The organism is Microbulbifer sp. HZ11 (assembly GCF_000708675.1).
Classification (GTDB): Bacteria; Pseudomonadota; Gammaproteobacteria; order Pseudomonadales; family Cellvibrionaceae; genus Microbulbifer.
The window spans coordinates 1-57,671 of sequence record NZ_JELR01000005.1; the positions used below are offsets into that span (position 1 = coordinate 1).

A 57,671-nucleotide genomic window follows, 5' to 3' on the forward strand; every position below is an offset into this window, starting at 1 on the left:
CGAACGGATTGTGTCCGATCGAGAGACGCGCAAAGCTCGAAACGTATAAAGCGTAGAGACTATCGACTTGCGGTGTATTACTACAGAATGTTTTACCGACTTATTTGGGGTTATCGCCGATCAGGAATCTGATCGAGGCAAACAGCGATAACAGGCAGCGCAGGACTGAAATAAAGTCCATAAGACCAGGCCAACCCAAGCCAGTTTGCCTGACGACAATAGAGTTGTGGAACCACCTGATCCCTTGCCGAACTCAGAAGTGAAACGCAACATCGCCGATGGTAGTGTGGGGATTCCCCATGTGAGAGTAGGTCATCGTCAGGCTTTCATTCCAAAAGCCCTGATCGCAAACGCGGTCAGGGCTTTTTTCATTGGACTCTTTTTTGTACCCAGCCCTACGGGCAGCTTCGTGCGTTTATTTACTCCCCGCAAACCAACCCTTACAGCCAGCCGAAATTCTCGAAAGAAGTGGCAAGGGCTACCGCCCAAGACTCACAAAAATATCCGTCCCGCTGTTGCGGGAACTTTTGATCGAAAAGTCTCCGCTGAATAACTCCACCCGATCACGCATGCTGCGGAGCCCAAAGCCGTCTCGCTCTGCGGCACAGGCTTTATCCACATCAAAACCAACACCGTTGTCTGCGATACACAGAGTGACACGCTGGTCCGTGCAGGTGAGTCGGATATCGATAATGCTCGCTTTGCTGTGCTTCTGCGCATTAGTCAACGCTTCCTGCGCAAGTCGGAAAAGCAGGGTTTCCATATCTGGTGGAAGCCGGTTTTCCAATCCGGAAATTCGTAGTGCTACCTGGATTTCCGTCTGATCCTCAATAAGCTGGCAAAGCCATTCGAGCGCGTGGGCCAAACCCAGGTCATCCAGCACAGCTGGACGTAACAATCGCGCAAGCTGGCGGGCTTCACTCAATGCAATTTCGGTAATTTCCAGGACTTCGGTTTTTTCGGGAGAGGCTTCCATAGTCGCGAGCCGAAGTTTTAAAGCCGTCAGTGTCTGCCCGATGCCGTCGTGAAGCTCGCGTGCGAGCCGTTTGCGCTCCTCTTCCTGCACAGACCAGACACTGCGGGCCAAAGCGCGAAAGCGCTGCTCCCCATCAATCAGCTTGCGTGTTAATTTGTCCTGCTCGATGGACAGGCGTTGCAGCCGGTCCATTACTTCAAGCTTATCCATCGAGTGATCTCCATGCTTCTGGAATCCAGGGAAGTTTTAAAAACTCTTTGAGCTGTTCCTGTTCGATTGTGCGGAGAAACCAGTGAGGAAGCTCTGAGCAAGACTCGGAATTACACTCTCGCGCACTCTGCCGGATCGCGAACCAGGATTCACCCGGAATCGTTTCAGGTTCCAGCCCCTGAGCCCAGCGCCAGATCTGGTTTGCAGGATCTATGGCATCCCGCTCGAGCTGCAGGCTGTTTACGAGATACTGTCGCCAACTAGATTCCCAAGCAGGTAATGGTTGACTGAGCAGCTCCCTGATGACCGGTTCACTTTCTGCCGCGCGCCCATTTTCAAGGAGCCACTCCGCTTTAATAAGTTGTTGACGGGCGAGTTGGTCAGGAGTTGCGCTACCTGTTAACAGATCAAATTTAAGCTCGCCGCCATAGCGCAGAGTCAGCTCTGCGCGTAGCAAAGTGATTTCGTGTTCGGCTCGGGAATCCTGGAGTTCCGACGCCAACGAGCTTGCTCTTACAAGCTCCGCTTCGGCCTTGGCCGGCTGGCCTCGCCATAGACTTAGTTGTGCGAGGTGAATTGATATTGCAAGTTTTGCCTGCTGGTCTCCAATTCTTTCCGCTTCACGTCGGCTCTGAAGCCATGCTCTGGTAGCCTGAGGCCAGCTGCCTTCCCGGGTATCCAGGCTGGCAAGGTATTGGCCGACATAAAGCATGCCTCGACGATCGCCGATATTCTGGTGCCCCAACAGAGACTGCTGAAAGTAGACCCTCGCACTTTCGTTGTCACCGGCCAACATGGCGATATAGCCTACATTAGCCTGACTTTCCGCAATCAGGCCCGGATCGTCCAGTTCACGGCGCAGCCCCAGCGCCTTCATATATTCCTGTTTTGCTGCGCTGTAGTTGCCGGATTCTTCGAGCAACACACCTTTATCGTTGTGAATACTGGCTTGAAGTCTTGGCGCATTCTCCAAGGCGAGTAAAGAAAGTGCGTCGTCAAGGTGCTGTTGTGCTTTATCCGGTGAGCCTGCGATGGCATTGAGGTAGGAAATATTTGCCAGCAGTCCTGCCTGCCCGATCTTATCCCCAAGTGACCGTCTCTTATCCAGCGCCTCCTGATAATACTTATCGGCGTGCCCGAGTTCACCTAGCCGTTCCTGGGCAACGCCAATCGCTGCGAGGGTGTCGGCCTCAAGTTTTAACTGTCGCTGGCTGCGAGAAAGCACAAGTGCACGGGAAAGTGGGTCTTCGATTGCCTTTTGTGCCGCGCCACTTTGAATCAGCTGGCGCCCGAGTAAGTACCAGCCTCGCGCATCTGTGGGACTGTTGGCGAGCCAGTTCCGTAAATAGTCAATGCTCGCTTCCAAACCCTTTTGGTCCGCTAGAAGATCCGAGTGTAAGTGTGCTAAACGACTGTTGAAAGGTAACCGCTCACTAAGAATTTCCAGAGAGCTAAGCGCTTTTTTACTGTTACCCGCGAGCCTCTGTCGCTCAAACTGGATTTGTAAGGCAAGTGTTGAACTCGGGTTGTCGAGCAAGCTGTGAGCTTCATCAATGGCTTTTCTCGCCTCTCGGATATCACCGAGTCCATCGTTTGCCCTGAAGTGCAGGTACGAGCTCAAAGCGTGGGGCCACGCCTGTGTTAGACGCTGTGAGCGGTTCGCGGCGAGTTCAAATTCTCCCATGTCGAGGTGGCGTCGTACCTGTACTACCTCGGCACGAAACTGGTCTGGAATGGCGATGGCCTCGGGCGCGCGCTGGTCCAATTGCGCAAGTAGTCTGCTTCCTGCCAGGTCGAGCGCGGAGAGCACATTCTCTGGCTCGATCATCTGATGTATGGAGTGCGCCTTTTTTTGCCCGGGTGGACCGTAGCTGAGGGTGAGGCTCCACTGATCCCCTATAGGTCTGATTTCAGATGTCACCACCCACATGGCGCCAAAGGCCTGTAATAACTCTTCCTGCTGACTTGTTGAGAGCGGGATTGGCCAGCTGACCTGGTTGATGTAGTTTAAAACCGGTTGCTGATCTGCCAGCCGCACATTCGGGGAAACCGCTAGTTGACTGTGTAATTGTTCCGCCGCCGTGCGGGAAAGCCAGGCTGGTACCGGTGGTGTGTATTCCGCGGGCAACACCAGCAATGTGGGCGAAGTGTGTTTACCTGTATCCGACGGTGCAGGTTGATACTTCCAGAGTGACAACCCCAAAATCACGACCAGCGGAAGTGCCCAGGCCCAGCGATAATTGCGGGGCGCCTGCGCAATGCGCAAGCGAGCGATACGGGCGCTTGTGGGGCGCCGGCTGGGACGTTTACTGAGCAGTTGGAGGATAAATTGACTGAGTCGTCTGGGTACCTCTTTGCACCTTTCACAAGGTGCCAGTGGGCGGACGTTTAACCGGGCGATCATCCGAGCGCAACTGTCTTCACCTTCAAACGGAAGAAATCCGGTAGCGGACTCGTACAGAATTACCCCGAGGCTGTAGAGATCACTGCGGCCATCGAGGGCTTTTCCCTGAATTTGTTCCGGAGATGCATAATCTGGCGTGCCGGACGGGGCATCGGCTTTTTCACCCAGAGCGCGAGCGACGCCAAAGTCGGTGATAAAAGCCTCCCCTTCCGGGTTGATCAAAATGTTTTCTGGCTTCAGATCGAGGTGTACGACATTGTTCTGGTGCGCTTGATCCAGCGCGTCCAGCAGGCAGTGTGCGAGTGAGACTACGACCTGAGGTTTAAGTCGCTTTTCACGGTCGAGCTTGGTTGCCAGGCTTTCGCCAGGAATATAGTCCATGGTGTAAAAGTAACCATGCTCGGACTCGAAAATATCGTGCAGGCGAACCACATTCGGGTGGCTGATTTTGCGCGCAAGCAAAACTTCTCTGCGCAAGCTTACTCCTGCTTGCCGATCAAGAAGTTTTAAAGCCACTTCAATCCCAAGTTGCTCATCCGTTGCCAGATATACCGAGCCGTAACCTCCACGGCCGATCAGGCGCTGGATGACAAAGCGATTTGCAAGACGCTCTCCGCTTTGTAGGGGATGGAAAAGATTGCTTATTGTTTTTGTTGTATCAGGATCTGTTTCCACGAGTGGAAAAACCTCATTACCAGGCTGAAAGACTGGGGAAATGCGTTTCAGCAGTGCTCCGGTTCAGTTGATCAAGATCCGCTTTAAGCAATGTTGCCGCAATTGCCATGGATGCATTGTCTGCCATGGCCTCGAGAATACTTAAATCAAGCTCAGTAATCCCTTTTCCCATTAACAGGCTATCCGTATAGAGGACGCCAAGTTGTCTATCGTCCATCGACAGGGGCAGGCAGGCAAGGGCTCGAATGGCATTGAGCTGGATACTTGGTTGGCTGGAAAGAAACTGATGGTCAAGACTGTCGGAGGTTACCAGCGGGCGGCCGGAGCTGAGCACTTCGCCCACCGCACTGCGCGACCCGGCAAAATCAGCGCGTTGGAAAACTTCGGGTGTTACGCCATGCATTGCACTGACCGATAGATTACCGGTGGTGCTTTTAAGCAGAATAAAGGCGCGATCGGTGCCGGCCAGTTGGATGACACCTTCCAGTACTCGGGCGAGCATCTGCTCCAGGTCACCGCTGTTGGACAGTTGCTTGCCGATTTCCTCACAGTGCTGCCAACGCTTATCTGCCTGGCCTTCGAGGTGATCCAGCTGGTGTCTTCCCAGGAGTTGGAAACGCGCCTGAATCTCACCGATTGATAGCCAGCAGTCATCGGTTAAATTGGCGAAACTGACGTTCGCACCGTGAATTCTTGTGCCATTTTTAGATCCCAGATCACGGAGCGTCCAGACATTGTTCACCTGTTTCAGCTCTGCGTGACTCCTGGACACGGAGGGATTATCTATATGTAAATCACTGTCTGTACTGCGGCCCAGTCTGTAAGTCCTGTTATCCTCCAGGCAAATTTCTTTCACCGGACGGCGAGGATAGTAAATACTGAACTGAGCCGGCACAGAATTACCCTTGCGAAAGACTGAAGCGCAGGGTTGCGCTCGCGCCGAGCAAATCACCAGCGGTATTGGTCAGCGGCGAGGTGGCATGCCAGACATTGCTGATTAATGAGCCCGCGAGGCTATCGATCAGGCCAATCACCACGTCCAATGTCGTGATTGCCAGCAGAGTATTGCCCTGTTCCCAGAACAGTCGGGAAAGGTTCAGCTGGTCCAGCAGTCGGTTTGTGGTTAGCCAGCCCAGTTTACTGGAGCTGATAGCGTCGCTTAGCCTCTGGTATTTCAGTGCAATTACGTCTTTGGGGTCTCTGTTGTCCCGGACCACCATCCACTCGGAGAAATTTCCCGTTCTGAGGCGGGCGCGATAGGAGCCTTCGCTGTGCTCAGCGGTCAGATCCTGAAAGGTCTCACCCTCGTGTGATTTGAACACTCGATAATTATTGTCAAAGTGGATATCACGGGTATAAACCATTACATCTGCCGCCCCGCGGAATGAAAGTTCTTCACTGGCAGGTGGCTCGATAACAATCATGACCGGGAAATCCGCAAGTGGCTCGACGCCCTCCGGTAACCTGGCGACGACATTCGGGTCGCTCAGGGAAAAGGTGTAGGAGTCCACACCTGCACTCGTTGCATCCAGATTTTTTACTGAGTCAAAACTGAGGGTGAGTTCAACGGATTTACTTCCTTCGGAGATGGTGAATTGCGCACTGTTATCCGAAATTTCCGTTTCGGTAATGGCTGCCAGAGATGGCAGGCTCAAGGTACATCCGAGAATATATGTAAGTAAGCGCGACATGATGTGCTACCCCGGAATCGTTATTGAAAATATTGTGTTCATTTTGATCACTTTTACATCTAACTACATCCGCAAATAAAAATAAAGGCGGTTTGAGAAGTGTGTCATGGAATTTTGTCAATAGTGCGACATTGATTCCCATCACTGAAAGCGCTCTATATTGGACTGGTGTCGAAGCACCACAGAAAAATCCGCCACTCACTTCCGTTGAAATTTTAAGCGCTGCCTGTAGCGTAATAGCCGCGCCATTCAGGTTATATATCCCAAACTTATCCCCAGCTCTGTCCAGTGTTTCTGTGAGTAACCGAGTTGTGCATAACTGGAAAAACTCTTAGGAAATCAACTTGTCCGATCACCGCGGTGAGCGCTATCTGCGGGGGTGAGGCTCGTGAATCGCAGCAGCAGGGCGGGCTGTGAATAGCGCGAAGGACCGGTGTGTTAAAAATGAATGCTCCAGCCCACAGATGCGGATTCAACCTGATACTCACCGCGAAGGTCCTCACTGCCGATTTCAGGGAACAACTCCCATTCCGCGCGAATGGTCCATCGGTCCCGCAGTTGATAACTGACACCGGCTCCGTACCCCCAGTGAAACCCGCTACTGGTTTCCGTAAACACACCTTCCACTGGAATGGCAACTGGCTGTACGGAGCCGTCTTCAAACTGGAACACGGCCACTGCTTCACCGCGCTGAAGCGAGCGCAGCTCGTTAAACCAGAAGCCCCCACCCAACTTACCAAATACGCTGAACCCCGAGCGGCCCACTGGCAGGTGGCCGACCAAAAAGGCGTTGCCCATACGGTTGGTTATACGGTCTTTGACCGCTAGGTAGGTAAACTGCGGATTATGGACCACGAAGTTCGATGTCGAGGTCGCTGTCTGCCTGAGATCGGCCTCAACCGCGAAATGGGGGCTCCAGCGCCAACCAGCGTAGAGTTTGGCTCCTTCACCGGTGTCACTGCAGTCTGAAAGTGCTGCGACCTGGTTGGTGCTATTGAGCAGGCCAACAAAGTCACGTGTGTCACGACAGGTATCGTCAAGAGCTGTCGCCTGTAGCGCGAGGCCACCGTAGCGATGGGAATAGAAATCGGCACTGGCAAGGCTGCTGCCGAGCAGTGCGAGGGGTACCACAAGCAGAAGGAGGGGCCTGGCCATGGCGATACCTGCTCTGGAGTCGGATGAAACGTATCTGGCGGGCCGGTCCGTAAATCCGTGGCACGGCCCTATAAGCTGAGGTGCAGCCCATACATCACATCATATTTTGAGGTGCGCGCGCAATTCCGCCAACTTCTTGGCATTTTCAGCCTTCGACAGCGGCTTAGACGTCTGGTGTTCCAGCCGGACCTGCTGCGGCGCGGGCAGGCTCTCCCCGGCCATCAGGCGCTCGCAAATCTTTTTATAGTGACTGGCGAACACGGGGTAGGCGGAAGACTCCGGGTTGTTCGCCAAGAAAAACCAGTCGGCGGCACGGCCTGCGTGGTAGACCGCGGGATGGCTCCACTTATGATTGGCCTTTGGGCTCGGAGCATTACAGGCTTCGCGGTACGCGGCGCGAGGATCGGGCAGGCCGTTTTCACCCTCGGCGCAAAACTGCAACATCTTGTGAACCGTTGGCAAGTACTCGGACTGTTTGATGGCGCGCTTGGCTCCGGCAACCATTTCTTCGGGCGAAAAGCCGGCAAGGGACTCCAGCCAAAGACGCTTGGCGTGATTCAGTGTCTGCACATCCTGAAAGGCGGAATTGAACTGGTTGTGGTAACTCAGTTTCAGCAGCCCGAAGACTTCGTTTAACGCGCGTTTACGCGCTTCCAGCTCAGGGTTACCAGTTTGTGTCTGTGACGATGTCCCAGACTGATGTGTCTCTTGTGCGTTGGTTACCTGAGTGCCCGGATTCTTGTGGCTTGCCATGTTGTTGTCCTATCGCGAACTTGTTGCGCTCGGCCCACTTGTGCCGCGCATGGCGCACAAATACCGCATCCCAGCTTTTGCGGGCGGTATTCTGGCTGCGCCAGTAGAGAATGAATTCCGGAACCAGCGAAAGGGCAAAGTCCCGATCAATTTCACACTGATTCAGTAGGTGCCCGAGGCAGTCGCTGGAGGGTTGCCAGTTACGGGAAATGGCTTTGGCCACCGGGTTTTTCTCAATACCCTGGCAGTAATAAGCCCATTCCGTGCGCGCATACTCGATAAACTGCTCGCCCCAGCGGGCGCTATGGCCGCCCCGTTCCAGCCATTTGTAAATAAACTCGGGCAATAATTCTGCAGCAAAGTTGGGGTTGATGGCTAATCGGCGCAGCTGCTCCCAGGTATTCTCGCTGGGCTGCCAGTCTCGGGTCATGGGTTCCGGTTTGCGCTTTTCGATAAACGGGGTGTCCTGTTTTTCCCAGTCTTCGATCACCCAGTCGTTGAATTCAAGATCCCATGAAACTGACTGCTTGGCGCTGTTGCGGTGGTATTCCACAAATCGCTGCAGACAGCGCTGCACAAAAGTACTGGGTACTCCTTCATCGGAAAGTTTGCGCAGGGTTTCCTCTCCGGGGCGCCAGTGGTCAGGCAGCGGCTGTTTCCGGCCCTGGGTGGCACGGAAGGCTTCCCACTTGTTCTTGACCTGCTTGAGAAACAGGGAGCCGAAAGAATGTCGACTTTCACCACGGTCACGCCAGTAAGTGACAAACTCCGGCAGTTGCTCCCGCACAAAATGTTCCGGCACGCCCAGCTGCGCGATGCGTGCCATGGTCTCACCGTCCGGCTGCCAATTGGGGGAAATGGTATTGGCCGCGCGAGGTGTGGGGGCCGATACCGATGATGGCCGGTTAGCCGACTGTGCAGCGGGCAGTGAAAATTTGAGCATCGCACTGCTGCCGTAGGGCGCGGCACCCAGCAGAAGCGCACCCTGATTGCGCAAGCTGGTTGAGACCCGTTGAATGTCCGAGGGCTCCCAGAATGGCAGCAGCTGTTGCAGCTGAGCCCCATCCGCGGTGTACCAGTCGCGGCCGGGATGTGGTTCTACCGGTAGGAAGGGTAACAGGTCACCCAGTGCCGCAAGCAACACGGCCTCCTCTAGGCCGAGGGTGGCGGCCAGAGAGGGCGAAATAACGAGGGGACGTTCGGGGAGCAGGGGGTGATTCATGGGGGCGATGATACCACCCGGGAGGAGGGCATCGTGAGGGGGAATTGGCACAGTTGTTGTGTGTGAATAGCAGGAGCTACTGACTACCTGGTCTGAGCGGCTTGCGACGCTGCGGCATGAATGATGAGTCCTTTTAAGTCTGCTGGGCGGATATCCGGTAAGCGCAGCGGCGTGCCCCGTCGAGCAGGTACTCACAGCGTTCTACCCGCGCCTCGGGCAGGCATTGGCGGAAAATCTCGAGTTCCGAGCGGCAGAAATTGTGGCAATGCCGAGCTGCGGCGCAGATCGGGCAGTGGTTTTCCAGTAGCAGCCATATCCCGCGCTGCTCCTGCACCGCCTGGGCCATATATCCTTCCCGGTCGCGTAACTGAGCAAGCTTGCGCACGCGTGCCCCCAGGGTCGCACAGTTCCTCAGTGCATCCAGATACTCGGCTAGAGACTCCTGTTCCCGCCTGGCAATCAGAGTATCCAGGCCCTGTGGGCCAAAGACCTCGCGAACGCTCTCGATCAGCTTCACCGTAAGGTCACCGTGGCGGTCGGGAAAGCGCTGTTGCGCCTTCTCCGTCAGCGCCCAGTAACTCGCTGGGCGCCCGACTTTTTCCGCGCGGTCGAAGCGCTGAAGTAACCCCTGTTCCGCCAATTGGTGCAAATGTTGGCGGGCACCGACCGCGGTGATGCCGAGGTGATCAGCAATGGCACCGGCTGAGAGCGGACCGTGTGTTTTCAGCAGATAGAGGATCTGTTCACGGGAGTCGCTGGTGGCAACCGGGGCGCCTTGAGTGTGACGTGCCTTCATTGCGCTTCTACCTTTTCTGACCACTTGGCAGGGGCGTGCTCGAGGTGGGCAAACCATACTGCTCCGGCAATACACAGCAGCCCGCCGAGCATAAGTGTCCACTGGCTTCCCAGCAGGGCGACGCCACTGCCCAGCAGGGCGATCAGTGTACTGGTCAGACAGAAGTTCGCGGTAAGCAGGCCCATTACCCGTCCCTGGCCGAATTCAGCGAAGCGCTCCGACATAATCGCCGGAAAGATGCCATTCACCGTGGCGATACCGACACCGATGAGAGCGAACATGGCGTAGGCGCCAGCAACATCTGTCCAGGGCAGTAACAGCAGCAAAATACCGAGCCCTACAGCTCCCTTGAATACTGCAGGCTCAGCGCCCAATCGCCGCTTGATTGCCGGCACTGCCAACACGCTGGTGGCTATCATGACGCCGGTCACGATCACCGTGTTCCAGGCGATCTGGTGTGCTTGAAAGCCAAATTTTTCCACCAGCCAGAATGGATAGAATTCATAAAAAGCATTTACTCCAAGGGTAAACAGCAGATTAAACAGCGCCAGGGCGCACACTGCGGGCTCCCGCCATAGGGTGAGGGAATTCTGTGCGTGTACCAGCCGTATAAGACTGCCGCCGGAAGATACAGCGGGCTTATCGGCAGGCATCAAGAGCTGTGCGAGCAATGCGCAAGTGGTCGCCGCCAGGCCTCCAGCCCAGAACACAAAATCCGCGCCGCTCGCAGCGAGATAGCCGCCACCGAGTGGCCCGAGCAGCCACCCCGCGTAGGAACAGGCCATAGCCAGCGATAGTGCGCGAGTTCGCTCGATGGCGGGGTGCAGATCCGCCGCCATGGCTCGTGCGATGGCGATATTACCCTCGCAAAGCCCGGTGACAAAGCGGGCAACAGCAAACAGCAAGTAGTTCTCCCGGCTCAGCGCCAGCGCCGAAAACCCATACCCTGCTGCCGCCAGCAGCAACGTACATACCAGAGTGCGCCGGCGACCGAATTGATCGGATAGCGCGCCTACGACGCTGCTGCCCAGTAGCAGCCCCAATGGAAACAGGGCCAGTAAAATACCCAGTAGCAGTTTCGGGGGCAGCCCCATAAACCCTGTCAGTTCACTTGTCGGTCCTTCCAGGAACAGTGGCGCTAGCACTGGGTAGGGCAGTGCGATGCCGGCGGTGCCGATCAGGGTGACTAGCATTACCGCGAGCAGAGTCGTGTGGGGGCGGGCGATGGGCATGGGGTTTAAAATAAGTATTTGCTTTTTATATTAAGTTAGCATGTGATACACATAAAGAAAGTAAATGCTTATTTATTGTGGTCATAGCGCCGCGCAATGGCTGTGCCAGCTATCGCATTCCGCTACCCTATCTGAGGCCGTACACGAGCATGAGGAACCCCATGTCAGATATTCCTTCTTCGCCAACCAGGACCTTTCAGCTCCAGGGCGTGAGTTGCGCCGGGTGTGTGAAAAAGATCGAGTCCGCACTGTCTGGGGTGGCCGGGGTCGACGACGCACGGGTGAATCTAGGGGATAAAACCCTGGTGGTTCGGGGGGATGCGGACCCCCAGGCGTGTATTCAGGCGGTGGAGTCTGCCGGGTATGGTGCCGAACCTGTGCGGTCGAGCGCGCGCGAGCTGCGAGAACAGCAGCGGCAAGATGAGGAGAATCACTACCGGCATCTGCTCTGGCGCGCGGGTATCGCACTGGGGGTGGGTCTTCCCTTGATGATCTGGGGGCTGGTGACCGGCGAAATGAGTGTGCACAACAGCTTCCAGCAACTCGCGTGGGGTGCGGTAGGGCTGGTGACGCTTGCCATACTTATTTTCTGCGGCGGCCATTTCTATACGGGCGCCTGGCGGGCCTTCCGCCATCACAGTGCCACCATGGATACACTGGTCGCGCTCGGCACCGGCACCGCCTGGCTGTTTTCCATGCTGGTGGTCTTGCTGCCACAAGTCCTGCCTGAATCTGCTCGCCACGTCTATTTCGAGGCCAGTGCCATGATCATCGGCCTGATCAATCTCGGCCAGGCACTGGAGGTGCGTGCCCGCGGCAAGACCAGCGCGGCGGTGGAAAAACTATTGGAGCTGCAGGACACCAGCGCACGGGTAATCCGCGATGGGGAGGAAGTGGATATCCCTATCGAGCAGGTGCAGGCCGGCGATAAACTGCGGGTACGCCCGGGGGAAAAAATTCCGGTGGATGGCAGCGTGGTCGAAGGCGAGAGCCTTGTCGATGAATCCATGCTGACCGGCGAACCGGTGCCGGTAAAGAAAGCGGCGGGCGATGGGCTCAGTGCGGGCACCCTGAATAAAAATGGCAGCCTGGTATTCACCGCGGAAAAAGTGGGTGCGGATACCCGCCTTTCGCAGATTATCCAGATGGTCAAAAACGCCCAGAGCTCGCGGGTGCCCATCGCGCGGCTGGCGGACACAATCTCTGCCGTCTTTGTACCCAGCGTCATGATCATCGCAGTGATTGCCGCTCTGGTCTGGTACAACTGGGGGCCCGATCCCAAGATCGCACATATGCTGGTGGTGCTGACCTCGGTGCTGATTATTGCCTGCCCTTGCGCGCTGGGCCTAGCCACACCCATGTCGGTGATGGTCGGGGTGGGCAAAGGGGCGGAAAACGGCGTGCTGGTGCGCAACGGCAAGGCTCTACAGCAGGCTACCGATCTCGACACTTTAGTGGTGGATAAGACCGGCACCCTTACCGAAGGCGCACCGAAGCTGACGGATATCGAAAGCGAAGGTGACGGGGACGCGTTGCTGCAGCAGCTGGCGAGCCTGGAAAGCCGCTCCGAACATCCACTGGCGGAAGCGATTGTCGCTGCAGCAAAAGAGAAAAACCTGCCATTGGGTGAGGTAAACAATTTCGAAGCGATTACCGCCCACGGCGTCAGTGGCGAGGTCGATGGTAAAAAAGTTCTGTTAGGTAATCGCAAACTGATGCAGCGTGAAGGCATTGAAACCGGACAGTGGCCGGAGAAAGCAGAAACGCTTGCCGCACAGGGGCGCACCGCCATGTATGCGGCCGTGGATGGGGCCATGGCCGGTGTGATCGCGGTGGCCGATCCCATTCGCAAAGACGCACAGGCCGCGGTAAAACGTTTGCAGGAACTCGGCCTGCGCATCGAAATGCTGACCGGTGACAACCAGGCAACGGCAGAGGCGGTCGCCAGACAGCTGGGCATTGAGCACGTGCACGCGGACCTGCTGCCGGAGGACAAAGAAAAGATCGTGGCCGACCTGCAAAAGGGCGGCGCCAAAGTGGGAATGGCCGGTGATGGAATTAACGATGCGCCAGCACTGGCACGCGCCGATGTCGGCTTTGCCATCGGCGCCGGCACTGATGTCGCAATCGAGTCCGCGGATGTCACCCTGATGCGCTCGTCCCTGCACGGTGTTGCCGATGCGGTGGAGTTATCCCGCGCGACCCTGCGCAATATCAAGCAGAACCTGTTCGGCGCATTCATTTACAACACCCTGGGGATCCCCATCGCCGCCGGTGTACTTTATCCAGTCACCGGCACACTGTTGAGCCCGGTGATTGCCGGTGCCGCCATGGCATTTTCCTCGGTGACCGTGGTGAGTAATGCCAATCGGCTGCGGTTGTTCAAACCGTCTCACGACTCGGCAAAATCCAACGGAGGTGATGCCTGATGGAATCCGTGCTGATTAATTCACTGGGGCTCGCCGCAATCGCGTTTACCCTGTGGTGGTTCTGGTTGGCGCCCAAGCAGCAAAAATCGCAGGCCACTGAAGCCAGTGAAAAACTGGAAATTCTGGTCAAGGACGGTGTTTACGAACCAGAGCGGGTGCGCGTGACCGCGGGCAAAGAAACGATGCTTCATTTCCGTCGGGAAGACGCATCGCCCTGCGCCGAGTGGGTACTGTTTCCCGACCTTGAAGTAAGCGCGCAGCTGGCGGTGGATAAAGTTACCGAAGTAAAAATCCCCGCGGCGGACGCGGGAAAGTATCCATTTCACTGCCAGATGCAGATGTATCGCGGCACGCTGGTTGTGGAGTAGGGCGCGGGATCAGGCTGTGTAGTGGCTTAGAAATAACGCCGCCGTGCGCTCCGCCAGTGCGGCGCGCTCTTGTGGTGTGAGCAGGGGGCTCACCTGCATCAGTTGCGGCCAGAAACAGCTGCCCTTGATCAGACTGTGAATCTGCTTGCTGCCGATTTCAATATCCAGGTTCTGCAGGCGCCCGTCGGCAGTGGCCGCTTTGAGCCAGCGGGTGATACCGGTCTCAATGGCCGAAAATTTTTCCATCTGCTGACGCAGCGCTTCCGGCTGGTGAAAAAAGTGGTCGAAGGCCACCCGGTTCAGTTCGATATATTCGCGGCTACAGATTACCTCTACTTCAGCCTCAATCAGTTTGCACAGTTGCAGCTTTAAATCGGTATCGGCCTCATAAACCCCGCCGGCACACTGGGTGGCCTGCTGCCAGAGTTCGCCCATCAGCGTAATGATCAGCGCTTCTTTGCTGGCGAAGTGGTTGTACACGGTGCGCTTAGAGACTTCCGCCAGCGCGGCCAGTTCATCCATGCTGGTATTGTGCACCCCGCGCTCCTGAAACGCTCGCTTGGCAGCCTGTAGAATCGCCTGGCGCTTCAGTTCACTTCTTGTGGGTTTCTTCTCGGTCATCTGACCCTCTGGTCTCACATCGCTCAAATCGGCTTGAGAGGAATTTTACACTAGGCAGTTTACTTTTTGTGATTCGATATTACACTACACTGTATAGTTTACTTTTGGGGTCAATCCTCGTTTCATCATGAAAGCGCGCTGGTTGGTAATTACAGGGGTAATCGTTATGGCTGTCAGTCTGTTCAAAGGCTGTTCCTCGGCACCGCAGAAGTTTTACAACACGGGCATGGACGCCAGCGCCGGGGCGAGCAACCTGTGGGAAATCACCAAGATGTATCTGCGCGCAGAGCGCAAAGCGCCCACACCCACTGCGCCGCTCCCCATGCGCGATATTTCCGCGGCTGAACTGGCCGAGCCGGAATCTGAGGGCAGGGTTTATCGATTGGGGCATTCCAGTGTATTGATCCGTATGGACGGAGAAACGGTGCTTGCCGACCCGGTGTTCAGTGAGCGCGCGTCGCCGGTGCAGTGGGCGGGCCCCAAGCGTTTTCACCCGCTACCGTTCGAGCTGTCTTCACTGCCGCAGATCGCGGCGGTGGTGATCAGTCACGATCACTACGACCACCTGGACAAGGGCAGCATTCTGGCGCTGGATGAAAAGGTCGGGCAGTACCTGGTGCCGTTGAAAGTGGGTGATCACCTGCGCCGCTGGGGAATTGCTGAAGACAAAATTGTCGAGCTCGACTGGTGGCAGTCACACACCGTCGGCACACTGAAATTTACCGCCACCCCGGCACAGCATTTTTCCGGGCGCAGTCTGGGGGACCGCGATGAAACCCTCTGGGCCGGCTGGGCGATCGCCGGGCGGGATAGCAATATTTTCTTCAGTGGCGATAGCGGTTATTTCGACGGTTTTCGGGAAATTGGCGAACGGCTGGGGCCCTTTGATCTGACCCTGATCGAAACCGGTGCCTACAATGATCTGTGGAGCAAGATCCATATGCTGCCAGAGCAGAGTGTGCAGGCCCATCTGGACCTGCGAGGCAGGGCGATGATTCCCATCCACAACAGCACCTTTGACCTGGCCCTCCATGACTGGTTCGAGCCGATGGAGCGCGCCGCTGCCGCCGCGTGGGAGAAGAGCGTGCGGATGATTACTCCGGTGATTGGGGCCCCGGTTGCAATCAAAAATCCTCAGGTGATGGATTATTGGTGGCAGGAAGTTATGGCAGCAGAGTCGTCCCCGATGCCACCTGAAAACGGATCAGAACCAGGCGTGCAGCCCGATCACCCATAGGGTTTCACTGACTGACTCCCCGTCCTGCCGTGCGAAGTCTGCGGTATTGCCGAATTTCTTTTCGTAGTTCACGCCGATATAGGGTGCGAACTGCGGGGTAAATTCGTAGCGCAGGCGCAGGCCGGCTTCGATATCGGAAAGGCCGGAGCCGGTGTGGTGCTCGGGAGAATTCTGGCCGAAGAAATTCACTTCGATTTCCGGGCTCAGGATCCATTGCTGGGTGAACAACAGTTCGTACTCGGCTTCAACGCGAAACGCGGTATCTCCGTCTTCACCGATAAACAGTGACGTGTCCACCTCGAAAAAGTAGGGCGCCAGACCGTTCAGGGCAACAACGCCCCAGTTGCGGCTGTCGGTTTCCAGCTCGAAGTCGTGGCGCGCACCAAACTGCAGATCCCAGTAGGGAGCGATGGCGCGGCTGTACAGTGCCTGTAGCTCTTTTTTGGTCGTTCTGGACAGTGCTTTCTCCGTCTCTCCTCCTTCCCGTTCAAACTCAGTTTTCAGCCACAGTTTATTGAAGTCATCGCCAAACCAAAGGCTGCCCTCCAGCGCGCTGCCATCGTGCTCGCGTGCCTCCAGCTGGTCGATGGTGACCTTGGTCAGCAACACCTCGTGATCCATCACGTGATCCGGCTGGTTCGGCGCGTGTTCCAGGTTCGACATGGCTGGTGACGGCGAGTGGTCGTGTTGACCGTGTTGCATATGGTCGTGATCGTGCTGATGCACTCCCTGCTCGGCGAGAGTAAAGGCGGGAACAATCGCGCCCAGTAACAAAAAGTTTTTCATTGACCTCATCGTTAAACCACCCTCACTTCGCGGAACATGCCCGGCATGTGATACAGCAGATGGCAGTGGTAGGCCCAGCGCCCGTAGGCATCTGCCGTTACCAGGTAGCTGATGGTGGAACCGGGCTGCACGAGTACCGTGTGTTTGCGGGGAATAAATTCCGCATCACCGGTTTCCAGTTCGCTCCACATACCGTGTAGGTGAATGGGGTGGGTCATCATGGTGTCGTTCACCAGGGTGATCCGCAGACGCTCGCCGTATTTCAGTATCAGCGGTTCGGCATTGGCGAACTTGATCCCGTCCATGGACCACATATAGCGCTCCATATTGCCGGTGAGATGCAGCTGGATTTCCCGCTGCGGTTCGCGCCGGTCGATGGTGGGGGTGAGGTTGCGGATATCCGCGTAGGTGAGCACGCGGCGGCCGTAGCGGCTCTGGTGATCGCGCAGGCCGATGCCCGGGTCATGCAGACCATTCGCCGGCATATCCGCGCGCATATCGACACCGGGGCCGTACTCGCTGGCGTGGTGTCGCACCGGCGCGTTGCTGCCGAAGCCGGCACGGCCGAGGCCGCTGGTTTTTCCCGGCATCTGGTGGCCGGCGTGCTGGCCCATGTGCTGGCTGTGATCCATGGCGCTCATATCGTGGCCAGAGTGATCCATGCCGTTCATGCTGCCCATGTCGTGGCCGCTGTGGTCCATGCCACTCATACCGCCCATATCATGGCCGGAATGATCCATGCCCATATCGCGATGGGTCAGCACCGGGGCGTAATCCATCGCCGGTACTTCGGCGCGCAATTCTGGGTGCGGTGTCAGCGTGCCGCGGGCATAACCGCTGCGATCAATGGTCTGGGCGAACAGGGTGTAGGCGCGGTCGTCGGCGGGTTCCACCACCACGTCATAGGTTTCCGCCACGCCGATGCGGAATTCGTCCACGCTCACCGGTTCGATGTTCTGCCCATCGCTCGCCACCACGGTCATTTTCAGCCCCGGAATACGAATATCGAAAATCGACATGGCGGAGCCATTGATAAAGCGCAGGCGCACCTTTTCGCCCCGTTTGAACTGCGCCATAAAGTTGGCGTCCGGCGTCTGCCCGTTCATCAGGTAGGTGTAGGTGTAACCGGTGACGTCGGAGATGTCGCGGTCGGACATGCGCATCTCGTTCCACATCTTGCGGTCGCGCCAGGTCTGGGCCACGCCCTTCTGGCGGACTTCCTCCCACAGGTCGCCGGCGGTGCGACGGCGGCGGTTGTAGTAGTGGCCTTCCTTTTTGAGCTTGGCGTAGATGTCGTGGGGCGACTCATCGCTCCAGTCGGTGAGCAGGATCACGTGGTCGCGATCATAGGTCACCGGGTCCGGTTCGGCCGGGTCAATCACAATGGCGCCGTAGTGACCCTGTTGCTCCTGGAAATCCGAGTGGCTGTGGTACCAGTAGGTACCGGACTGGGTGATCGGAAACTCGTAGGTGAAGGTTTCCCCGGGACGAATACCGTTGAAACTGAGCCCGGGTACGCCGTCCATATTGCTCGGCAGGATCAGACCGTGCCAGTGGATGGAGGTGTCGTGAGCCAGGTGGTTGGTGACATTGATGGTGACGGTGTCCCCTTCCTTCCAGCGCAGCACCGGCGCCGGTACACCACCATTGACCGCCACTGCGGTGCGCTCACGGCCGGTGAAATTGACCGGCAGATAGTTCACGTGCAGATCAAAGCGATTGCCGCGTAAAACTTCGGGTAGAGGGTTGACCGTCTGTGCCGCGGACTCCCGGCTCGCGGGCAGTCCCGCGAGCGCGGCACCGGCGGCCATGCCGGTGACAAAGCGCCGTCGGGAAACCGGCAGCGTAGTAACGCGCTGATCAAATAACTTCTTCATTACGCGACTCAGAACTGTTGCTCGGCGTTTTCGATGCGGGCGTAGACGCTGTGTCCACCGTCCTTGTGCAGCAGCACCACGTCATAGGGGGTAAAGCGGTCGCCCACTTCCATGCCCGGACTGCCCAGGGGCATCGCCGGGACCGCCAGACCGCGGGCATTGGCGGGTGGGTTCTGTAAAAACTGGCGGATAAATTTGGCCGGTACGTGCCCCTCAAAAACATAGTCATTGTCGGAAACGCTGGTGTGGCAGGACTGGAATTCCGGGGCGATGTTGAAGCGGTTCTTCACGCCGTTCAGGTCATCCACATCCTTTGCGTCCACCGCAAAGCCCTGCTCGCTGGCGTGCTCCACCCACAGTTTGCAGCAACCACAGGTGGCGGATTTGTATGTGGTGAGCGCGATGGCCGGTTGAGTGGAAGTCGTTTCGGCTACCCGGTTTGATGCGGCGTTCTGGGGTTGTTGCGCGCGGTCGCAGCCGGCACTGAGCAGGGCAGCGCCCAGCAGTAATGCAGTAAAAAATTTCACGGTACTGGTCTCTCAAAAAGTTGGAATGCGATCGATTGCCGGATTTCCGGCGAGGGATCGGATTGTCAGAAAATCAACAGAGAGGCAGCATGCGCCAGCGGTGGGCGCACCTGTCCTGTGTCAGGCAGGTATGGGTGGGCGAATATCGGATTCCGGCGCAGGCGAAGAGTCCAGCGGCCGGTAGGCAGTAGAGGATAAATTGCGGATAAGGAATTCGGTGTCTGCCACCGTGGTAGGCAAGGCGCTGGCACAGTGGCCAGGGCAGCAGCTGCAAGCCTGGTCACAGTCGTGTGGCGAGCCCGTGGCAGAGGCATCCTCGCAGGCGCCATTGCTGCAGTGAGCAACTTCCGCGGGCTGGTGATGCTTGGGGGAGGAAATACTGTGGCTGACTTCGGCAACCGTCGTTTCGACCTCTTCGCCCTCATGGCACGGCTGCGCCAGCGCTTCGCCACCAAGGGCAAGCAGTGCGAGCAGCAGGAATGTGCGGAAGACGTTGGTCATTGTGCTGGTTGAGTGAAATTTATCCGACGGGAATCTTAGGTGGGAATACCCGCGCGTGCAAGTCGACGCCCTTGGTGACTCAGCCGGGAAGGCCGCGCAGGATACGCTCCTGAGTGATCTCGCCAATTCCGCCATCGATGCCTGCGACCGCCAGGTGCAGGTGGCTTGCGTCCGGCAGCGGCAGCATGGCGTAGTGAAACTGCCAGGGCTCGGCAGCGCCCGGGAGGTCGTCGGCGAACTGGATACCCTGCCCCAGATGGAAACCCGCCAGATTAATGCGGGAGAGCCCTTCCGAGATACCGGTACCGCGACCTTTGAAGAACGCCTCTTTCATCGTCCACAGGCGGTAAAAGTGCACGGGTAACAGTTCAGGTGGTGAGGCTGTTAGCAGCGACCGTTCGTCCGGGTGAAAATAGTGATTGGCGATACCCAGGAAGTCGCGCTTTCGTACCGGTTGTTCGATATCCACACCGATATCCGCCTCACAACTTACTGTGAGCGCAATCCACTGGCCGCTGTGGCTGAGACTGAAGCGGAGTTCGGGCACATCAAGAAGTTGCGGCTTGCCGGACTCCGCAATCTCAAACTGCAGGCTCTCTGGCGACTTCCCACTGATGCTCCCGAGTACCCGGCGCATCAGTGCGCGACTCAACAGGAAGCGATAACGGGCTTCCTCACTCCTGTAGCGTTCCCGCCGCGTGCGCTCGTCGTTGCTCAGCAGAGTTTCAAGGGCTCGGGCATCGTCACTGCCCGAGGGGATATCATTGATATGTAAAAGCCAGACTGCCGGTAAGGTCATTGCGCTAAAAAAATCAGAAATTGTGAAGTCATGCTAATCCCTGACCGGGAGGGCTGCCAGTGCTTTGAGTATTCTGGTGTTATTTGTTAGTTTTGGCGGCTCTAGGGAGCCTCTGATCAAGCCCCTCTTTTATGACGGTTTTTGCCACATGCCAACACTCTCCATTAATGCCCTGTTTGGCTATCTGCTGCTGACGCTGCTGGTGATCCAGCAGGCGACGGCGTGCTATGAGGGCCATGGAGATTTGGCAGAGCCAGTTGCAAACGCGGTCGTGGCGCAATCGCTGGTGGACTGTAGTGATTCAGACAGCGGCAGTCCCTGTGATGCAGCGGAGCTGGCCGGGCTGGATCAGGAGTGCAATCACTGCTGCCACTGTCATGCCGGCACCAGCCTGTGCCTGCCCGCAGGGCACTATGCGCAGTGGCCCATTCCCGGTATACGCTGGCTCGCTACTATAGACAGCACCTTTCCTCACGAGATTATCTCCGCCCTCTACCGACCTCCCATTGCCTGAGTGAACTGAAAATTCCGCGGATTCGACGCGCATCCGCGCACCGAACTTCAACCCTCACTCGGGAATTGTTTTATGTCTTTTCTTGCGACACCCGGTTACCGGTGTCTGTATGCTACTGCACGTATGCTGTTTGTATTCGCAGCATGCATTCCACTGTTATGCGTCCCCGTACAGACCGCTTTTGCCCAGAACCGCGATGCGCGGCCGTCGATCACCCTGTCGGAGGCCATCGCCAGAACGCTGAATCACCACCCCTCGCTCGCGGTCTTTGAGTACCGCCAGCAGTCCCTGGATGGCCGCGCACAAACGGCGGATCTGCGCCCCGCGCTCAACCTGGATATGGAGCTTGAGAATTTCGCCGGCACCGACGGCAGCGAAAATACGGAGATTACCGTCGGCCTGTCTTCGGTGATCGAGCTGGGTGGTAAACGCAATGCCCGCGGAGAGATGGTCGCCAGTGAGCGGCGGCTGTTGAATCTGGAGCGTGAAATCCAGGCGCTGGATCTGCTCGGCGAGGTGACCCGGCGCTACGTTCAGGTGCTCTCGGTCTCCGAACGTGTGGCGCTGGCAAAAGACACCGTGCAACTGGCGGAGGGCGCTCTGGCTTCGGTGACGGCGCGGGTCCGCGCCGGGGCCGCACCCACCGCAGAGAAGCTGCGCGCATCGGCGGCGCTTTCCCGTGCACAGCTACAGCAGCAGCGTCTGGAAAAGCAATTGCAGGCGGAGCGGATCGCGCTGGCGGCCATGTGGGGGGAGGCCAATGGGGACTTCTCTGTAGCTGGAGGGCAGTTGTACCGGATGCCGCAGGCCGACGATTTCCAGAATTATCTCGCCCGCGCCGAGCAGAATCCCCTGCTGATGCGCTTCGCTTCCGAGGCGCGCGTGCAGCAGGCGCAGCTGCGACTGGCAAGCAGCGCCGCCCACGCCGATGTGAGTTGGGGTTTGGGGGTGCGCCAGAGCAATGAGACCGACAGTACCTCCCTGGTAGCGGGGCTCAGTGTGCCGCTGTTCAGTGGCCGTCGCGCCCGGGGGGAAATTGCCAGTGCCCGCGCCGCCCTGCAGGGTACCGCCGCGCGTGAGGATACCGCGCGTTTGCAGTTGCATACCCAGCTGTATCGCGCTTATGCGGATCGCGCCCAGGGGGTGCAGTCCGTGCGACGCCTGCGCGAGGAGATTATTCCCACGCTGACCCGCGCCATGGGGGAAACCGAGACCCTGTATCGCGCCGGTCGCTACACCTATCAGGACTGGGTGGCGGCGAGGGAAGAATTACTCGATGCCCGCAGCGCACTGATCGACAGTGCCACGCAAGCGCTGCTGGCGGGGGCTGAAATGGAACAGCTTACCGCGGCACCGCTTCTCGCCAATAACCCTGTGTCCTCGGCTGCACCAGCGACAGTGAATGAAAAATGATTTCAGGTAACACCATGTTCAAGACAGTAAATATTGCCGTATTTTTACTCGCACTTTCTGCTGCGGGCTGGGCCAGCGATGACCATCATCATGAAGATCATCACGAAGAAGGCCATCATGACGAAAGCGTGGTAGAGCTTTCCGACACCACACTTGCCCGCGCCGGTGTTGCCGTTGCTACGGCTGGAGCCAGGGCAATCGAGTCCACCGTTACTCTCTACGGAAAACTGCAACCGGAGCCCACCGCGATCAGCCATATTCGCGCGCGCTATCCCGGTCTGGTCTCCAGAATAGCCGTCAGCATTGGCGACCCGGTCAAGAAAGGCCAGCTACTCGCATCCATCAATTCCAATGAAAGTCTGCAGGAGTACACACTGCGCGCCCCCTTTGACGGAGTCGTGATTGAAAAGCACGCGGGTCCCGGGGAGTTTGTCAGTGAACAGGTGCTGTTTACGGTCGCGGATTACAGCAAACTGTGGGCCGACCTGCAGGTATTTCCCGAACGCCTTGGCCGTGTGCAACGTGGGCAACCGGTAGAAATCATTGCCGGTGAGCAGTCGTACCGGGGTGCGATTGGAAATTTGGTGCCCGCTGCAAACGGTGCGCCTTTTCGGCGTGTGCGGGTACCGCTGGATAACCATAATGGCAGTTGGTCGTCAGGGATTTTCGTCCGCGGCCGAGTAACCGTCGATGAAAAACCTGTAGCGATCGCTATCGACAATCGCGCATTGCAGACTCTGGAAGGTGAACCAGTAATTTTTGTCGAAACCAGACCTAACCACTTTGAAGCGCGCCCGGTGCGCCTTGGGTTGCGCGGAAGCGAATTCAGTGAAGTGCTGGGCGGCATCCAGGCGGGTGAGCGCTACGTGGCGGAAAATAGCTATCTGATCAAGGCCGAATTGAAAAAGTCGGCCGCCGGCCACGCGCATTGAGGGAATTTCGCATGATTGAATCCATATTGCGCTTTGCCATCGAGCGCCGCGTGCTGGTGCTTTTCAGCAGTCTGATTATCGTTGCCCTGGGATTGTGGAGTTATCAGCGACTGCCTATCGACGCGGTGCCGGACATTACCAATGTCCAGGTGCAGATCCTTACCGAAGCGCCGGGTTATTCACCTCTTGAATCGGAGCAACGGGTCACCTATCCGGTGGAAACCGCACTGGCGGGGCTGCCACAACTTGAATATACCCGCAGCCTATCACGCTACGGCCTGTCCCAGGTCACCGCGGTGTTTCGCGAAGGCACCGACATCTACTTTGCTCGCAACCTGATCGCCAACCGCCTCACCTCCATTCGCAGCCAGCTGCCCGCAGGGCTGGAACCCACCATGGGCCCTATCGCTACCGGCCTCGGGGAAATTTTTCTGTACACGGTCAGCGCGGCGGAGGATGCACGACAGCCGGATGGAGCGCCCTACGACAGTACCGCATTGCGGGAAATCCAGGACTGGATCATCAAACCGCAGCTGGCGCTGGTGCCAGGAGTGACCGAGGTAAATGCCATCGGCGGGTTCCGCAAACAATTTCATGTCACACCGGATCCGCAAAAGTTGCTGACGTTTGGCGTCACTATGGCGGATGTGATTGCGGCACTGCAGCGCAGTAACCAGAACCGCGGGGCCGGTTTTGTAGAAGTTGGAGGAAATCAGTTACTGGTGCGCTCCCCTGGCCAATTGAAGTCGATTACCGATATTGAAAGTGTCGTCGTGAAATCGGCCGGAGGTCGCGAGCGCGATGAATTCCTGGCTCCGATCACCGTTGCCGATATTGGTAGCGTTGCGATTGGCCGGGAATTGAGAACTGGCGCTGCCACGGAAAACGGTCGCGAAACCGTACTGGGAACGGTGATGATGTTGCTGGGCGAAAATTCGCGCACCGTAGCGGCCGATCTCGGGGAAGCGCTGCAGAAAGTACAGCACTCGCTACCTGAGGGTGTGAAGGTCGAGGCCGTCTACGACCGCACGCGTCTGGTAGACCGCGCCATCAATACCGTTCAGAAAAATCTTCTGGAAGGTGCACTTCTGGTGATCGCGGTGTTATTTCTGATGTTGGGAAATCTCCGTGCCGCATTGATCACTGCCGCGGTGATCCCTCTGGCGATGCTCGCCACACTCACCGGAATGCTGAGTGCCGGTATCTCCGCAAATCTGATGAGCCTCGGTGCGTTGGATTTCGGGTTGATAGTCGACGGTGCGGTAATCATCGTGGAAAACGCTACCCGGCGTCTGGCGCAGGCCAGTCACGGCCGCGATTCGGAGCTTCCGCTCAGGCAGCGTCTGGACATAGTGTATACCGCCACCAATGAAGTTATCCGGCCCAGTGTGTTGGGAGTGCTGATTATTACTCTGGTGTATATACCCCTGTTTTCGCTCACCGGCGTGGAGGGCAAGATGTTCCACCCGATGGCGGCCACGGTGGTGATGGCGCTACTCGCGGCCATGGTGTTCTGTTTTACCCTGGTGCCGGCGGCGGTGGCGGTTTTCCTGCGTGGGAACATTCGTGAGCGGGAAAATGTCGTGGTGCGCAGTCTGACAGCCCTGTACAAGCCGATACTGACAGTCGCCTTGCAACTGCGCTGGCTGGTAGTTTCTGTAGCGCTGCTACTGGTAGTGTTCTGTGGCTGGCTTGCCACCACCCTGGGTTCCGAGTTTGTACCGCAACTGAACGAAGGCGACATTGCCACCCACGCTCTGCGCATCCCCGGTACGGGTCTGGAACAGGCGGTGAAAATGCAGAAAGAGCTGGATGTGTCGCTGGGTAATGTGCCAGAAGTCGCGCGGGTATTTTCCCGTATTGGTACCCCGGAAGTCGCCACAGATCCGATGCCACCCAATGTGGCGGATACGTTCATTACCCTGAAACCGCAATCGGAATGGCCCGACCCGAAGCTACCCCGCGAGGAGTTGATCGAGCGCTTGAAGGCCGCGATTGAGGCGGTTCCGGGAAATAACTACGAATTCACCCAGCCGATCGAAATGCGTTTCAATGAACTGATTTCCGGGGTGCGCGCAGATCTGGCGGTGAAACTCTACGGAGATAATCTCGCGCAGTTGCGTCGTTCCGCCGGAGAGATTCTTGCGCAGGTGCAGCAGGTCGAGGGTGCGGCTGATGCCCGTCTGGAGCAGGTGGAGGGGCTGCCGGTGCTGTCGATTACCCCGCGACGCATGTCGCTCGCCCAGTATGGAATGGGCGTGCAAACTCTACAGGACTACGTGGCGACAGCCATCGGAGGCACCAGCGCGGGGTTGATGTACTCTGGTGATCGTCGCTTCGAATTGATGGTGCGGTTGCCGGAGGACATTCGGCAGAATATCGGCGAGCTTTCTTCTCTGCCTGTTCCGCTTGCCCAAGGTGGATTTGTGCCGTTGGAAGAAGTTGCCGACTTGAAATGGACAGAATCACCGGCACAGGTGAGCCGGGAAAACGGCAAGCGGCGGCTGGTGGTTACCGCCAACGTGCGCGGGCGCGACCTGGGATCATTTGTGCAGGCCGTGCAGGAACGGGTTGAATCGGAGGTGGAAATACCCGCGGGCTATTGGCTTGATTACGGTGGCACCTTCGAGCAACTGCAATCCGCCGCCGATCGGCTTTCCATTGTGGTGCCGGTAACACTGTTGATGATCCTGCTGTTGTTGATGGTGGCGTTCAGCTCTCTGCGCGATGCACTGATTATTTTTACCGGGGTACCCCTGGCACTCACCGGTGGTGTGCTGGCGTTGTGGCTGCGGGATATGCCGCTATCGATTTCTGCCGGGGTCGGCTTTATCGCGCTCTCAGGCGTGGCGGTGTTGAACGGCCTGGTAATGCTGTCGTTTATTCGTGAGCGCTGGCGAGAGAGTGGTGAGCTGTACACCTCCATAGTGGATGGTGCCATGCTGCGGCTGCGCCCGGTGTTGATGACGGCGCTGGTGGCGAGCCTGGGTTTTGTGCCGATGGCGCTCAATACCGGAACCGGTGCGGAGGTACAGCGTCCGCTGGCGACAGTGGTGATTGGAGGAATTATTTCCTCCACACTGCTCACCCTGGTTGTACTGCCTGTGTTGTACCGATGGGTGCATGAGAGATCCCGTAAATTTTCCCCTGCGGCAGTGGAGGGGTAGAATTGTCGACTTTCTGGGGCCCCTTGTCTGAGGGCCAAGGCTTAGCTTCGTGCCGCAGTGCTACCGGATACTGCGAGGTAGCCTCGCTTACGAAGCCCTAAAGTTTTCGAGAAGGTGTCGATATCGGGTGTGAACTTCTGAGACCTTCCGCGAGAGGGACCTCGCGGAAGAGCCCCCATGGATGGGTTCACGTCGTGTCTCAGAAGTTCACACCCGATAGGGGCATCGCCACAGCACTAAAAAAGAGCTAATACCACCGCACCCTGAACAGAGAGAAAACCTTGGCCAAAAAATCCAAAACCGCGTTTGTCTGCAATGAGTGCGGAGCCGACTACACAAAATGGGCGGGGCAGTGTAATGCCTGTGGGGCCTGGAACAGCCTGAGTGAAGTGCGGCTGGGGCCTGCGCATACCGATAGCCGCGCGGCAAATTTTACCGACGCACAGGCGGGCTACGCGGGCGCGGCGGGACAGGGCAAGGTTCAGAAGCTTTCCGAGATTGATCTCAGTGAGCTGCCCCGAATTCCCACCAATGCCAGTGAACTGGATCGGGTGCTGGGTGGTGGGCTGGTGCCGGGTTCGGTGGTGCTGATTGGTGGTCATCCCGGTGCGGGTAAGTCCACCGTACTGTTGCAGACCCTGTGTCACCTCTCGCAGAAGCTACCCGCTCTGTATGTAACAGGGGAGGAGTCCCTACAGCAGGTAGCCATGCGCGCTAAGCGATTGGGGCTGCCCGCAGATCATCTGCAGATGCTTTCGGAAACCAACGTCGAGCAGATCTGCCTCACCGCTGGCGAGGTGAAGCCCAAGGTGATGGTAGTGGACTCCATTCAGGTCATGCATATGGCCGAAGTTCAGTCCGCACCCGGCTCCGTGGCGCAGGTGCGCGAGAGTGCGGCGTATCTGACGCGCTTCGCCAAGCAGACCGGAACCGCATTGATTCTGGTTGGCCATGTCACCAAAGATGGCACCCTCGCCGGACCCAAAGTTCTTGAGCACATCATTGACTGCTCCATCATGCTCGAGGGCTCCCACGACTCCCGCTTCCGCACCCTGCGCGCACACAAAAACCGCTTTGGCGCGGTCAATGAACTGGGGGTGTTTGCGATGACCGAACAGGGCCTCAAGGAAGTCTCCAACCCCTCCGCCATTTTCCTGCAGCGCGCCGATGAAATCGCTGCGGGTTCGGTGGTGACTTCCGTGTGGGAAGGTACTCGCCCGCTACTGGTCGAACTGCAGGCGTTGGTGGACGATAGCAGCCTCGGCAACCCGCGTAGGGTTGCGGTGGGGCTGGATCAAAACCGCCTGAACATGCTGCTCGCAGTGCTGCACCGCCACGGTGGGGTACTGGTGGGCGATCAGGATGTGTTTATCAACGTGGTGGGCGGTGTGAAAGTGATGGAAACCAGCGCGGACCTGACGCTGCTGATGGCCGTGGTTTCGAGTTTCCGCAATCGCACCCTGGACCGGGATCTGATGATCTTTGGCGAGGTAGGTCTGGCTGGTGAAATTCGCCCGGTGCCTTCTGGTCAGGAACGGCTGAGAGAAGCGGCCAAACATGGTTTCCGCAAGGCGATTGTGCCGGCCGCAAATCGGCTCAAAACCGATATAGAGGGTATGCAGGTAATTCCGGTGAAAAGTCTATCCGAAGCTCTAAATGCTTTGGATATGGCTTAAGTGTCAGTCGGGGTATTAATTTCCAACCTCGTCTGTATAAGTCGCCAGCTCAGGTTGATAAGAGAGCATCGAGCAGTATTGCCAAAATCATCGTTGTACCAGATATGAAGAAAGTCCAGAAAAAAATTATGGCGAGGAAGCGATCAAATTTATTTGTATTTCTTCTTATTACTTCGGAGTTCGCATTGAGAGAGGATAGCCGACCTCTCTCCAAGACTTTGTGAAATTTTCGAGGTGTGGCTAAAGCCTGTGCAGCATTGAAAATATCCCAGCCGCTGACCAATTCAAGCCCTAATTGATCTTTTGTATCTGGGTTTTTCCTTAATCTCTTAACAGTTACCTGCCCGAAAACAACGAATAGCAGCCATCCGATTAAAAGGCCAAGAAAAGAAAACAGAACAACGAAATTTAGCGTATTCATGGCGTATTCACTGCACCCATGATTTGGTCATAATAGAGTTCTCCATTGGCCTCAAAGTGTCGATCTGCTGCTAGGGAAACAGCAGCTGTCCCCGCAATTATCAGACCTCCCGCGATAACCGCAGCCCACCCGACTGGTGTCATGAACATGAATAGCGCGACTCCCGCTTTTGCTGCAATTACACCTGCACCTGCACTTGCTGCAAAGCGGCTAGACTCTACAAACAGGTCCTTTTCCCACTTTCCCCCAGCTTGATACGAATTGTGCACTTTACCTGCACGGGACCCGAAATCTATCACCGCCAAGCCATTGCCCAGCACTTTCGTGTATTGGCTCAACTTTACCAGCCTGTGCGCCTCAATTTCACTGCTGAGTTGCAATTTCACTACATTCCGGCTGCTGCGAGCAATATTAGTACCACGCTCGGCACTGGTCAGCGGTGTGCCACGCCGTGAGCGAATATGGCTGGTTACCACGTGCAATTCTGCGCGAAACTGTGCCTGCATACGATTAAAGGCCGTATGCGCCTTTTGCTTTAACTGGGCCTGATTCCCTGCCTTGCTCAGTTTGGCATCCCGATAGGTGAGTAGCGCTACCTGGTACTCCTTTACCGATTTGGCGAAAGCACTGATTCGCTCGCCGTAGACACTAGTCGAAGCGCCAGTCAGGGCGATGTTGTAATCCTTGAGTTGCTCCATCATGACCGCAATCGCCAGTGTATTATCTTCACCAAAGGTAAGCGACAGCTCGGTCACGGGCTGGGATATGTGCTTTGGTGCCAGTAGCGTTTGGATTCGCTTGCCCTGAGCGTCGCTGTGGCCATTTAACAAGTATGGGGTGTTGGCTTTGGCAAATTTGGGAGTGGGGCAATGCAGTTCGGTGAGCTGCTGGATGTTAACGCGACATGCCTGTTGAAGGGCGGGCGAGCTGAGACTTCTGTTACAGAGGAATACGGTACTCACTTTCAGATCCTTTGAAAATGTGCGAAACAGGAAGGCTGAAAATTCTACCGTCAATATAATCGTTGTTGAAGCGAAATTCGGAGTTTGAGCGTACCAGTCAGCGGTATCTGTGAGGGGTGGGCCGCTCGCATTCGAGCGGCCTTCGGGCTCTGCTTTACATTTTCCAGTTAAACCGCAGACCCGCGGTACGGGGTTGTCCCCATACACCGTAACCCCAATCGGCCCCGAGTGTATTCTGGTAAGTAAAATACTCTTCGTTGGTGAGATTGCGGGCGAAGGCTTCCACGCTATATGCATCGGAAGGGGAGTGCCAACTGACCTTGGCGTTCGCGAGACCGTAGGCGGACTGCATTGAATAGGGGTCGTTTTCTACCTGCAGGTAGTGATCATCCTGCCATGCATAATCGCCCTGGAATACGAGATCACCATTGCTACCCAGACTCTGGTAATAGCGTGCGACCAGGTTGTAAGTAAACCCTGGCGCTGAGGGCAGTTCATTGCCATCGAGGGTGTAAGTGTCAGCGGCAACAACGAAGGACTGCTTGGAATCAAACTCGGTACTGAGCCAACCCGCGCCGGCGATCACTTCAAAATTGTCGGTAATCGGAGCGGTCAGCTCCAGCTCCGCACCGGTACCGGTTACATCCCCTGCATTGGTAATGACACTGCCCTCGGCGACGCTGATAAATACCTGCGCCTGAAAATCCTGTACTGAATAGTGGAAGGCGGCGGCGTTCAATCGGTAGACATCGGCAATGGTGGTTTTCAGGCCCAGTTCGAAATTATCGATGGTCTCTGCGCCGACGGGATCGGTGGCGAGATCATTGCGGTTGTAGCTGCCGGAAAATCCACCGCTTTTAAAACCGGTGGAATAGCTGGCGTAGGCCAGTGTTCTATCACTCGGGCGCCAGTCGATGCCGATGCGGCCGGTGGTAGCCTGATCGCTCAGGTCTTTTTGGGTGTCGACGGCATCTGGATAAAAACTGGGGCCAGCATCCTGAGAGAAATCCCGTTCTTCTTCGGTGTAGCGTAAACCACTGACCAGGGTAAGCGTGCTGCTAAGATCGTATTCCACCTGCCCGAACAGTGCCCAGGATGTACTGTCGAGAGTAACAATTTCCTGGTGCCACAAGCCGTCTGCGGTGGTCGGTGCCTGGGTGTTCAGACCGCGGTCGTCTTTGTAATAGTAGAAACCGGTTACCCAATTACTGTTTTGAGTAACGCCGTTCAGGCGTACTTCCTGGGTATATTGTTCTGCATCCACGCTGTATTGCTCGTCAAACCACACAGCGGGCAGGCCATCCCCGTCATCCTGAAGGAATTTGTCCAGTTCCTCGTAGGCGGTAATCGAAGTCAGGGTGAAGCCCTCGAAATCCCGTATGAATGTGGCGGATGTGCCGAAGGTATCGATTTCAGTGGCCAGCCCATCGGTCGCACCGCTGGCTACATGTTCGGGGCCGAAGTTGCCGTTCACCGCTTCCTCACCTGAAATACCTCCCAAGCCGGGATTCGCACTGTAACACTTGCCGTTCTGAATCCGTGCGATGGAGCAGGTCGCAGCGCCTTCCTCTGGCGATTCAAGATACCCGAGATGTGCAAAGCCCACGGATTGCTGGTCGGCGCGACTTCCATGTACGTTCAGCAATAGGCTGCTGTGGTCCGCGAGGTCGATTTCCAGCTGGGTGCGATAGCCGAAACTGTTGGTGTCATTGAGCTTTTCCCCGGTAACGGCGTTGGTCTGCCAGCCGTCATTGTGGGTGCTTTTTACCGCAACACGGCCGCGCATGTTGTGATTGATGGGGCCGCTGACAGTGCCCTCAAGAATCCGCTCGGAATAACTGCCATAGCTGGCGCTGGCGGTGGCTTCCAGTGATTCTGTGGGCTTGCGGGAAACGTAGTGTACGAGACCTCCGGTGGTATTGCGGCCGTAAAGTGTGCCCTGTGGGCCGCGCAGTACTTCTACCCGCTCCAGGTCAAACAGCTGAATGGCCGAGCCCGCCGGGTTGCCGCGATATACGTCGTCCACATAGATGGAGACGGGGGATTCCCAGGAGTCGGAGAAATTCACTAGGCTGATGCCGCGCAGGCTGACGGAAGGGCTGGAGGCTTCGCCGAAAATGGCGAAGAAATTCATATTCGGTACTTGCTGGGTAATATCCAGCCCTTCTTCAAAGCCCATTTTTTCGATGGCATCGCCGGAGAATGCACTGACCGCGACGGAGACGTCTTGCAGGGACTGCTCGCGCTTTTGTGCGGTAACGGTGACTTCTTCAAGGACAGATTGCTGGGCGAGGGCAGTGGTGGTGGTAAGCGTGCCGGCGAGTGCAATGGCGGTAGCCAGTAGTCTGCGGCCGGGTAGTAGAGGCTTGAATGTTTGTGTATCAGAATGGTGAGGCTTGCTGCTGTTTGGTGCAGGCATTTTTTTCTCCTTGTAATCGCACGCGTTCCGTAAGAATCCGAGCTGGATTGCGCGATTGAATAGCGGGCGTCATTGCCCAGAGTGCACGGTGATATTGCATCGCCGCGATGGTGCTGGAAGTTTTCTTAAATGAAATCCAGAAAAAAGAGCGCCAGACTGGCTAAGCTCTGGAAATACCCTAGCAAAAATTACGGTTTTATCGCAATTTTGTTTCGATTTTGATGGGGCGGGCTTGATGGGGTCGGCTTGAGGAGAGTGGTGTTGGAACCGTATTGCGAAGGCGAAGTTTATTCCCTTCGCAATACGTGGAAAATCAGGAGCTTGCGTTACTTGGTCAAACGCAGCATCAGTTTCATCATTTTATTCGCCAGATTGCCGTAAGGTGGCATCATTAATTTCAGCGGGTCCAACGGGCCCTGGTAGAACACCGGGCGCAATTTGGAAAAGGTCAGGAAACCTTCGTAGCCGTGGTAGTGGCCCATGCCACTTTCGCCAACACCACCGAAAGGAATATCGTGTTGCCCTACGTGCAGTACGGCGTTATTCACGCTGACTCCGCCGGACATCACGTGATCAATGTAATAGTCCCGCAGCTCCTTGTCTTTGGTGAATGGGTAGATCGCCAGCGGACGGTCGCCGCTATTGATGTAGTTGGCCACTTCTTCTCGGTTTTTGTAAGTCTTGATCGGCAATAACGGCCCGAAAATTTCCCGCTGCATTACTTCCATGTCTTCACTGACATTGACCAGAAGGTGCGCGGGGAATTTTTTCAGTGTGTCGTTGCGGTCACCCTGTCCATCGGTCAGGTCGATTGCGGTCGCGCCTTTCGCCAGCGCATCGTCAAGGGTGCTCCAGATACGCTGGAAGGATCGATCGTCGATTACCGAGGTGTAGTCCGGGTGCTGAATATCCGGGTAGCGTTTTTTGAAAACGCGTTTCGCTTTTTCCACAAACGCATCGACCTTGTCTTCCGGCAGTAACAGGTAGTCTACCGTCGTGCAGATCTGGCCGGCGTTGAACAGCTTCCAGAACAGAACCCGTTCCACCGCGGTATCGGTGTCGTAGTCGGGGCCGACTATCGCCGGGGATTTACCGCCAAGCTCCAGGGTAACCGGGGTCAGATTCGCTGCCGCTGCGGCCATAACCTTGCGCCCGGTTGTTCCGGAACCAGTAAAAATCAGGTGGTCGAATTTGAGGGCGGAGAACTCTATACCGACGCCGCCGGTCTCCTCGAGAAACACCAGTTTATCCGGGGGGAAGTAGTCGCTGCTGATACGTTGCAGCAATGCGGTGAGGTTGCGGGAGTTTTCCGACATTTTCACCATGGCGCGGTTGCCGGCGGCAAAGATATTGATCAGTGGCCCGAAGGACAGGTTGATCGGAAAATTCCACGGCACGATCACACCTACCACACCCAGTGGCTGTGGAATGACCTTGGTCGATGAGGTCGGAAACGCGGTGATGTCGATATGGCGTCGCTGGGGCTTCATCCACTTTTTCAGGCGCTTGATCGTGTCCTTGATACCATCCAGCGCGGGAAAGATTTCCGCGAACAGGGTCTCGTGATGAGAGCGGTTGCCGTAATCCTTGCTTACCGCCTGTACAAGCTCGTCCTGATGGTCGCGGATCATCCGGGCCAGGGATTTCAGATCTTCAACCCGCTGCTGGTAGCTGGGGGTGGGGCTGGCCAGGTAAGCCTGGCGCTGGTTGGCCAGCAGGTTTACCAGGTTTGTGGTTTGAGTTGTCTCACTGGTCAAGGTCTGGGTATTCATGATCGCTTACCTAGCTGTGTTTCCGGTGATACCTGGGGCGGTGTTCCGGATTAGATACGAGTCTGATTTGCACAGGATACGGGTTTTTCCCTGTAGAGAGTTGACCGAAGGCGTCGGCAAATTGACAGATCGCGCAACCTTGAGTCCCGCTGACTGTTTAGTCGGACCTTTGGTGCAGCCAGGCTCTGGGGCTGGCGCCCATGATGCGTTTGAACGCACGGGTCAGTGCACTGAGCTGGCTGTAGCCCACCAGTTCCGCGATCTCGGTCAGTGACCGGCTGCCTTCCAGTAAGTAGGTACACACCTGCTCCACGCGGGTGCGGTCCAGTAGTTGCTGAAAACTGGTGCCCTGCTGGTTGAGACGCAGCTGGAGTGTGCGCGGTGCCATGTTCGCGCTATCGGCGACCTTTTCCAGAGTCACCGGCCCTCGTGGCAACAGGTTGGTAATGGTCCAGAGTAACTGTTCCTGGAAGTCATCCAGTTGCTTTTTCTTCAGAAAATCATTGATCAGGCCGAGCATTTCCGGGTTTGCACCGGCGACGGGGCGCTGCAGCAGTTCCCGCGCAAACGCGATCCCGTTGTGGTCCTGCCCGAACTGCACCGGGCACTGGAACAGTTCACGGTAGGGAGCGAGACCTGCGCTCCCTGTCGGTGCCGTACCGCACAATTGGACCGAGCGCAGGGCGACGGGCTCGGCGAGAAGAAAACGGATCAGATTAAATCCGCTGGCCACCAGATTGTCACTGTGCTGGCGCGAAGCGGCGGAAGGACCGGCAAACTCGTAGCGTGAGCACAGGTAGGCGGTATCGGCCGACTCCTCCAGCCATACCTTCAGCCCCTGGGCCGTCTGTCCAATGGAGGAGGTGATCGTCTCCATGGCATCGCGCAGGGTCGGGCACTGTTGCAGCAGCAGGCCGATGGTACCGAGGGCGGCAATACTCTGCTGTTGGGCCAGCTTAAGGCCGAAGTGCGGGCAGCCACTCAATTGAGCCCCCAGTTCCAGCAGTTCAACCTTGCTCTCCATCGGGATCATCAGGTCCGGACGATCCAGATAATCCGCAGGCAGGGCAAGGCGTTGCAGCAGTGCCCCGGCATCGACGCCGAAACTGCCAAGCAGAGACTTGTAACCGGTGAGCGCGCTGGCGCGGACCATTGGGAGCAAGGGGGGCCTCTCGAATCCTGGATCTCGAGGCATGATACCCAACCTGCTCCCAATATTGCGATAAATAGCGCCTGCGCAGTTTACAACTGCTATTCGCTACGTTGTGGCTCACCAGACTCTTCGGCGACCTGTTGCGCCAGCGCCGCGAGCAGTGGTGAAACGCGGGATTCACGCATTTCCCGGCCGATCTCATCCAGTTGTTCTTGCAACTGACTGCGCTCCCCGTTCAGGTTCAGGGGTTCGTCCCCAGAGGGCGAGGACTGCAACGGAGATGGCAGAGGCTCCACTTCCGGCGTCCAGTGCGGCGCGCCTGCCGGCAGTTCCGGACTGGCGGCAGGCCGCTGGAAATCACCAAAAATGGAGTTGTCCCGGAAGCCCGCGAAATCCCTGTGCATTTGTAGCGGGCTGGATTTGTGGGAATCCTCCGGGGCGCTGGTATCGATACTCAGATCATTGCCAAATACCCTCGACCAGTCGTTGGGGTAGTAGCGCCCATCGACCGAGCCAAATACCGGGTCGTAGTGATCGCCACTGCGTCCCCCCTGCAGGTTGCTCGAAACATTTTCCGTTTCTTTGGAGATCAGGCGGCCGTGCAGCTCTGGTGCCTGTCGCTCCCACTCCCGCGGCGGGTAGATATATTCCGGATACAGCTGAGAAAGGGTGATGTTGTCGACGTTGGTGTCGTTCTCGATTTCGGTCTGGTCGGTATCGATATTGTCGTCCGGATTCTGATCCCGGCCGTGGTTGCCATCATCGCCGATGGTGGCCGTGTTTTCGGTCTGCTGGATTGTGGCATCCAGCGGGTAATTTACGGTGACGGCAAAGGTGATACTGCCCTGCTCGCCGGGTGCGAGCGTTCCCACATCAAAGGTGTAGGTATCACCGGAACGGACCCAGCCCGGGGTTGAGTTGGCCGCATCAAAGGTAGTGTTGGGTGGCAGGGTTTCCGTGATCACCACGCCGGTCGAAGTGGCGTTGCCGCGGTTGCCGTAAGTGAGCGTATAGACGATGGATTCCGTCGGGCGGGGTTCCACATCTTTGTCGTCCTTATCGATAAACAGGTCGACAAACTCGATTTCAAATGTCTCGCTGTCGGAGTTGTTTGATGGGTCCGGGTCAGCGCCATTTGACCCGTCGTCGGTGATGGTCACGATATTGGTCTGTGCGCCGACATTTGCGGGAACCTGATCCTGAACCGTTGTGGTCAGTGTAAGACTGACGCTGTCACCGGCAGCGAGATTGCCAATATTCCAGGTCACGGTGCCCGCTTGCGTATCGACGATTCCACCGTCACTGGCCACGAAGTCGGTGAATAGCGACTGATCTGGCAACTGGTCCGTAACCACTACGCCGGTGCCGTTTTGATTCCCCACATTGCTCGCGACGATGGTCCAGCTGATGGTATCGCCAGGGTTTGCCGGGTCTTCAAAATTCTCGATCTTGTCGATTTGATAGTCCGGTGCCGCGACGACCACAATCGCCGGACTGTCACGGTCGGCGGTGGTGTTGTTGGCGGGGTCCTGGTCGGGACCATTGCTGTCGTTGTAATCGATCAGTGCGACGTTGGTGAACACCTGAAAATCGGCGGGCAGGGGATCGTCAATAATAACCGCGAACTGGACCTGGCCGGTTTCCCCGGGGTTTACCTCCCCGATGTCGATAACATAGCGGCCGTTTTCGAGTTGCCAGCCGGGCGTCGAGTTGGTGGGATCAAAGGTCGTGTTTGCCGGCAAAAGTTCAAAGACCCGGGTTTCCGGTGCGGAAGCGGTGCCGACGTTCGCATAGCTCAGGGTATAGGTGACCACCTCGCCAGGGAAGGCAATGTTGTCTTCGTCATTGACTACCTTGTCGATCACCAGGTCAACGAAAATGATATTGAACTGCTCGGTATCGCCATTATTTTCCGGCGTCGGGTCCGGCCCGTTCGCACCATCATCGGTTACCACTGCGGTGTTTGCCAACAGCGGAAAGCTGACGGGAACCAGGTCCGGTATTACCGCAGTCAAGGTGACGCTGACACTTTCCCCTGCGGCGAGGTCGCCAATGTCCCAGGTGACGATTCCCCGATCCAGATCGATCACACCGCCATCACTCGCTGTCACATTGGAAAGAACGGTAGAGCTCGGCAGGTCATCGGTAATCACAACACCGGTTCCGTCCTGGTTACCCTCGTTAGTGATAACGATGGTCCACTCAAGTGTGTCCCCGGGGTTGGCGGGATCGACAAAATTCTCGATTTTGTCGAGTACATAATCCGGAGCGGCCTCGATGGGTGTCGTTTCGTCATCGGTGTTGTTGTCAGGGTCCTGGTCGGGTCCGTTACCGCCGTCATCTTCTATGCGGGTGCTGTTGCTGGTTTCCTCAACACCCGATGGCATCGGATTATCAAACACCACCGCGAAATCTACACTGCCCGTTTCTCCCGCAGCGAGGGTACCCAGATCCAGAGTCAGGGTATTGCCATTCTGTACCCAGCGTGGGTCCGAATTTGCGGCATCGAATGTGGTGTAGTCGGGAAGTGTTTCGGTAATGACGACACCGGTCGCTTCCTGGGTACCGTTGTTGGCGTAAGTCAGGGTGTATATCAGCGTATCACCCGGTTCTACAGAAACACCGCCGTCGTCTTTGTCGATGGACAGCTCCACATAGGTGATATCGAACTCGGTATTATCGGTGTTGTTGTCCGGTGTTGGATCCGGACCGTTGTTGCCATCGTCGTCCACAGTCACCGTATTGGTCTGCGTGGGAATGGTAACCGGCACCGAGTCCGCCACATCGGCGCTGAGTGTCAGAGTGATGGAATCGCCGGCGGCGAGGTCACCGATATCCCAGGTGACGGTGCCGGCGTTCAGATCAATCACACCGCCGTTGCTGGCGGTGAAGTTGGTAAACAGGCTGGTATCGGGCAGGTTATCGGTAACCACTACACCGGTACCATCCTGATTGCCCTGGTTGCTGATCTCGATTGTCCAGCTGACCGGATCACCAGGTTGCACCGGGCTGGTGAAGTCGTTGGTTTTTTCCGCGACGTAGTCCGGCGCTGCCTCGATGGGGGTGATATCCGAATCGGCATTGTCTCCGGGTGTTGGGTCGGATCCGTTGCTTTCGTCGCCGTCGATGGAGACACTATTGCTCGTCTGTTCAACACCGGCCGGCACCGGATCGATGATGGTAACCACCAGGTTGACGGAGCCATTTTCGCCGGCGGCAAGATTCCCAACGTCAAAGGTCAGCGTGTCGCCGTTCAACATCCAGTTCGGGTTTTCGGATGGATCGAAGTTGACATATTCCGGCAGGCTTTCGGTGATCACCACTCCCGTGGCCGGGAGATTGCCGCGGTTGCCGTAATTGATGGTGTAGGTAACGGTGTCACCGGGTGCGGCGGGGTTATCGGCATCGATTCCGCCGTCGTCTTTCGAGATAAACAGATCGACTGCTTCGATATCGGCGGCGACCTGGTCACTGACCTCATACTCCCGCTCGATATCACCATCGTCACCGCCTTCCGGTGTATCCAGCGACGTGTAATCAGCAACGGTGGTATTGGTGGTAGTCTGACCTATGGCTGCGGGATCGGTGGTTACCCGGGCATCGATGGTGATGGTGACGGTGGTGGTGCTGTCGATTTCACTGATACTGATCGACAGCAGGTTCGCCGCGGAGTTATCTACAATCTCCGGCGAGCCGCCACCGGTCACATCAATCTGTACATTGTCTACCGAAGCGATAAAGGGCGGAAGCGTATCGCGAATGACCACGTCGTAGGCATCGGCACCGCTATTCGGGTCCAGTTCCACGGTGATCTGGTACTGTGCCGGCCCTCCCAGTGTCAGGGGGGTACTGGTTAGCAGTTGCTTGTCGATCATCAGCAGCGGTTCGACCACATCGACGGATGCACTGGCAGTGGCGCTGCCGTCAAGAGTGCCGTCGCTATCAGTATCGAACTGTAGTTCCACATCATTATTGAGAGTGGTGCCCTGAACATTGCTTGGGATATCAGTGACGCGTAGACGGTAGGTAAATGTAACGGTTTCTATTGTGCTGTTATCCGTATCAGAATTCTCCAGGGTGCCGAAATCCACAATCAGCGCATTGTTGGCGGCATCATTGGTCATGGTGATCTGACTAGAGTCGATTGGCACGGCATCCGGGTCGCTGGCCACAATACTGACCAGATCCACAAACTCGAAGCCGGGGCCGTATACATCGGTAATGCGCCCGGTAATGGATGCTTCGGGCAGTGCAACGGTCACCGAAAAGGTAACCACTTCGCCGATGGTGGCCTCGCTATCACTATTGAGGTCGTCATTCTGCGAGGTGGAAACCAGTACTTTTTCCACGGTGGGAGAATTTACCGTGATAACGGCATCATCACTGACCGCGTAATTGTTGAGCCCATTGCCCTCGCCGTCACTCCCATCGCGCTCGCCGGCGTCCCCATCCGGGCCGTTCGCATCCAGGCTGCTCCAGCGGAGGTCGGTGTCATTGAAAATTTCTCCGCCCGCTATGGTGTTGGCGAGTGTACCGGTAATGGTCAGGGTTATGGTGGTACCGGGGAGCATATCCAATTCAGCCTGCGGATCAATTACCAGCCGATTGTTTACCTCGTCATAAATAAAAAAGTTGGTGACATTGCCGCTTTCGCCCGCCAATTCAATCGTTGCGCTGAAGTCGGTAATCTCGAATTCGTCCGGCAGCTGGTCAGTGAAGATAATGTCATAAGCTGTGGTACTGCTGCCATCACCCGGATTCTCTGCGACGATGGTGTAGGTAACCTGATCGCCGTTATCGCCGGTGCCAGGAACCACCGATTTTTCGATCAGTAGCTGTGGTTCTATGACGGTAATGTCGGCGGTCTGGGATACCGCCTGATCGTCTGGATCAATCTCGCCGTTGTCATTGGAGTCCCAGATAAAGGTGGCGGTGTTGGTGAGTACCTCGCCGGCCTGATTGCTTTCCACATTGAGTACTTTGACCGTATACAGGAGCGCGATGGTGTTGGCCCCTGCATCGTTGCTGGCATTGCTATTGGTCAGGGTTCCCAGTGAAAAAACAATTTCTCCGGTGGTACCTTCAGCAGGAGGGTTCAGAATGCCCGGATCCGTCAGGTCTCCAAGGCTGGAGGTGATGTTGCTACCGACGATCACTTCATCGAGACTGACAAAGGCCAGCCCCGGTGGCAACAGGTCGGTAATGGTGGCCAGTGGCACCTCGCCTTCTGGAATGATGAAATAGGATGCATAGCTTGCGGTCTCCCCGATGACCACTTCGGTGAGGCCGTTAAACGGATCCTCTATGGAGCTGCTGGTGATCTGCTTCCCCTCGGCCAGAATGGATGTTGTTGTAAAGGAGTTTGAGCCGATTGCGCGGTAGTCATTGAGGTTGCCCAAGCCGTCAACGCCAGTACGCTCATTCGGATCCTCCCCCTCGATACTGGTCCACTCGGCAAATGCGACGTTGGTGATGGTGGTGCCGGGAACAATAAATGCGTCCACCGTTGCGGAGAATTGCAGGGTCAGGGTTTGCCCCATTAGCAGGTCAAAGGTCTGGTTCGTCGCCATGGAGATGGTATTTCCGTTCACCACGAACCGGTTAAGTACATCCACCCCATCCAGTGTCGCGCTGACCAGGGTCACGCCGCCAAGCTCGGATGGCAGTGTATCGGTAAAGGTCGCGTCCCAGGCATCGGTTTCAGAGGTGCTGGCGTGGGAGATGACCACGGTGTAATCGATCTGATCATTGGCATCGATACGCGAAGATGCGGAAGAGAGCGTTTTTTCCACCTGCAGTTGTGGTTCGATCACCGTAATATTTTCTGCGGCAGCAGTAGCCTGTACGGTGGGATTGTCCACGCCGTCGGCGGTGCTGTCCCAGGAGAATTCCGCCTGGTTATTCAGGGTATCGCCGCTCTGATTTTCAATAATATTCTGCACCAGTACCCGGTAGGTGATGGTGATTGTTTCTGTACTGCTATTGTCGCGGTTGACGTTGGTAAGGTCGCCGAGATCAAAAGTGATCTGCTGGCCATTTTCAGTAATGGTAAGATCACTCTGGCTCCAGGGGTTGCCGCTGGCATTCTGGATATCCGCTGACGCGGTTACCGAAACGATATCGAGATACTCCAGCCCCAGATCCAGGGTATCGAGAATCGAGGCGCTGGGTGTTTCCCCTTCGGCGATTGTCAGGGTGAGGGTATATTCGGCGGTTTCACCGATAACCGCCTCATCGTCAAGATTGTTCGCTGAATTAATACTGGTGCCATCCAGTGATTTGCTCACCGTATTTGCACGGATAGTAACCGCAGCATCGTCCTGCCAGTTGGAGTTTGAATTACCCTCGGTGTAATCGTTGCCCTCATCCACGCCACCGTAAGCTTCAAGGGTAGCGGTATTGATGATTTCCTGATTAGGCTGGACATCACCGATGGCCTGTAAGTCATAAGTAATAACAATAATATTACTGCCGTCGATGGTGTTGCCCGCGTCCGGGTCCCGACCCTGGTTTAATGCGCCCTCGGTCGATGAAGGGTCGTCGATGACGATGCCGCTGCCAAACAAATCCCCGCTAAACGTGAGGGCAGTCCCGCTACCGGTATAAACCTGCAGATTAAGGTCGGCCGCGTTGCCACCGGGATAGTCGAAACCGGGAGGAAGAATATCGCTGATTGCAATATTGAACGCATCGGAGCCGCCGGTATTTTCTACGGTGATGGCAAAGCGTACCAGGTCGCCAGCATCCACCTCGCTGAGGTTGGAGTCGATGGGGACCGCACCGAGGTTATCACTGGTGATCAGCCCTCCAGTCCACGGCGGTGCTGTAGCGGTACCGGGCTCGGCGAAATCCACCGGTGCATTCGGGTCCGGATCAAACACACCGTTGCTATTATTGGTGGAGACAACACCTTTGGTAAGGCTCAGCTCCGGCGACAACACCTCCAGCTGCACCGCATCCGGATCCAGCACCGTGGTGCCGTTGGTGTTGGTGATGGCAATGGAAGAAACATTGGTCAGCGACAGACCGTCGGTGAAGGGCTGATCCTGTACCTGTACGGTGAATAGCAGCTGGACGGTGCCGCCATTGGAGTTGTCCAGACTGGAAGGATCGAAATCCCAGGTAATGGAATTGTTGCCGGTGTCGGCGCTGGTGGTGGTGCGGGAGCCGTCGAGATAGCCGGGCGGCCAGTTACCGAAGTCCGTGTTGGGGCCAAACCCCCATTCGTTGACCCCGGGAATGCTGGCGCCGTTCCCGGTATCGGTGAAGGTCGGTGCCTGTGCCAGGAACACCGGTAACGGTAGGTAGTCGGTTACACTGATGCCTTCAAAGTCGATGGTACCAAGGTCGATTTCCAGGGCAAAGGTAACGGTATCGCCCACACTGATGTCATTGAGATCCGCCGGATCAGTACTGTCATTGACGGCGAAAACCGATTTACTGGAGTTTGCGCTCTGGATAACGATTTCTTCGCTACTGCTGTTTTCTACCGTTTCACCATTGGCGGAAACCGCTGTCGCGGTGAGCGTCGCCTGGTTGCCGATTACATCCAGTGCATCCACCGAGCCACCGGGCCCCACATACTGCTCGCGGATAACCGCTTCATAGGTGATGGTGATGGTGGTAGTACCCTGGGTGACACCATCGGCAAACAGATCGCCGTCGAGGCTGCCATCGGTGAGGCCCTGGTCGATCAGCTGCTGGGAAATATCCACATCCACGGTGGTGGAACCATCACCGTTGATCACGACCGAGGAGTTGCCCGCAGCCACCGGCGACGGACCAAAATTACTGCCATTGAGTGACAGGCTCATGGAAATTGAGTCGGGGTCCACTTCGATACCGTCGCCAACCAGGTCACTTACCGACAGATTATCCAGCGACATATAGTCGGAGACCTGCATGGTCAGGGTGTACTCGATCGTATCCCCCGGGGTATAGCCCGGTGTGCCCGTGTCGTTCACCAGGGAAACATTTTTTTGCAGAGCGCTGGCGGTGGCAACGATCTGTGCATCGTCGCTGCCACTGATATTCATGCTGTCGTAAACACCGCTGGCGGATGCAGTATTGAGTACCACATCGTCCGCCGCATCGTTGACCACAATCGGATTGCCGTTGGCATCCACCTCCGGCACGTAACCGGAATAGGTGATAACAATATCGTTGTCCGCCAGGGTGCCCTCAACGGGCGTCAGAAATGTGACAACCAGTTCCGAACCTACCTGCGCCCCTTCCGGCGGTTCCGAGATTGTATAGTCGGTACCTTCGACCAGGGTGCTGCCGACTGCGCCACCGACGCTAACGGTCCCCGGTTGGTAGTAGAAATTTTCCGGAACCTGTTCGGTGACGACGAGGTTTTGCACCGGGGACATATTGGCGATGTCCACATTCACCTGCCAGGTGACAGGCTCACTGGGGCCGGTAACGGTTTCGCCATCGTCGCCGATTGACGCGTTGTCCCCGTCACCATCCACCGCCACTTTGTCCACCAGCATTACCGTGGGAGTAATCTGGGTTTCGATGGGCGGAGCCACAATGGCCGGATCCGTGTCCGGGTTATTGAGCGGGTCGTTGCCGTAGGCAAATCCCGGGCGCACATAAATTGGAATCGGCACGCCCACCATGGCGCCGGCGACCTCATCAATCAGCAGGGAAACATCGAGTTCGTAGGCGGGCTGGTCCGGGGTAAAGGAACCGAAGGGCAGCTGGATCGCATACCAGGTTGCGCCCTCCTCACCGGGCGGCAGTGAAATATCCCCGGTCTGATTGAAATCGTAGGGGTGGTAGTCCACCGGATTACCGCCACTGTCTACCCACTGGCCGTTTTCATAGGTGTAGGTTTCTACCTTGGCACCGAGCAGCCCACTGACATTATCAACCTCGAGGCCGGGTCCTAGGACAATGTCCATAAACGGACCGTAACCGGTGGTATCACCGGCATTGTCGAAGGTGAATGTTATATCAGTGGACTCGTTGATAAAGTCCTCACTGGGCCCGTCTACCGTGGCGGTGGGGGTGGCAACCATCAGCCCTTCCCAGGAACCTTGAAGCAGCTTGGAAAAAATAATATCGGTTTCCACATCTCCCCGGTTCTGCTCCAGTTCCCAGTCACCGCCACGCAATGCACTGCCGGTGGCATCGTCCGAGGCGGCGACATCGGCACCGGTGAGATCCGCGATCCGCGCAATAAATTTTTCCCCGGTCAGGCTGTAGCCGGTATTACATCCGTACAGCAGGATATCGGCACCGCTATTCAAGCTGCTGGACCAGCTCTGTAATTGCGCGCGGTGGTTGTTGCCTGCTTGTTCAGGCGTGCTCTCGTAAGTGGTCTCGGAGCCGGTATCAGACAGCGAGGCGAGGGATAGGGTGTCCGCGCCGATATCAATGCCGCCGGCACCGCCATGGGAGATCAGGTGAATGGCATCAAATGTCTGGCCGCTTTGCTGGATCAGGTCGGAGACCGTCTGCAGGGTGTCGCTGGCACCCAGCGTCAGTAATGTCACACTGCGTTCGCCAATGGTGAGCTGCATCGCGTCGCCGTCGTTGTTCACCGCAGAAGACTGCTGCACCAGGTCGTCGACCAGCGCCTGCGCATCATCGAGTTGCAGGTCGATGACGACCAGCTCGGCTTTCGCTTGGTACGATGCATTTAATAGTCCGGCAGACATTTGCCCGGCAAAACTCTGCTGGCGGTTTTCCTGCTTGTCTTTTTGTGTGTCGCTGCGTAGGGTTATCTCATTCCCGTCCGCCGTATCGGTATCGGCAGGACTTACAGCCTGACTGACATCCGCAGCTACCGAGGCATCCAGTAATACACGTTTTTCCAGGTTGCGGTGCAGGCTGCTGAGCCGGCGGCCGTGCTGATGAATGGCATTGGCCAGGGATGATCTGGAAAACTCATTGAATTCCATGGAATACCTCTTTCCTTGCGGTAGCTGTCGGTCATCGTCCTGATGGTCGGGAAAATTGCTTCAAAATATCGTGTTTACTGCGCGCGGTCAGACACCGCTCTCGCGAATCAGTACACCTGCAACCCGCTGCGTCAGTAATTGCAGAAGACTTACCGGTTCGCCAAGCAGTACCAGGTGGCCGGTACGCTGGGCACTTATCGGAACGGAAGGCCCCGATCTGGCGTCGTCACGTGACGTTTGGGGTACATCAAAAAGAATCAAATGCAGGGCCTCGGCAGAGCGGCGTGGGTCGTCGGCCAGTGACTGCAGTGGGCCGCCGTTGACGGAGGCGAGCGCCGGATCCTGGATACGCCGCGATGCAATCTGTTCCACCGCAATTACCGTCACCGGAACCGGTTGCCATTGACCAGAGAGAAACAGCCTGCCTTTCCGCTCTGCGGTGTCAGCAACATTCAGACGCATGGTCTGTTGTGCTTGCGCATAGGCGCGGCCCGCGAGGCTGCGACGATCGGCGATGGTCAAAAACGGCTGATTGAGATCCAGAAACTGATCTGTACCGAGCCCTGGCAGTACCCAGTCCACGACGCCGGAAACTTGCGCCGAAACTTGAAGTTGCCGCTGCTCGGTTTCCAGTGCGCGCAGTAACTGGCGCTTGCTCAATAGGTCCTGCAGGTAGATCCCGTCGAGGGCGTCCAGGGTTTCGGCAAACCCATCGCTGTGCTGGCGGCGTTGTAGCAGGTTCAATTCGGTGCGAGTGCGGGCAATACGGTAGGCCAGCTCGTCGTTATGAAACTCGGCGATGATCTGCCCCTCGGTCACCGCTTCTCCGCGTCTGACGAAGCGGCGCAGTGTCGCGCCGGCGGGGGCCATGGCCTTCTGCTCTGCAGAGAAGTAAGTGGCCGCGGGAATCTGCACCGGCCAGGGTAGCGGTATCAGCAGCAGGGCGAGAAGTGTGATGATGGTGAGCAGCGCCCCAGGCCGGAATAGACGTAGCCATCGGTAAAGACCCGGAATCAGCGGTGTCTTGCCCTGTGAACTCTGCATCGGATCCTCTCCCGATTGTGATGCCGGCTGGTCGCCATCGCGCCGGGAATTCTGCTCCTTCAGGTAACCCAGAAAACCGGAAATCTCCCGGAAGGCGGGCACGCAAAGCAGAAGGCCAATACACAACAGGAACACCAGTATGCCGGCGGCCTTGAATAGCAACTGGTAAGCGGCGTAACTGATAAACGCGAACACCATGAGCCGATAGACAAGACTGGCCAGTCCAAACAGAATCAGCAGTCGTTGCCGGCGACCGGTGGGGGCTGGGTAGTGGCGCAGCAGCCGTGACCAGATCCAGTGACGCAGGCTGGTGTTTGCGATTTGTTGAAGATTCTTTTCGCCGGTGTAATCACTCAACAGGTAGTAGCCGTCGAATTTCATCAGTGGATTGGCGTTGATCATCAACGTGGTTAACAGCGAAGCGGTAAACAGATAAAACATCAGCGCGCGCAGCGGGCCGTCGTCCAGCAGGCACCAGGCCATTGCCGCGGCGACACCGAGGGCGCACTCAAAGGTTACCCCGGCGGCGGAAATATGCAGGCGCGCTTTGCGAGGCAGGCGCCAGGCATCGGTGATTTCGCTGAACATGATTGGCATCAGCGCGATCAGCCCGACGCCGATACTGTTGGCGCGGATGCCGTACAGGCGCGCTACGCTGGCGTGACCCAACTCGTGCACCAGGCTGAGTAGCAGATAGCAGAAAAAGAAAATGACCGCGCCCACCGGATTCCAGCCCGCGTCGAAGTAGGCAATAAATTCAGACCAGTGCTGACCAACAGAAACGGCACAGAAAAGTGCCGTGCATACCAGCAGCGCGTAAAACCCGCCGGCGGCGGTGGCGCGGGCGAGGGGCAACAGTAGCCGGCAGCTCAGCTCGGGGACAAACAGCGGACGTCGCCAGAATAGGCTTTTTTGCAGTTTTACCAGCCGCTGCTGTGCCCTGCTCACCGAGGCGAGCTTTGCGGACAGCGCATCACTACTGGTCTGCAGAAGCTCATTGTCTTTGACAAAACGCACCACGGATTCAATTTGCCGTGGATCGATTTCGCAGCCTTGCTGAGCGGCAATTTCTGCCGCAACCTTCTCGGTACTCCCCAGGTGCCAGAGCTGCAGCACCAGCACTTCCAGCTCGCCAAGTTCCAGGTACTGGCCCCGCAAGGGATCGAACAGTAGCCAGGTATGAAAGCGATGGTGCGCGGAATTCCCGTGACGCTGGTCGCCCTGTTCGTTGCTGCGGTGAATTTGCAGGTCGGTGCGTAGCGGCGCCCAGGGACCGCACGGCGTGCTCCCCGGAGAACTTCCGTTAGCGGTGGTGGAGGCTGGATCGTCGAATAATTGTGACTGCACCGGCGCGGTTACCTCATGGCGGGTGTCAGACTCCGGCCCAGCGACGGGCGGAGGCCAGCGGACGGCGCAGCAGATAATAGATCAGTGGCACCCGTGCACCGTACACCCGCGCATGGCCGCGGGTGTTGATGTGGATCTGGGGATGATCCTGCCCAATGGTCGCCAGCAGTCGGTAGCTCGCGGGCAGGTTCTCGCCCTCACTGGTCAGCAGGCTGTGGTAGTGCAGTTCACCTTCGATGGGAGCGAGTGGGTCGGACTCGGCATAAAATACCACTCGCGCATTGGGTGGAAGATGGATCGCGTCGCGGGTTGGCAGGTCTATCTGGATCTGGCGCGCCTCCGGCTGCACGATCTCCATTACCTTTTCACCGGCGCGCACCCGCCGGCCGATCCATTCCGCCCGGTCGGTGTATATGGCCACACCGGAGGCCTGCGCCCGTATGCGGGTTTTGTCCAGCTGTGCCTGTTGGAATTCCAGGTCCAGGGTGCGGATGGATAAATCGGTTTCCGCTTCCGCAAGCTTGTGGCCGGCGGAGGTCTGCTGAAAATTATACTGGCGCGTCATGCGCAGGCGTTCGCTATACAGGGAAATTTCCTGCTGTACACGATCGATTTCCGCGTTGACCTCAGCATCTTCCAGGGTAAATAGCAGATCGCCGCTGTGTACCGGCGCATTGGGTGGAATATTGATATCGCGTATCACGCCATCGGTGCGCGCGGACACGATGCGCGGTTCTATAGCCGCCAGTGTGGCCGGGGCCAGAACACTCTGGCGCACCGGGATTGCACAGATCCCTGCGATTGCTGCCGCGGCGATCAGCGGACGGCGGCTCAGCCAGTTTTTCCACCGTCCATGTTGTTGCCCCCGCAGGGCCAGCAGCCCATGACACAGTGCCCCACCGATTTCCCGAAAAATCTCCTGTTCCTGAGGTGAGAGTTTGCGCGCGCGCAACAGGACCAGGCAGCCCAGTAGATCCCCATTGTTTTTTTCGATGGGTAGCAGCGCAAGGGTTCGGGTGTCGACGGTGGCGGAAGCCTCCGGCGTTGCGCCACCCGCGGTATGTATCTGCACCTGAACCGGTGTTTGTGGAGACGCTTGCTTGCGCGCCTCATCAAGGTAATTCCTGACTTCACCGCGCCAGTGCTGTGCTTCACTGCTGGTCGGGTCAACACTGGTGACATTGGATGCCGCAGCAAGATTCAGTTGAGGGCCGCTGAAATACAGGCAGGCATCAAACGCGAGCAGGCATTGGCTATCGGTACAGACGATACGGCCAATCTGTTGTTCATCGGCTGCATCACGGAGTTTCTTTTGCAGGGACAGAAAACCGTTGAGTTTCTCCAGCAGTTTTGCATCCATCTCAGTTGGCTCCGCGATGATCGCTTTTATCGGAGCCGCCGGCGAGGAGGTCGCTGGTGCTTTTCGCCCGCTGGAACCTGGCTTCTCCGCTCATACCGGAAATCAGCAGCCGGGATGTAGTTATCGACTCTTCGCCGGAATCAATAACACCGATGACCCTTACGGTGCGGGTTACCGGGTCAACCACAGGGACAATGCGCTGCAAGGTGGCGGAGTAGGTCAGACCGGTTTCATTGATCAAGACCTGGAAGTTGTCACCGATGGAGAGATGGGCGAGCCATACAGAGGGAATGATGGCTTCGACTTCGAGCCCGCGGTTGTCCACCAGCTCGAACAGTGGCGCGCCGACTTCGGTGCGCTGGTGCGGTTCCACGGAGCGGCTTACCACATAACCATCAAAAGGCGCGCGCACTTCGCAAAGGCTGTTGCGGTGAGTGAGCACCTTGGCATTGGCGGTGGTCTCTGCCAGCTGCGCCTCGCTCTGCAGCATTTCCAGTTCGCTGATATTGCCGCCCAGCTGGCGTAGTGAAATATTCGCATCCAGCTGGCGGCGCGCAAGTGTGCGCTGGGATTCGGCACCTTCGAGTTCGGCTCTCAATTCTGTGCAGTCGAAACGTGCAAGCAGATCATTTCTGTTGAAGCGGTCGCCCGCGCGCACATGGACTTCGATGATGCGCGCGGCCAGTTCGCTGGATAGCTGCACCCGACTGAGTGCGTTGAGTTTGGCAGGGGCGGAGTTCTGCTCTCCACTGCTACTCGGTTCGCCGGCGGCCAGTGCAACACCCGCTGTGCTTGTCATTGCTACACAGGCTGCCAGCAGCACCGCGGAAAAAGCGCTTCGGATTTGCATGACGGGTACCACCTGTACATCGTTCGCAGCCACATCAGCGATGTGAGTGGCTTCCAGTTTCTGAAGGTCGGACTAATGAATGTGTCCTGGAAAAGTCTTGCGGCGTTTACCAGTGCGCTGCGGCTTGCCCGTCTGCACGGATTTCTGTCTCGCGTCTCTCGACACCTTCCGGGTTGTAGCCCCCGATCGGCAGCAATTCCATGCTGGCGCTCTGGGTGCGCATGTCCGCGACCTGTTGTTCGATCACTTCCAGCGGCTGGCGGTAGTCGATATAGAACTCGGGCTGGAAGCCCACCGCGTTACTGAGCCGCCCATTGGCACTGCGCCAGTCGGCGTAGCTCACATCTTTCTGTACGCTGGAAAGCAGAGCCTGGGTAGAGGCGTGGATACTTTCCAGTTCGGTGCCCTGGCTGGACTGCCAGCGCGCGCGGGACTGACTCGCCATCTGGCGGTCGATATCCGCCAGTTCCACCGCATAGCCATGATTGAGTTGTGCGCGTTTTACATGGCTATAGGCGAGGTCCACCTGAGTGAGCACCGCAACGGTCAATGCGGCGCGGCGTACATCACCGAGGCGTTCGTTATCGCGGGCGTATCCGATCAGGTCGCGCCCGGCGACCACGGTGCCGAGTAAATCCCAGGTCAGGCGCAGGCTGCTTTCGGCCCAGTCGTTGTACAGCAGGTAACTGTTGTCGTCGTAGAAATAGCCGGTGCGCAGTTCAAGGCCGGGCAATAACTGTAGGCAGGCTTTGCGGATTTCCGTTGCGGCGATGCGCTCGCGGTAATCCTCTTCCAGCAGCTCCGGGCGGTTGCGCAGACTGTACTGCTCCAGCTCCAGCACACTCATTTCCGCAAAGGGGCTGCGCAGCATATCGCTGGATTTGGCGCTGACCTGAAACTGAGTGCCGGGGGGCAGCCCCATCAGCGAGGCGAGTTCCATCTTCGCGTTGTGCATATCCCCTTCCAGCGCCAGCAGCTGTTGCATCAGGTCCAGCAGGTCGCGACGGTAGGCCAGGCTGGCCTCGGTCTGGCGCAATCCGCGCTCGGCGCTCTCGCGGGATTTTTCCAGCGCGCGCCGGGTCTGCTCGATCAGCCCGGGCAATTGGGCCTGGGCACGCTGGGCGGCGGCGGCCATCCAGAAGGCGTATTCCACGTCCATGATCACGTTGTGCATCAGCTTGCGCTGGCGCTCGATCGCAATCATCACGCCATCGGCGGCCTGTTTGGCTGAGAGATAATTGATACCGAAGTCGAGCACATTCCACGACAATTCAAGTCCGGCTGTGCTGTAGGTCTTATCCAGAGAGGTGGACTGGGCGAGCGACTCGTTGCCGTTTACGTCTTCACTGCTGGCGAAGTGCTGTTTGTTGCGGTGGTTGTAACCGGCACTGGCGGCAATTTCCGGCAGCATGTCCCAGCGCGACAGGCGCAGGTTGCGGTTGGCGACCACCGCCTCCATCAGCTTGAGACGATTGTCCATGTTGTAGGCGATGGCCCGCGCAATGGCTTCATTCAGACCGATGGGGCCGGTGACGGGCTGCTGATTGCCGAAGGCGGTTTGCCAGTCACCACTGGCGCGTTGATCAATGGTGGCGTCGTCCATGGCGGTCGGTTTTACCGAGCAGGCGGACAAAGTCACGAGGGTGACGCCAAAGGTTGCAATAAAAGCCGCAAGCGAGGCCTGGCGCATATCTCTGAGTCCTTATAAATACTTATCGACTACTACGCGGTACATCTGCGCCAGATCAATTTAGTACAAATGTTTCAGCTCGCTGTGTGGAGAGGACAGGATCTCCGGGTTTCGTCGCCGCATTACACCTTGGCGGTCGGGAGTGGCGTCAGGGAGCACCGCAGCAAGACGGCCGGGTATAGCGGCGGGTTCTTGTTTTTGTGTGTGGATCTGCAGGCGATCAGGGTTGGTTAGGCCAATCTAAATGGGGCGGGGGGAGGCGGCGGTGACAATTCTGGGGCACAATCCGGCCTGTGGTTGAGAATCCTGCCAACCGCAGAACGACAATAATAAAAACTGAATATCGACGATAAGAGAGACCCGTCCCCTTGGCCAATATTGAGTTCAGAGGCGTCAGCAAGTACTACGACGATGGTCCCGCGACCGTGCCCGGCCTGGATCTGGAGATCCGCGATGGCGAATTTATGGTACTGGTAGGCCCGTCCGGCTGTGGCAAATCCACTACCCTGCGGATGATTGCGGGGCTCGAATCCATCAGTGGCGGCGATCTGTATATTGGGGGGCACCGGGTTAACGACCTGCCCCCCAAGGACCGGGACATCGCCATGGTGTTCCAGAATTACGCCCTTTACCCGCATATGTCCGTGTATGAAAACATGGCATTTGGTCTGCGGGTGCGCAATTTTCCCAAGCTGGGCATTGATCGTCGGGTGCGGGATGCCGCCGAGACACTGGGGCTGTCGGATCTGCTCGCGCGCAAGCCCGGCCAGTTGTCCGGGGGGCAGAATCAGCGGGTGGCCCTGGGGCGCGCCATGGTGCGCGACCCCCAGGTATTTCTGTTCGATGAGCCGTTGTCCAATCTCGATGCGGAGCTGAGAGTGCAGATGCGCGGAGTCATTCACCGTCTGCACCGCCAGTTGGGCACTACGTCGGTCTACGTCACCCACGACCAGGTGGAGGCCATGACCCTAGGCACCCGCATCGCGATTCTCGATAAAGGGGAGCTGATGCAGGTGGGGACGCCGCTGGAGCTGTATAACGACCCGGACAACACCTTTGTGGCGGGCTTTATGGGTTCGCCGCCGATGAACCTGGTTGCGGTTGCCAACGACGGTGTCCAGCTGTGTTGCGACCTGCTCACACTGCCGCGCCCGCACCTGCAGGGAGTGGGCCGCGCGCTACTGCTCGGCCTGCGCCCGGAAAGGCTGGTCTACGCGGCTAGCGCGCCGGCCCACTGGCCACGACTTTCCGGCGAGATCGAGCTGGTTGAGAGCCTGGGGGCGGAGATGTTGATACACCTGCGCAAGGGCGGGGAGCAGGTCATAGCGAGGCTGCCGGGTTTGCGGGCATTCACTCTCGGTGACGCACTGGAACTCGCGTTTGATCCCGCGGCGGTGTATCTGTTCGATGCACAGACGCAACAGCGCATTCGCAGTGATACTGCCCGCGCCGGAGTGCGGATGTGATCATGGCCTCAATATCCTGCGGGAGCCCGTTGCGCAGGCGCACAGCTACCGGGCTGGTGGGGCTGCTGGGCAGGCTCGTGCAGGCAGTGTTGTGCCTGCTGATTTGCCTTTCCGGTAGCGCCAGGGCTGCGGATAGCCTGACTCTCTGGCACAGCTACCGCGGTGCCGAGCGCACTGCGTTTGAGCAGCGCATTCGCGACTACAACCGCAGCCAGAGCGCGGTGCAGGTGAAAGCTCTGGCGGTCCCCTTTGGCGGCTTCGCGGATAAGCTGTCCGCGGCCCTGCCCCGGGGGCAGGGCCCGGACCTGTTTGTCTTTGCCCACGATCGTCTCGGCGGGTGGGCCAGCTCCGGGCACACCATTGCGCCCATCGATCGCTACGTGAGCGAGCGGTTACTGCGGCGCTTCCCGGCAAACCTGCTGGATGCGATGACTTTTACCGGCGATCTCTACGGCCTCCCGTTTGCGTTCAAGAGCCCGGCGCTGATCATGAATACCGACCTGGTGCAGTCACCGCCCGCGACCACCAACGGCATGGTGGCGGAGGCATTGCGGCACACCGACCGCGCTGCCGGGCGCTTCGGTCTCGCGTACAGCTATACCGAACCCTTTTTTCACGGCGCCCTGATGAACAGCTTCGGGCAGGGTCCATTCGATCGCGGTGGCAATCTGGATCTGGATAGTCCGGCGAATGTTGCTTCTCTGCAGATGCTCGCGCGCTGGGCGCGCCAGGACCGGATATTGCCGGAGGATCCCAGCAGTACTCTGGTGACAGACCTGTTCAATCAGGGGCGTGCGGCGATGGTGATCAGTGGCCCCTGGATGCTCGGAGAAATCGCGCCGCAGGTGAATTACCGGGTAGCGCCGTTGCCGGTCAACAGCGAGAGCGGTAAACCCCTGTCACCCTGGGTGGCGGTGGAGGGACTGTTCCTGTCACCCTGGTCACAACACCCGGAACAGGCCGTGGCGCTGATGGAATTTCTCACCAGCCGCGCCTCCGCGGAAATCATGGCCACGGAAGGTGGCCAGCTGCCGGCAAATATCAGTGCGTTTGAACACCCTAGTGTCGCGACAAATCATGTAGCCATGGCATTTCGCCAGCAATTGGAACACGCGGTGCCTATTCCCAATCTGCCGGCGATGACGCTGCTGTGGGTGCCTCTGGAAAATGCGCTGAAAAAAGTCGTCAAGGGCGTGGCGCAGCCGGAAGCGGAGATGCAGCAGCTTCAGCGGCAACTGAGTGCGGACCTGACGCGCCTGGAGCGATCCCGCCGGCGAGGGGAAACCCCGGCACAGATGCCGCTCTGGTTGTGGGTGATTCCCGTTGTGCTGGTGGTGCTCGCGGCCTGGGGCTGGCACCGTTATCGACGTCGGCTGATGGTGGGTTGGCAGGCCAACCGCACCGCGTATCTGTATATCCTGCCGGCCATGTTGGGCATGCTGCTACTGGTGTTGTTTCCACTTGGCTATGGGCTGTTGTTGTCGTTTACCGATACCACCGTCTTCAACGAGCACGCGCCTCTGTGGTCGCGGTTTGTGGGGCTGGATAACTACGCGGCAATCCTTGGGGATTTTCACCTGTGGCGAGGTCAGGGGGCCGAGCGCAGCCTGGATTTCGACAACTTCTATTGGACCCTGCTGGTGACCATTATCTGGACTGCCAGCAACGTGATTCTGGCGGTGGGGCTGGCGATGGTACTGGCACTGGCGCTCGACCGGCCAATCGTCGGGCGCAGTTGGTTCCGCCTGATCCTTATCCTGCCCTGGGCCATTCCCAATTACATTACCGCGCTGGTGTGGAAAGGCATGTTCCATCCGCAGTTTGGGGTGTTCAACCAGGGGTTGCAGATCCTCGGGCTGGCGCCGGTGGCCTGGTTTGACTCTATCGGTACCAGCTTTGTGACCGGCCTGATAACCAATGTATGGTTGAGTATCCCGTTCATGATGGTGGTGATCCTCGGCGGGTTGCAGTCGATTCCGCGGGAGCTGTACGAGGTGGCCCGGGTGGAAGGGGCCGGGCGCTGGTTTCAGTTCCGCCGGATTACCCTGCCGCTGCTGAAACCTGTGCTGATCCCGGCGGTGATTCTGTCGGTGGTGTGGACCTTCAATATGTTTAACGTCATCTACCTGGTCAGTGACGGTGCGCCCGCCGGCGCCAACGATATTCTGATCACCAAGGCGTTTCGTATCGGGTTCGAGAAGTACCAGTATGCCTACGCCGCCGCCTATTCCATGGTAATTCTGGCGTTGCTGTTCGGTTATACCCTGTGGCAGACCCGTGTCAGTCGCACCCTGGAGGTGGCCCGATGACTTTTCCCGGTGGGACTCCCCCCCGCAGGAGCCTGCTTGCAGGCGAACCGGTTTGGCACCGGGCCTGGTTGGCTTGCAGGCGGGTGCCGAAAAGGATTGCACAGGATATTTTTAGCTGGCGTTTCGTCTTGCTGACACTGGCTTCGCTGATCGTTCTCTATCCCATGTTGTGGGTTGTCAGCCTCGCCTTCTCCGGCCAGCAGTCTCTGACCTTGGTCCGCCTGCCGGAGGATGCCGGCATCGCCCGGCAGTTAATGGCTCTGGTTCCATTACCGGAACAGTGGTCCCTGGCGAATTTTCGCGCGGTGCTTTCCGAGCAGCCGTTTCTGCAATGGCTCGGCAATAGCCTGGTGGTCGCCATTGCCACCACCGTTGTCGGTCTTTCCCTGAGCTGTACGGCCGCCTATGCGTTTTCCCGCTTCCGGTTTGCCGGCCGCCAGCGGGGCATGTTGCTGTTTTTGATCTCGCAGATGTTTCCCGCAATGCTGATGCTGATTCCTCTGTACGTGATCGTGGTGCAGTGGTTGGGGCTCGGGAACTCCTGGCTGGGATTGATACTGGTGTACTCCATCACCGCGCTGCCGTTCTGCGTGTGGATGTTAAAGGGCTACTTCGACACTCTGCCCTACGAGATTGAAGAGTCGGCACTGCTCGACGGGGCCAGCCACTGGACCATCTTCACTCGTATTATCCTGCCGCTGGCGCGACCGGCCATAGCGGTTACCGGGCTATTCGCGTTCATGACTGCCTGGAACGAATTCATTCTGGCCTCCATTTTCATGGACGATGAATCCCTGTATACGGTACCCGTGGGCCTGCGCTTCTTCGTGAGTGACTACGCCTCGGAGTGGGGGTACTTTGCGGCGGGTTCCATTCTGGTTTCGCTGCCGGTCATGTTGCTGTTTCTTTCCCTGCAGCGCTTTCTGGTTTCCGGGCTCGCCGCCGGGGCGGTGAAAGGCTGACGCTGCAGATGCACCCTTATCCGTGATCACACAACCGGTCAGTGGCTTGCGGGCTCCCCAGGCCCCTGCTTTGAGCCGTCTCGCCCCGTAATGGCCCGGAAAATGTCCCAATCCGGTGCGGACTGGCGCTTTCCATTTAAGCTGTTGATTTATATGTGTTTTTTCGTTCCCGCTTTGCCGAAACCAAGGTGGGAAAGTCCATTTTTGGCCAAATCCCCAAGGTGGGACGACGCATTCTGGCGCGGCGCAGGAGTATAGCCTCACGCCAGATCGGGTTATCCTGTTGCGGTCTCACGCGGTCCCTACTCTGGCGAAACCAATAAATAAAATGACGTGACGATGGGGGAGACAACTCCATGAACAGAATGACCGGATTCAAGAAGAATTCCATTGCGGTGGCCATCGCCACCCTCGCTGGCGTAAGCGGCGGCGCCCTGGCTCAAACCGAAGCGGAATCCGCCCTGGAAGAGGTGGTGGTGCTGGGCATCCGCGGCAGCCTTGAAAAATCCATGGACGTGAAGCGCGATGCCAAAGGTATCGTCGATGCGATTTCCGCAGAGGATATCGGCAAGTTCCCCGATACCAATCTGGCGGAATCCATGCAGCGGATTTCCGGTGTCTCTATCGACCGGGTGAATGGTGAAGGCAGCAAGGTTACGGTGCGTGGCCTGGGGCCGGATTTCAACCTGGTAACCCTGAATGGCCGTCAGGTGGCGCGCACCACCGGTGGCCGCTCCTTTGATTTCCAGAATATCGCCTCCGATATGGTGACCGGTGTCGAGGTCTCAAAGACCAGCGACGCAACACTGCCCTCCGGTGGCATGGGCGCCACCATCAACCTGCTGACCGCGCGTCCTTTCAATACCCCGGAGCGCACCCTACGTTTTGGGGTAAAAGGGGTGCTGGATGAGTCCTCCGACGATGCCAGCATGACGCCTGAATACAGCGGTTTCTATTCCGACACCTTTGCCGATGGCAAATTCGGTGTGGCCATTTCCGGTTCCGTGCAGGAGCGCGAGAGCGGCAGCCAACAGGCGCTGGTTCCCGGTGGCTGGATCAGTGTTGAAGGCCAGATGGACAACAACTGGGACGGCGTGAATGATGCCTGGGGCGCGGTCCCGCTGGAGAATCAGGTAAACCGTCCCGGTGAGGGCGACATCTATTCTGTTGCGCAGAACGCGGCCTTCAAGTTTGAAGAGCAGCAGCGCAAGCGCACCAATGGTCAGCTGGTGCTGCAGTGGGCGCCCACTGACGATGTGACCGCAACCCTGGATTACAACTACTACCAGAACAAGATCGCCAAGCAGTTCAATGATATTTCCGTATATCACGCCTGGCAGGGCGATCAGCGGGGTGTATGGAGTGACGGCCCCATCTCCACGCCGATCATCTACTCCGAATACTACGGGGCGCCCAGTGATGTGGCCATGGGTGGCGGCAGCACCGCCGAGATCCACGAAGGGAATATGCTCGGGATCAACCTGGAATGGCAGGTTGGTGACCGGCTGAACCTGTTCTTCGACGGCCAGCACTCGGAAGCCGAGCGCACTCCGGACAGCCCCTGGGGTACCAGCAATGTGCTGACCGTCGCCGCCATGGTGCGCGAGGCCAGCAGCGTGGACTTTACCGGCGAGATCCCGGCGATCTATGTGGACTCCGCCAACGGTTTGAATGCCTCCGATATCATTGTTACCGGTTCAGTATTCACCAATTCCAAAGATTATTCCGAGGTGGACCAGTTCCGCTTTGGTGGTAACTACGAGATCAACGAATCCAGTGATATCGACTTCGGTATCGCCCGTCAGGAAGTGAGCAATCGCTCTCAGTCCGTATTTGTACAGCGCAATAACTGGGGTGGTGCGGGCCCCGCATCGGATCTGCCGGACGAACTGTTTACGGCCAAAAGTATCTCCGACAAGTTTGATGAGTCCTGGGGAGATTTTTCCGAGATCGGCGGGCTGGAGCCCCTGGATATCTATTACGACTGGGATTTTGACGCGGTGCGTGCGATCGCCGAAGACCTGTACGCGAACAACGCTACCGA

At 57.5% G+C, this 57,671-nt stretch carries 37 protein-coding genes and 1 rRNA gene (1 of these 38 running past the window's edge); 13 read left to right on the forward strand and 25 right to left on the reverse strand.

All coding sequences use genetic code 11. From position 1 onward, the window contains the following. Positions 1 to 208 precede the first annotated feature (208 nt). Positions 209 to 324 (forward strand): 5S ribosomal RNA (gene rrf / locus AU11_RS15865). Positions 325 to 478: 154 nt separating this feature from the next. Here rrf and AU11_RS15870 read toward each other — a convergent pair. The 9 genes from AU11_RS15870 to AU11_RS15910 all read right to left on the reverse strand — a co-directional run bounded on the left by AU11_RS15870 (position 479) and on the right by AU11_RS15910 (position 11,114). After that, on the reverse strand, positions 479 to 1,186 hold the full coding sequence (locus AU11_RS15870; RefSeq protein WP_043320640.1) for a sensor histidine kinase: 708 nt from the start codon (positions 1,184 to 1,186) through the stop codon (positions 479 to 481). Then, the gene (locus tag AU11_RS15875; protein ID WP_156035397.1) at positions 1,179 to 4,265 is read right to left on the reverse strand and encodes a serine/threonine-protein kinase; all 3,087 of its coding nucleotides are present in this window, start codon (positions 4,263 to 4,265) and stop codon (positions 1,179 to 1,181) included. The genes AU11_RS15870 and AU11_RS15875 overlap by 8 nt, the downstream gene beginning before the upstream one ends. Before the next feature lie 16 nt (positions 4,266 to 4,281). Continuing rightward, entirely contained in the window at positions 4,282 to 5,217 is a 936-nt protein-coding gene (locus tag AU11_RS15880) for an FHA domain-containing protein (protein ID WP_081848200.1), read from the reverse strand. Then, positions 5,165 to 5,920 carry a DUF6689 family protein gene (locus AU11_RS15885; protein ID WP_231492066.1) on the reverse strand — a complete coding sequence of 252 codons (756 nt, stop codon included), beginning with the start codon at positions 5,918 to 5,920 and terminating at the stop codon, positions 5,165 to 5,167. Before AU11_RS15885 ends, AU11_RS15880 begins: the two co-directional genes overlap by 53 nt. Before the next feature lie 474 nt (positions 5,921 to 6,394). Further along, positions 6,395 to 7,111, reverse strand: coding sequence for an outer membrane beta-barrel protein (locus AU11_RS15890; RefSeq protein ID WP_043320644.1), 717 nt, complete (start codon positions 7,109 to 7,111; stop codon positions 6,395 to 6,397). Positions 7,112 to 7,210: 99 nt separating this feature from the next. Continuing rightward, positions 7,211 to 7,864, reverse strand: coding sequence for a replication protein P (locus AU11_RS15895; protein WP_231492068.1), 654 nt, complete (start codon positions 7,862 to 7,864; stop codon positions 7,211 to 7,213). After that, positions 7,776 to 9,086, reverse strand: a complete 1,311-nt coding sequence (locus AU11_RS15900) for a DnaT-like ssDNA-binding domain-containing protein (protein ID WP_043320645.1) — start codon at positions 9,084 to 9,086, stop codon at positions 7,776 to 7,778. Before AU11_RS15900 ends, AU11_RS15895 begins: the two co-directional genes overlap by 89 nt. Positions 9,087 to 9,219: 133 nt before the next feature. Continuing rightward, positions 9,220 to 9,882: a metalloregulator ArsR/SmtB family transcription factor gene (locus tag AU11_RS15905; protein ID WP_051687373.1), complete on the reverse strand. Its 663-nt coding sequence runs from the start codon at positions 9,880 to 9,882 to the stop codon at positions 9,220 to 9,222. Beyond that, positions 9,879 to 11,114, reverse strand: a complete 1,236-nt coding sequence (locus AU11_RS15910) for an MFS transporter (protein WP_051687374.1) — start codon at positions 11,112 to 11,114, stop codon at positions 9,879 to 9,881. The genes AU11_RS15905 and AU11_RS15910 overlap by 4 nt, the downstream gene beginning before the upstream one ends. A gap of 161 nt (positions 11,115 to 11,275) precedes the next feature. On the opposite strand from AU11_RS15910, the gene AU11_RS15915 reads away from it, so the two are divergent. Both AU11_RS15915 and AU11_RS15920 read left to right on the forward strand, forming a co-directional pair. Next, positions 11,276 to 13,543, forward strand: coding sequence for a heavy metal translocating P-type ATPase (locus tag AU11_RS15915; protein ID WP_156035401.1), 2,268 nt, complete (start codon positions 11,276 to 11,278; stop codon positions 13,541 to 13,543). After that, a complete protein-coding gene (locus AU11_RS15920) occupies positions 13,543 to 13,911 on the forward strand; it encodes a cupredoxin domain-containing protein (protein ID WP_043320646.1) in 369 nt (122 codons plus the stop codon). The genes AU11_RS15915 and AU11_RS15920 overlap by 1 nt, the downstream gene beginning before the upstream one ends. A gap of 9 nt (positions 13,912 to 13,920) precedes the next feature. On the opposite strand, the gene AU11_RS15925 is transcribed toward AU11_RS15920, so the two are convergent. Continuing rightward, complete coding sequence (locus tag AU11_RS15925; protein WP_043320647.1) at positions 13,921 to 14,532, reverse strand: TetR/AcrR family transcriptional regulator; 612 nt, start codon at positions 14,530 to 14,532, stop codon at positions 13,921 to 13,923. 166 nt (positions 14,533 to 14,698) lie between these two features. Between AU11_RS15925 and AU11_RS15930 the strand changes: the two genes are divergently transcribed. Further along, a complete protein-coding gene (locus tag AU11_RS15930) occupies positions 14,699 to 15,769 on the forward strand; it encodes an MBL fold metallo-hydrolase (RefSeq protein ID WP_197023878.1) in 1,071 nt (356 codons plus the stop codon). Here the strand turns inward: AU11_RS15930 and AU11_RS15935 are convergent. The 5 genes from AU11_RS15935 to AU11_RS15955 form a co-directional block, all read right to left on the reverse strand. Then, positions 15,737 to 16,555 (reverse strand): copper resistance protein B, encoded by an 819-nt coding sequence (locus AU11_RS15935; RefSeq protein WP_043320648.1) that lies wholly within the window; start codon positions 16,553 to 16,555, stop codon positions 15,737 to 15,739. The two genes, AU11_RS15930 and AU11_RS15935, sit on opposite strands and share 33 nt — an antisense overlap. Positions 16,556 to 16,566: 11 nt before the next feature. Beyond that, a complete protein-coding gene (locus tag AU11_RS15940) occupies positions 16,567 to 18,432 on the reverse strand; it encodes a copper resistance system multicopper oxidase (RefSeq protein ID WP_051687376.1) in 1,866 nt (621 codons plus the stop codon). 8 nt (positions 18,433 to 18,440) lie between these two features. After that, the gene (locus AU11_RS15945) at positions 18,441 to 18,959 is read right to left on the reverse strand and encodes a DUF411 domain-containing protein (protein WP_043320649.1); all 519 of its coding nucleotides are present in this window, start codon (positions 18,957 to 18,959) and stop codon (positions 18,441 to 18,443) included. Between the two features lie 120 nt (positions 18,960 to 19,079). Beyond that, positions 19,080 to 19,460 (reverse strand): hypothetical protein, encoded by a 381-nt coding sequence (locus AU11_RS15950; protein ID WP_043320650.1) that lies wholly within the window; start codon positions 19,458 to 19,460, stop codon positions 19,080 to 19,082. A 79-nt stretch (positions 19,461 to 19,539) separates the two neighbouring features. Then, complete coding sequence (locus AU11_RS15955) at positions 19,540 to 20,259, reverse strand: 4'-phosphopantetheinyl transferase superfamily protein (protein WP_043320651.1); 720 nt, start codon at positions 20,257 to 20,259, stop codon at positions 19,540 to 19,542. Positions 20,260 to 20,407: 148 nt separating this feature from the next. Here AU11_RS15955 and AU11_RS15960 point away from each other — a divergent pair, with 148 nt between their 5' ends. From AU11_RS15960 to radA, 5 genes are all read left to right on the forward strand, one after another. Then, complete coding sequence (locus AU11_RS15960) at positions 20,408 to 20,773, forward strand: hypothetical protein (protein ID WP_156035403.1); 366 nt, start codon at positions 20,408 to 20,410, stop codon at positions 20,771 to 20,773. 72 nt (positions 20,774 to 20,845) lie between these two features. Then, positions 20,846 to 22,186 (forward strand): TolC family protein, encoded by a 1,341-nt coding sequence (locus tag AU11_RS15965; RefSeq protein ID WP_081848202.1) that lies wholly within the window; start codon positions 20,846 to 20,848, stop codon positions 22,184 to 22,186. A 14-nt stretch (positions 22,187 to 22,200) separates the two neighbouring features. Beyond that, complete coding sequence (locus AU11_RS15970; RefSeq protein ID WP_197023879.1) at positions 22,201 to 23,118, forward strand: efflux RND transporter periplasmic adaptor subunit; 918 nt, start codon at positions 22,201 to 22,203, stop codon at positions 23,116 to 23,118. Positions 23,119 to 23,129: 11 nt separating this feature from the next. Then, a complete protein-coding gene (locus AU11_RS15975; RefSeq protein WP_043320654.1) occupies positions 23,130 to 26,285 on the forward strand; it encodes an efflux RND transporter permease subunit in 3,156 nt (1,051 codons plus the stop codon). 281 nt (positions 26,286 to 26,566) lie between these two features. After that, positions 26,567 to 27,961, forward strand: coding sequence for a DNA repair protein RadA (gene radA / locus AU11_RS15980; protein WP_043320655.1), 1,395 nt, complete (start codon positions 26,567 to 26,569; stop codon positions 27,959 to 27,961). 49 nt (positions 27,962 to 28,010) lie between these two features. Here radA and AU11_RS15985 read toward each other — a convergent pair whose 3' ends face one another. From AU11_RS15985 to AU11_RS16030, 10 genes are all read right to left on the reverse strand, one after another. Continuing rightward, positions 28,011 to 28,382: a hypothetical protein gene (locus tag AU11_RS15985; protein ID WP_051687378.1), complete on the reverse strand. Its 372-nt coding sequence runs from the start codon at positions 28,380 to 28,382 to the stop codon at positions 28,011 to 28,013. Then, positions 28,379 to 29,344: a hypothetical protein gene (locus AU11_RS15990; RefSeq protein WP_043320898.1), complete on the reverse strand. Its 966-nt coding sequence runs from the start codon at positions 29,342 to 29,344 to the stop codon at positions 28,379 to 28,381. The genes AU11_RS15985 and AU11_RS15990 overlap by 4 nt, the downstream gene beginning before the upstream one ends. Positions 29,345 to 29,498: 154 nt before the next feature. Beyond that, on the reverse strand, positions 29,499 to 31,763 hold the full coding sequence (locus AU11_RS15995) for a TonB-dependent receptor (protein ID WP_043320656.1): 2,265 nt from the start codon (positions 31,761 to 31,763) through the stop codon (positions 29,499 to 29,501). 326 nt (positions 31,764 to 32,089) lie between these two features. Further along, complete coding sequence (locus AU11_RS16000) at positions 32,090 to 33,535, reverse strand: coniferyl aldehyde dehydrogenase (protein WP_043320657.1); 1,446 nt, start codon at positions 33,533 to 33,535, stop codon at positions 32,090 to 32,092. Between the two features lie 157 nt (positions 33,536 to 33,692). Further along, a complete protein-coding gene (locus AU11_RS16005; RefSeq protein WP_043320658.1) occupies positions 33,693 to 34,688 on the reverse strand; it encodes an AraC family transcriptional regulator in 996 nt (331 codons plus the stop codon). A gap of 98 nt (positions 34,689 to 34,786) precedes the next feature. Beyond that, on the reverse strand, positions 34,787 to 44,599 hold the full coding sequence (locus AU11_RS16010) for an isopeptide-forming domain-containing fimbrial protein (RefSeq protein ID WP_043320659.1): 9,813 nt from the start codon (positions 44,597 to 44,599) through the stop codon (positions 34,787 to 34,789). Positions 44,600 to 44,686: 87 nt separating this feature from the next. Beyond that, on the reverse strand, positions 44,687 to 46,990 hold the full coding sequence (locus AU11_RS16015; protein WP_043320660.1) for a M50 family metallopeptidase: 2,304 nt from the start codon (positions 46,988 to 46,990) through the stop codon (positions 44,687 to 44,689). A gap of 25 nt (positions 46,991 to 47,015) precedes the next feature. Beyond that, complete coding sequence (locus AU11_RS16020; RefSeq protein WP_043320661.1) at positions 47,016 to 48,350, reverse strand: efflux RND transporter periplasmic adaptor subunit; 1,335 nt, start codon at positions 48,348 to 48,350, stop codon at positions 47,016 to 47,018. Position 48,351: 1 nt separating this feature from the next. Further along, on the reverse strand, positions 48,352 to 49,200 hold the full coding sequence (locus tag AU11_RS16025) for an efflux RND transporter periplasmic adaptor subunit (RefSeq protein WP_156035405.1): 849 nt from the start codon (positions 49,198 to 49,200) through the stop codon (positions 48,352 to 48,354). Positions 49,201 to 49,306: 106 nt separating this feature from the next. After that, positions 49,307 to 50,890, reverse strand: coding sequence for a TolC family protein (locus tag AU11_RS16030; protein WP_051687379.1), 1,584 nt, complete (start codon positions 50,888 to 50,890; stop codon positions 49,307 to 49,309). A 368-nt stretch (positions 50,891 to 51,258) separates the two neighbouring features. Here AU11_RS16030 and AU11_RS16035 point away from each other — a divergent pair, with 368 nt between their 5' ends. The 4 genes from AU11_RS16035 to AU11_RS16050 form a co-directional block, all read left to right on the forward strand. Further along, positions 51,259 to 52,356 (forward strand): ABC transporter ATP-binding protein, encoded by a 1,098-nt coding sequence (locus tag AU11_RS16035; RefSeq protein ID WP_043320663.1) that lies wholly within the window; start codon positions 51,259 to 51,261, stop codon positions 52,354 to 52,356. A 2-nt stretch (positions 52,357 to 52,358) separates the two neighbouring features. Then, a complete protein-coding gene (locus tag AU11_RS16040; protein ID WP_081848204.1) occupies positions 52,359 to 54,665 on the forward strand; it encodes an extracellular solute-binding protein in 2,307 nt (768 codons plus the stop codon). 128 nt (positions 54,666 to 54,793) lie between these two features. Beyond that, positions 54,794 to 55,627 (forward strand): sugar ABC transporter permease, encoded by an 834-nt coding sequence (locus AU11_RS16045; RefSeq protein WP_231492070.1) that lies wholly within the window; start codon positions 54,794 to 54,796, stop codon positions 55,625 to 55,627. A gap of 356 nt (positions 55,628 to 55,983) precedes the next feature. Beyond that, positions 55,984 to 57,671, forward strand: partial view of a TonB-dependent receptor gene (locus tag AU11_RS16050; protein WP_043320664.1) — the 5' portion only. It continues 1,306 nt past the right edge of the window; only the first 1,688 of its 2,994 coding nucleotides appear in the window; the start codon lies at positions 55,984 to 55,986; its stop codon lies beyond the right edge, outside the window.

Bases quoted from the DNA above. Each gene is read 5' to 3' on its own strand.
- AU11_RS15870 (WP_043320640.1), bottom strand. From the start codon at position 1,186: ATGGATAAGCTTGAAGTAATGGACCGGCTGCAACGCCTGTCCATCGAG.
- AU11_RS15890 (WP_043320644.1), bottom strand. From the start codon at position 7,111: ATGGCCAGGCCCCTCCTTCTGCTTGTGGTACCCCTCGCACTGCTCGGC.
- AU11_RS15895 (WP_231492068.1), bottom strand. From the start codon at position 7,864: ATGGCAAGCCACAAGAATCCGGGCACTCAGGTAACCAACGCACAAGAG.
- AU11_RS15900 (WP_043320645.1), bottom strand. From the start codon at position 9,086: ATGAATCACCCCCTGCTCCCCGAACGTCCCCTCGTTATTTCGCCCTCT.
- AU11_RS15905 (WP_051687373.1), bottom strand. From the start codon at position 9,882: ATGAAGGCACGTCACACTCAAGGCGCCCCGGTTGCCACCAGCGACTCC.
- AU11_RS15910 (WP_051687374.1), bottom strand. From the start codon at position 11,114: ATGCCCATCGCCCGCCCCCACACGACTCTGCTCGCGGTAATGCTAGTC.
- AU11_RS15915 (WP_156035401.1), top strand. From the start codon at position 11,276: ATGTCAGATATTCCTTCTTCGCCAACCAGGACCTTTCAGCTCCAGGGC.
- AU11_RS15920 (WP_043320646.1), top strand. From the start codon at position 13,543: ATGGAATCCGTGCTGATTAATTCACTGGGGCTCGCCGCAATCGCGTTT.
- AU11_RS15925 (WP_043320647.1), bottom strand. From the start codon at position 14,532: ATGACCGAGAAGAAACCCACAAGAAGTGAACTGAAGCGCCAGGCGATT.
- AU11_RS15930 (WP_197023878.1), top strand. From the start codon at position 14,699: ATGGCTGTCAGTCTGTTCAAAGGCTGTTCCTCGGCACCGCAGAAGTTT.
- AU11_RS15935 (WP_043320648.1), bottom strand. From the start codon at position 16,555: ATGAAAAACTTTTTGTTACTGGGCGCGATTGTTCCCGCCTTTACTCTC.
- AU11_RS15940 (WP_051687376.1), bottom strand. From the start codon at position 18,432: ATGAAGAAGTTATTTGATCAGCGCGTTACTACGCTGCCGGTTTCCCGA.
- AU11_RS15950 (WP_043320650.1), bottom strand. From the start codon at position 19,460: ATGACCAACGTCTTCCGCACATTCCTGCTGCTCGCACTGCTTGCCCTT.
- AU11_RS15955 (WP_043320651.1), bottom strand. From the start codon at position 20,259: ATGACCTTACCGGCAGTCTGGCTTTTACATATCAATGATATCCCCTCG.
- AU11_RS15960 (WP_156035403.1), top strand. From the start codon at position 20,408: ATGCCAACACTCTCCATTAATGCCCTGTTTGGCTATCTGCTGCTGACG.
- AU11_RS15965 (WP_081848202.1), top strand. From the start codon at position 20,846: ATGTCTTTTCTTGCGACACCCGGTTACCGGTGTCTGTATGCTACTGCA.
- AU11_RS15970 (WP_197023879.1), top strand. From the start codon at position 22,201: ATGTTCAAGACAGTAAATATTGCCGTATTTTTACTCGCACTTTCTGCT.
- AU11_RS15975 (WP_043320654.1), top strand. From the start codon at position 23,130: ATGATTGAATCCATATTGCGCTTTGCCATCGAGCGCCGCGTGCTGGTG.
- AU11_RS15985 (WP_051687378.1), bottom strand. From the start codon at position 28,382: ATGAATACGCTAAATTTCGTTGTTCTGTTTTCTTTTCTTGGCCTTTTA.
- AU11_RS15995 (WP_043320656.1), bottom strand. From the start codon at position 31,763: ATGCCTGCACCAAACAGCAGCAAGCCTCACCATTCTGATACACAAACA.
- AU11_RS16000 (WP_043320657.1), bottom strand. From the start codon at position 33,535: ATGAATACCCAGACCTTGACCAGTGAGACAACTCAAACCACAAACCTG.
- AU11_RS16005 (WP_043320658.1), bottom strand. From the start codon at position 34,688: ATGGTCCGCGCCAGCGCGCTCACCGGTTACAAGTCTCTGCTTGGCAGT.
- AU11_RS16010 (WP_043320659.1), bottom strand. From the start codon at position 44,599: ATGGAATTCAATGAGTTTTCCAGATCATCCCTGGCCAATGCCATTCAT.
- AU11_RS16020 (WP_043320661.1), bottom strand. From the start codon at position 48,350: ATGGATGCAAAACTGCTGGAGAAACTCAACGGTTTTCTGTCCCTGCAA.
- AU11_RS16025 (WP_156035405.1), bottom strand. From the start codon at position 49,200: ATGCAAATCCGAAGCGCTTTTTCCGCGGTGCTGCTGGCAGCCTGTGTA.
- AU11_RS16030 (WP_051687379.1), bottom strand. From the start codon at position 50,890: ATGCGCCAGGCCTCGCTTGCGGCTTTTATTGCAACCTTTGGCGTCACC.
- AU11_RS16040 (WP_081848204.1), top strand. From the start codon at position 52,359: ATGGCCTCAATATCCTGCGGGAGCCCGTTGCGCAGGCGCACAGCTACC.